Origin of the sequence: Castellaniella sp., assembly GCF_041677825.1 — a bacterium.
Lineage (GTDB): Bacteria > Pseudomonadota > Gammaproteobacteria > Burkholderiales > Burkholderiaceae_B > Castellaniella.
Window position 1 is genome coordinate 1 of record NZ_JBAYPG010000015.1, and the last position, 56,228, is coordinate 56,228.

Below are 56,228 nucleotides of genomic sequence, written 5' to 3' on the forward strand. Positions count from 1 at the left end.
AGTTGCGTCTGCAGCCTCGAAAAACCGTTCAAAACAACACGACAAATGCTTCACAAGCATCAACGAGCTGATGGTCACTGAAAAACAGCGATCTCAGCCTGCTGACGAAATATGCGGGCTAGCTGGCCAGAAACAGAAACAGCGTAGGTTTTCTGTCCAGATCGGGCCGGGCATTCTGGCGCCACTGGGCGATGCTGCGAGTCATGATGGCTTCATCCGCGCAGGTCAGGGCGCTGGCGACGCACAGGCGCGTGCCCGGATGCAGGCTGCGCAGCAGGGCATCGAACAGGGCCGCGTTGCGGTAGGGGGTTTCGATCAGGATCTGCGTCTGCGATTGCCGCCGCGATTCGGTTTCCCAGCGACGCAGGCAGGCATCGCGCTCGGGTGCCTTGATGGGCGCATAGCCATGAAAGGCAAAACGCTGGCCCTGCAGGCCGCTGGCCATCAACCCGAGCATGATGGACGACGGGCCCGTCCAGGGGACCACCCGTATGCCCAGGGCATGGGCCTGGGCCACGACCCGTGCGCCCGGATCGGCAACGGCCGGGCAACCCGCCTCTGACACCAGGCCCAGATCGGCGCCCGCAGGCATCCCCTGCAACCAGTGGCGAATCTGCGCATCGCCCGTGTCGGCCCGCAAGACCTGGATGTCGATTTGCGCCAGGGGAATGGCGGTCTCGAGCTGTTTCAGGAAGGCGCGGGCTGACTTGGCGTTTTCGGCAATGAAATGCCGCAGCTGGACGGCGATTTCCTGGGCGTGGCGCGGCAGCCAGCGATCGGGGGGGCTGTCGCCCAGGCCCACCGGGATCAGGTGCAGGGTGGTCATGGCGTGCGGGGTGGGGGGCTGAGAGGATCGAGACCAAAATGGCGCAGCATGCGGCACAATGCCATCAACGGCAGGCCGATGAGCGCCGTGGGGTCTTCGCTGCGGATCGATTGCATCAGGGCGATACCCAGTTTCTCGACCTTGGCGCTGCCAGCCGTGTCCCAGGGCTTCTCGGCGTGCAGGTAATAGTGGATCTGGGCATCGGTGAGCGGCAGGAAATCACACTCGGTGGCGATCGTGTCGCATTGTTCCCGTGTGCCCCGGCGTACGCAGACGGCGGTATGAAATCGTACGGTCTGTCCGCTGAATTGCCGCAACTGGGCAAAGGCCGCGTTCTGGTTGCCCGGCTTGCCGATGGCCATGCCGCCGAATTCGGCCACCTGATCCGAACCGATCACCAGCGCATCGGGTGCCGTTCGGGCCACATGCCCGGCTTTCTGGACAGCCAGCCGCAAGGCCTGGGCTTGCGGTGTTTCACCGGGCTGGCGGGTTTCGTCGATATCGGGTGCCCGTACTTCGAAGGCCAGTTGCAGGCGCTCGAGCAGGCTGCGCCGATAGGGTGAGCTGGAGGCGAGGATCAGTTGCATGTTCGTGATTTTATCAAGTAACATGCTATGTTTTCCTTTATGGCTAAAGCCATGGTGATCGATTCGATTGCCTTTGCCCGTTTGGGGCACGAGCTTTCGGGCACGCTTCAGGTGGGCAGCTGCAGTCGGCTGTGCCAGGGGTTGCCGTCGCCGCAGGCTGGCTCGGTGGTCTGGTCGCTTGCCGGGCGTCACGAGCCCGGTGCAGACGGGGCCTGGCTCGACGTTCGCGCGCAGGGGTGCGTACGTGCAGTGTGTCAGCGCTGCCTGCAACCCTTTGACCTCGAGCTGCGGGTGCACCGGTCCCTGGGTCTGGTCGAAAGCCAGAGCCAGCTCGATGCCATGGACGCGCTCCAGACAGAAGACCCCGACACCGAGTACATGCTCGCAGAGGCGCATCTCGAGGTGCTCGAACTGATCGAAGACGAGCTCATCCTGGCCATGCCGTTTGCCCCGCATCATGAACATTGCCCCGCGCCGATGCCCGGTGGCGCTGCACCAGAAGACGGCCGGAAGTCGCCTTTCGCGGTGCTCGCCACGCTGAAGCACGGGAAAAACTGAACGCATTATTTTCAACCCAGGGGTCTGCCCATACCAGCGGGCAGCCCGGATCACAGGAGTCATCATGGCTGTCCAGCAAAACAAGAAGAGCCCATCGCGGCGTGGCATGCATCGTTCGCATGATTCTCTCGCCGTGCCTGCCACGGCCATAGAGCCCACCACGGGCGAACTGCACCTGCGTCACCACATCAGCCCCAATGGCGTGTATCGTGGGCGCAAGGTCATCCAGACCAAGAACGACGACTGATCCAGCCGCTCTGCGCCGAACGGATGCCTGAACGTCGCGTCTGCATCGCCATCGACTGCATGGGCGGTGATCATGGGTTGCCGGTCACGGTGCCGGCCGCCGTGGCCTTTGTTCGCGCGCACGCCGATGTGCGTTGCCTGTTGGTGGGTGATGAATCCCTGATTGCGGCCGCGTTGCAGGATCAGGCGGCGCCGCATGGCGCATTCGAGGTCATTCATGCGTCCGAGATCGTGACCATGCATGATTCGGTCGAGATTGCCCTGCGGCGCAAGAAGAACTCGTCCATGCGACTGGCGGTCCAGGCTGTCAAGGACGGCCAGGCACAGGCCGCCATATCGGCCGGCAATACGGGTGCCTGGATGGCCATCTCGCGCTACGTGCTCAAGACGCTCGATGGCATCGACCGGCCTGCCATTGCGACCGCGCTGCCCAATCAGGCGGGCGGCGCCACGACGGTGCTCGATCTGGGGGCCAATGTCGACTGTTCGGCCGAGCATCTGCTGCAGTTCGGCCTCATGGGGGCCGCCCTGGTCTCCACGGTCGATCGCAAGGCCCAGCCGGTCGTGGGGCTGCTCAACATCGGTGAAGAACTCATCAAGGGCAACGAGGTCGTCAAGCAGGCGGCCGAGCTGTTGCGGGCCAGCGGCCTGAATTTCCACGGCAATGTCGAGGGCGACGATATCTTCAAGGGCACGGTCGACGTGGTCGTGTGCGATGGGTTCGTGGGCAATGTGGTGCTCAAGTCCATCGAGGGCCTGGCGCGCATGATCGGCACCATGATGCGCGAAGAATTCCATCGAAACCCGCTCACCAAGGCCGCTGGCCTGGTGGCGACACCCGTGCTGCAGCGCTTCCGCGCCCGGGTCGACAATCGCCGCTACAATGGTGCGGCTTTGCTGGGGCTGCGCGGGATCGTCATCAAGAGTCACGGGTCGGCCGATGTCTATGCATTTGGCCAGGCGCTGATGCGTGCCCGGGAGGCCGTGCTCAATGGCCTGCTTGAAGGCACTGTCCAGCGCCTCGATGTTTTGCGCAGCCAGATGTTGCCGTCCGTGCGAGGCGACGCCGGGCTGTCCTCCTAGTCTCTTTTGGAACCGATCATGCCGTTTGCCAGGATCACAGGAACCGGCGGCTATCTGCCCCCCCGTATCGTCACCAACAATGATCTGGCTGCCGATCTGGCTGCACGGGGTATCGAAACATCCGACACCTGGATTGTCGAGCGCACGGGCATCCATCAGCGCCATATCGCCGAACCGGGCGTAAAGACCAGCACGCTGGCCACGGCTGCGGCCCGGGCTGCCCTCGATAGCGCGGGGCTGCAGGCGGGCGACATCGATCTCATCATCGTGGCCACGTCCACGCCCGACTTCATCTTTCCCAGCACGGCCTGTCTCGTGCAGGCCAATCTGGGTGTGGGCGGTGCTGCGGCATTCGACATCCAGGCCGTATGCAGCGGGTTTGTCTATGCTCTGGCCACGGCCAATGCGTTCATCCGGTCGGGGCAGGCACAGCATGCGCTGGTCATCGGCGCCGAAGTCTTCTCGAGCATCCTCGACTGGAATGATCGCCGCACCTGCGTGCTGTTTGGCGATGGCGCAGGCGCCGTCGTCCTCAGTGCCGCCGAAGCGCCGGGCGTTCTGGCCACCAGGCTGAACGCCGACGGGCGTCAGCAACACATTCTGTGCGCGGCCGGAACGGTCGAGGCGGGCAAGGTCACCGGCGACCCATTCCTGCGCATGGATGGCCAGGCCGTGTTCAAGCTGGCTGTGAACTCCCTGGTGCAGTCGGCACGCGACGTATGCGCGCAAGCAGGCATAGCCATCGACGATATCGACTGGATGGTGCCCCATCAGGCGAACATTCGTATACTGAACTTCATCAGCCGCCGGTTGGGTCTGTCCGACGAGCGTCTGGTGGTCACGCTCGATCGGCACGCCAACACGTCAGCCGCCAGCGTGCCGCTCGCGCTTGATGTCGCCTGCCGCGATGGCCGCATCCGCGCTGGCCAGACCGTGCTGCTGCAGGGGGTGGGTGGCGGTTTCACCTGGGGCTCGGTGCTGGTCAGGATTTAAGGTTCGACTCATGAAGATTGCGTTCGTATTTCCCGGTCAGGGCTCGCAGAGTGTCGGCATGATGGCTGCCTGGGGCGGCAACGATGCCGTGCGCAGCACCCTGCAGGCCGGCGATCAGGCATTGGGTGAAGATCTCTCCGGCCTCATGGAGCGCGGGCCGGCCGACGCACTCAACCTGACTGCCAACACGCAGCCGGCCATGCTGCTGGCCTCCGTGGCCGCATACCACGCCTGGTTGCAGGCGGGCGGGCGCCCGCCGGATCTGGTCGCGGGGCACAGCCTGGGCGAGTATTCCGCCCTGGTGGCGGCCGGGTCCCTCGATCTGGCCGATGCCCTGCGTCTCGTGCGGGTGCGTGCAAATGCCATGCAGTCGGCCGTACCGGTGGGTGAAGGCGGCATGGCGGCCATTCTGGGTCTGGCTGACGAAGTCGTTGCCCAAGTGTGCCATGAGGCCGCGGATGGCGAGGTCGTCGAACCCGTCAATTTCAATGCGCCCGAGCAGGTCGTGATCGCGGGTCATGCCGCCGCGGTCCAGCGTGCCTGCGAACGGGCGCGTGCAGCCGGTGCCAGGCGGGCGCTGCCTTTGCCGGTCTCGGCACCGTTTCACTCGAGTCTGCTCGAGCCGGCAGCCGCCGTGCTGCGCAACGCGCTGGCCGAATTGCCCTTGCATGCGCCCGGCATGCCTTTGGTCAATAATGTCGATGTCGCCAGCCCACAGGATCCGCAGGCCATTCGCGACGCGCTGGTGCGTCAGGCCTGGCACCCGGTCCGCTGGGTCGAAGTCATCCAGGCCTTGAGGCAACGGGGGGTGGGCCACGTGGTCGAATGTGGCCCGGGCAAGGTTCTTGTCGGGCTGATCAAGCGGATCGATCGCGATATGCAGACGTACAACATCAATGATCCGGCGTCCCTCAGGCAGACGCTGGACGCTCTCGGAGGCTGACATGTCAGATGCTGTTCTGGCGGGCAGGATTGCCCTGGTTACGGGGGCCTCGCGCGGTATCGGCCGTGCGACGGCGCTCGAGTTGGCGCAGGCTGGCGCCACGGTGGTGGGTACCGCCACCACGGAATCCGGTGCCCAGGGCATTCGCGAGGCACTGGCGGCTTACGGCGGGCGGGGCATGGTGCTCGATGTCACCGATGAGGCCGCGTGTGACGCGCTGCTGGCTGAACTCGCCGCCGAAGGCGCGCCCCATATACTGGTCAACAATGCCGGCATCACCCGTGACGGCCTGATCCTGCGCATGAAGGACGAAGACTGGGCCGCAGTGCTGCAAACCAATCTGGCTGCCGTCTTTCGCCTGTGCCGGGGGGTCGCCAGGGTCATGATGAAGGCGCGCTGGGGCCGTATCATCAACATCACGTCGGTCGTCGGCTACAGCGGCAATCCGGGCCAGGCCAATTATGCGGCCTCCAAAGCCGGCGTGGCAGGCCTGTCGCGTTCGCTGGCCGCCGAACTCGGCAGCCGAGGCATTACGGTCAACTGTGTGGCGCCCGGTTTCATCGATACCGACATGACGCGCGCACTGAGTGATGCGCAGACGGCTGCCATTCTGCAGCAGATCCCATTGGGACGGCTGGGGTCGCCCGCCGAGGTCGCGTCTGCCGTGGCCTGGCTGGCCAGCCCCCAGGCCGCGTATGTCACCGGTACAACGGTGCATGTCAATGGTGGCATGTACATGTAGGGTGGCCGCTACAGATGCGCGCCGACTAAGGTAAAATCCGTCAAAAGTTTTTTCATTCCCTTCCCGCAGCCCGGTTCCTGAAGTTTGGCTATAATTCGCGGGGTTTTCCCAAACTGGAGATATGCATGGAAAGCATCGAACAGCGCGTCAAGAAGATCGTCGCTGAGCAACTCGGCGTCAACGAAGCCGAGATCAAGAACGAGTCTTCCTTCCTTGACGACCTCGGTGCCGATTCGCTCGACATGGTCGAACTCGTAATGGCCCTCGAAGACGAATTCGAAACCGAGATTCCCGACGAGGAAGCTGAAAAAATCACCACGGTGCAGCAGGCGATCGATTACATCACGTCGCACAGCAAGCAGTAATCCCTCCCGTCCCGGCCGCCCTGGCGGCCGTATCAGGTCAGGCGGTTCATGGCGGGTCGAGTTCGGGCGCAGGCTGCATTGCTGTCCGGTACCTGCCAAGGGCCGCCTTTCCCATTTACAGGAGTCCATCGTGAAGCGACGCGTCGTGATCACTGGCCTGGGTATCGTTTCGCCTGTCGGCAACGACGTGCAGACTGCATGGGGAAATATCCTGGCAGGCCAGTCCGGCATCGGGCCGGTTACGCGCTTTGATGCATCCGTACTCAACAGCCAGATCGCCGGCGAAGTCAAGGATTTTGACATCACCGGGTATGTGCCCGCCAAAGAAGCCCGGCAGATGGATACCTTCATCCATTATGGGGTGGCTGCCGGCATCCAGGCCTGGCGTGATTCAGGTCTCGAGATCGACCGCGAAGATGCCGATCGCATCGGGACCATCATTGGCTCGGGCATCGGCGGGCTGCCGCGTATCGAGGAAACCCAGGCCGAATTCCTGCAGCGCGGCGCGCGCCGCATCTCGCCCTTTTTCGTGCCGGCCTCGCTCATCAATCTCATTTCGGGGCAATTGTCGATCCTGCTGGGTCTCAAGGGGCCCAGCTACGCGGTGGTTTCGGCCTGTACCACGGGCCTGCACTGTATCGGCGATGCGGCGCGCCTGATCGAATACGGCGATGCCGATGCGATGGTGGCGGGTGGTGCGGAAAGCTCGGTGTCGCCGCTGGGCATGGGCGGGTTTGCCGCCATGCGTGCCCTGTCCACACGCAATGATGATCCGGCAGGTGCCTCGCGCCCATTCGATCGTGACCGTGATGGGTTCGTACTGGGCGAAGGGGCCGGGGTGCTGGTTCTCGAAGAGCTCGAACATGCGCGCAGGCGTGGTGCGCGCATTTATGGCGAATTCCTTGGCATGGGCATGAGTTCGGACGCACACCATATCACCAGCCCCGACCAGGATGGCCCCCGGCGCGGCATGCTGCATGCCTTGCGCAACAGCGGGGTCAATGCCGATGACATCTCTTACGTCAATGCGCATGGCACGTCCACACCGCTTGGCGACAAGAACGAAACCTGCGCCCTCAAACTGGCCTTTGGTGATCACGCGCGCAAGCTGGTGGTCAATTCCACCAAATCCATGACAGGTCATCTGCTGGGCGCAGCCGGCGGTATCGAAGCGGTGTTCACCACGCTGGCTGTCCACCATCAGGTGTCGCCTCCCACCATCAATCTGGTTCATCAGGATCCCGAATGCGATCTGGATTACTGTGCCAATCAGGCGCGCGATCTCGACATCCATGTGGCCTTGTCCAACTCGTTTGGCTTTGGCGGCACCAATGGCTCGATGATCGTCGGGCGGTTCTGATCGCGCCCGGCCAGGCAGGCGGCACAAGGGGCGCCGGGGCAGGCGCGTCTCATGGCTGAACGGGATGTGGATCAGGCGCTGGTCCGACGGGTGCAGGGTGGCGAGCGCCAGGCATTCGACCTGCTGGTCATCAAATACCAGCGCCGCATCATGCGCCTGCTGGCCCGCCTGGTGCATGATCCTGCCGAAGTCGAGGACCTCGCCCAGGACGTCTTCATCAAGGCCTGGCGTGCCTTGCCGCAATTCCGGGGTGAAAGCGCGTTCTATACCTGGCTCTACCGCATTGCGCTGAACACGGCGCGCAACTGGCTGGCCACCCGCAAGCGCCAGCCGATCCGCGTGGATGCCCCTGAAAACGAGGACGGCGAAACTTTTTCAGCCGATGACAGCCTAACTGATTACACCACGCCCGAGTCGGCCGCGGTCAGCCGCGAGATCGTGGATACGATCAACCACACGATCGAGGATCTGCCCGAAGACCAGCGTACTGCCATCGTACTGCGCGAAATCGAAGGGATGACTTATGAAGAAATTGCCCAGATCATGCAATGCCCTGTCGGAACCGTTCGCTCACGCATCTATCGTGCGCGTGAAGCGATTGCCCACCGCCTGCGCCCAGTGCTCGGAAATGGCGCTGACCGCCGCTGGTGATGGGGGGCATTGATGGAAGCGCACACACCTCATGACCTGGACCACCTGGCCCCCCGGGACACCGACTGGGAGGCCAATATCTCCGCCTGGGTCGATGGCGAGGCCGACCTGCGTGCCGAAGAGCTCGACAATCCGTACGGGCGGCAGGTCTGGGATACCTATCATCTGATTGGCGATGTCATGCGCAGTGCCGACCTTGCGATACGTCCATCGGATCGCTTCTATGCCAGGCTGTCGGCAGCCGTGGCCGCCGAACCGGTCGTTGCCACGTCCGTCGCCTGGTGGCGCAGGCCAGCGGCCCGCCAGACCTTTGCGGGGCTGGCCATGGCTGCAGCCGTGGCGTCGGTGGTCTGGGTCAACTGGTCTGCGCTGCTCGGGCCGCAGCCGGTTGATACGGCGCCACGTCTGGCCCTGGCGACCGACGTGGAACCGGCACCGCTCACGGGCACGGATGTCAGGCTCGATGGCTATATGGCGGCGCATCGGGCCATGACGGGCGGCGCACCCATACGGCAGGTGGCCTTCGATCCCATGGGGCAGCACTGATGTCGGGTCTCTGCCTGGGTTTTCGTCTGGGGGTGCTGCTCTGGCTGGGCAGCCTGGTGCCGCTTGCCCAGGCCCAGGACACCTTGCCCGCGGATCATCCGCTGAGCGCGCTGACCCAGATCCAGAACGCGGCACGTACGCTGGATTATGCCGGCATCACGGTCTACCAGCAGGGCCGCAGCCTGCAGGCCGCTCAGCTTGTCCATTGGGTCGATGGCTCGGGTGAACGCGAACGGTTCGAAACGCTCGATGGCGTGCCGCGCGAGTGCCTGCGCGAGAACCGCAGCGAGCAGTGCCTGTATCCCGATCAACGGCTGGTGGTGCATCGCACGGTGGGCGCCGACCACTTTCCGGCGCTGCTGCAGGCAGACCCCGGGCTGATTAGCCAGCATTATGAGTGGCGCCCTGCATTGGGTACCTATCGCGTGGCCGGGCGCGATTGCATGGTGTCGGAACTGGCGGCGCGTGATACCCTGAGATACAGCTATCGTTTATGCACCGATCTCGAGAACCATCTGCTGCTGCGCACGCAAACGTTCGATCAGCATGGCCACCTGGTCGATCAGCTCGCGTTCAGCCGGCTCAAGCTCAGCCCGGACATCAAGCCGGCCGACATGGCGTCCCGGCATGACGTGCAAGGCTGGACGGTTCACCAGGAAATCCATCGCAGCGTCGATCTTCTGGCACAGGGCTGGCGCTTTGCACTGCCGCCCGGTTTCAGGCCACAGGCCGAAATCACCTATCAGGCAAACGCCGGGCAAAGCGTCGATCAGCTGGTGATATCCGACGGATTGGCGGCCATTTCCATTTTTGTTGAAACCTTTGATCCTCAAAGGGATCAAAACCTCCAGGAAGGCAGTTTGCGCCAGGGTGCCATCAACATCTATCGCATGCGCCTGGCGACATACTGGCTCACGGCCATGGGCGAGGTACCGGCGCAAACGGTGCGCGACGTGGTTCATGCGGCCCAGTATGTGTCCAAAACTGTTCGTTGATCATTTCACAGCAAGGAGAATCGAATGATTCTGTCTTATTCAGGCAATTCTGGTTCGTCCACACTGGCCCGCTGGGTGGCTGGCACGGTCGCCAGCCTGGCCCTGGTCTTCAGTGTGCCTGGTGGGGTTGCACAGGCCCAGGACAACACAGCGCAGGTGGCGTTGCCCGACTTCACCCGGATCGTCGCCGAAACAGAGGGTTCGGTGGTCAATATCCGCACGACCGAGACGGTTCCCGTGCGAGGCGGCGCGCGAGGCCCAGGGGCGGATCCGTCCGAACTCTTCCGGTGGTTCTTTGGCCCCGATTTCAATCCGCCGGGCTTTGGCCAGGCGCCGCGTACACCGGGCCAACCACAGCCGCGCGAGCGTACGGTGCCGCGCGGCATCGGTTCGGGGTTCGTCATCTCCAAGGATGGCTACGTGCTGACCAACAACCATGTCGTCAACAATGCCAATGACATCTTCGTCACGATGACCGATGGTACCGAATACACTGCCAAGGTCATCGGAACGGACGCGCGCACCGACATCGCACTTTTGAAGATCGATGCCGACGGCCTCAAGCCGCTGCCGATTGGCGACTCCGATGAACTCAAGAAGGGCCAGTGGGTGCTCGCGATCGGTTCACCCTTTGGTCTGGATTCCACCGTCACGGCGGGCATCATCAGCGCCATCAATCGCGATACCGGTGACTATCTGCCGTTCATCCAGACCGATGTGGCCGTCAACCCGGGCAACTCGGGCGGGCCGCTGATCAATCTGGATGGCCAGGTGGTGGGCATCAATTCGCAGATCGTTTCGCGCAGCGGTGGTTTCATGGGCATTTCGCTCGCCATCCCCATCGATGAGGCGCTGCGCGTGGTCGAGCAGCTCAAGGCGCATGGCAAGGTCACGCGCGGGCGCATCGGTGTACAGATCACCGAAGTCGCTGATGACGTGGCCAAGGCCCTGGGCCTCGACAAGGCCAAGGGCGCCATGGTCAGCAATGTGGATCCGGACGGCCCTGCTGCCAAGGCCGGGGTGCATGCGGGCGATGTGATCCTGAACTTCAATGGTCACGAAATCGATCATATGGCCGATCTGCCACGCCTCGTGGGTGCCACGCAGCCCGACACCAGGACCACGCTGAAGGTCTGGCGCAAGGGCAAGACGGTCGAGCTCAAGGTCAAGGTCGGCGAACTCACCGAAGAGCAATCCAGCGGCCCTGCGCAGAATGAAGGCCCGGCGACCGACAGCACGGTCGACCGCCTGGGCCTGCGCGTCCAGTCCGTGCCCGATGGCGATACCCAGGGCGTGCTGGTGGATCTGTCCGAAGGGGCGGCGGCCGAGTCCGGCATCGAACCGGGAGATATCATCCTGCGCATCAATGACAGCGATATCCACAATCCCAAGCAGTATGCCGAGATCGTCGCCAAACTGGATGAGTCGCGTCCGGTCGTCGTACTGGTCAGCCGCGATCAGCAATCACAGTGGGTGATCGTCAAGCCCGAGTGAGCCTGATCCGATCCCATTGCCAAAACGGCTAAAATGAAGAAAGAACGAGAAGGGGGCGCCCGCGGCGTTCCCTTTTCTTTTTTCTTTCTTGGGTAACGTATGGACCACATCCGCAACTTTTCCATCATTGCGCACATCGATCATGGCAAGTCCACTCTGGCCGATCGCCTGATCCAGCGTTGTGGCGGCCTCCAGGATCGCGAAATGTCGTCCCAGGTGCTCGATTCGATGGATATCGAGCGCGAACGCGGCATCACCATCAAGGCGCAGACGGCGGCACTGCAGTATCGCGCGGCCAACGGGCAGGTCTATCACCTGAATCTCATCGACACGCCCGGCCACGTCGATTTTTCATATGAGGTCAGCCGCTCATTGTCGGCCTGCGAGGGGGCCTTGCTGGTGGTCGATTCCACCCAGGGGGTCGAGGCGCAAACGGTCGCGAATTGTTATACCGCCATCGATCTCGGGGTCGAGGTGGTGCCGGTGATCAATAAAATGGATCTGCCATCGGCTGATCCCGATGCGGCCGCCGCCGAGATCGAAGACGTCATCGGCCTGGATGCCTCGGCGGCCATACGGGCCAGCGCCAAGACCGGGCAGGGGATCGACGACATTCTCGAGGCCATCGTGCACCGGATCCCGGCGCCTCGGGGGGATCCGGGCGGGGCTCTGCAGGCGCTGATCATCGATTCCTGGTTCGACAACTACGTCGGTGTGGTGATGCTGGTGCGCATCGTCAACGGGGTGCTGCGACCGCGTGACAAGATCCTGCTGATGGCGACAGGGGCCACGCATCTGTGCGAACAGCTGGGTGTGTTCACGCCGAAATCCGAGCCTCGAGAGCAGTTGGCCGCAGGTCAGGTGGGCTTCGTCATCGCCGGTATCAAGGAACTCGAACACGCCAAGGTGGGTGACACCATCACCTTGGCGGGCAAGCCCGCGTCCAGGCCACTGCCCGGTTTCAAAGAGGTCAAGCCTCAGGTCTTCGCGGGGCTTTATCCGGTCGAGTCCAGTGCCTATGACCAGCTGCGCGATTCGCTCGAAAAGCTCAAGCTCAACGATGCCTCGCTGCTGTTCGAGCCCGAAGTCTCCCAGGCCCTGGGTTTTGGCTTTCGCTGCGGCTTTCTGGGCCTGCTGCACATGGATATCGTGCAAGAGCGCCTCGAGCGCGAGTTCGACATGGACATCATCACCACCGCGCCCTCGGTGGTCTACGAGGTCCTGGTGCGCGACGGTTCGGTCGTCATGGTCGACAGCCCGGCGCGCATGCCCGAACTCGGGCACATCGTCGAAATCCGCGAGCCGATCATGACAGTGACCCTGTTCATGCCGCAGGAATATGTCGGTCCGGTGATGTCCCTGTGCAACAATCGCCGCGGTGTGCAGCTCAATCTCAGTTACCATGGGCGGCAGGTGCACTTGGCCTATGAAATTCCGCTGGCCGAGATCGTGCTCGATTTCTTCGATCGCCTCAAGTCGGTTTCGCGGGGTTACGCGTCCATGGATTACGAATTCAAGGAATACCGCGTGGCCGATGTCGTGCGCGTCGATCTGCTCATCAATGGCGACCGGGTCGATGCGCTTTCCATGATCGTGCACCGGGCCAATGCCCGCCCGCGTGGGCGTGAAGTGGTCACCCGCATGCGCGGCCTGATCCCCCGGCAGATGTTCGACATCGCCATCCAGGCGGCCATAGGCGCCGAAGTGGTGGCCCGCGAGAACGTCAAGGCCCTGCGCAAGAACGTGCTGGCCAAGTGTTATGGCGGCGACATCTCGCGCAAGCGCAAATTGCTCGAAAAACAGAGGCAGGCAAGAAACGCATGAAACAGGTCGGCAACGTCGAAATTCCCCAGGAAGCCTTCCTCGCCGTGTTGCAGGTTGACGACAAATGAACTGGGACTTTGCTCTGCTGCTCTTTGTGGCGCTGGTGGTCACCGGGCTCGTCTGGCTGCTCGACAGACTGGTCTTGCGGGGTCGCAGGCAGCAAAGGGCCGAGGCCGCCGCGCAGGCCTGCCGCAACAATGCGGCAGGCCTCGACGAGGCCACCCTCGAAGCCGAGTGCAGGCAGGTGCGCGAGCGTGCAGTGAAGGCGCCCTGGTGGGTCGAATACGCGATCAGCTTCTTTCCCGTGATCCTGTTCGTGTTTCTCCTGCGCTCGTTCGTTGTCGAGCCATTTCGCATCCCGTCGGGCTCGATGCTGCCAACGCTCGAAAATGGCGACCTGATTCTGGTCAATAAATATGAGTATGGTATCCGTCTGCCGGTGGTGAACCGCAAGATCCTCGATCTGGGTTCACCGCAACGGGGTGATGTCGTGGTATTTCGCTATCCTGTGGATCCCGCTGTGGATTACATCAAGCGGGTGGTGGGCCTGCCTGGTGACGTGGTCGAATATCGCCACAAACAGCTGTACCTGAACGGCTCGCCGGTGCCGCGCACGCGCGACGGCGACTTCTACGAACCGGACCGGGCCAATTATGTCGCCCAGTACCTCGAGCAGCTCGGCACCGTATCACACCGTATCCTGCTCAATACCCAGGCTTCACAGGATCTCATGCCGATCACGCGCTTCCCTGATTTTTCCGATTGCTCATATCGTGCAGGCGGCGTGCGCTGCACCGTGCCACCCGGGCACTATTTCGTCATGGGTGACAACCGCGACAACAGTCTGGACAGCCGCTATTGGGGGTTCGTGCCGGATCGCAATCTCGTCGGCCGGGCGTTCTTCATCTGGATGAACTTCAGTGCCCCGAGCCGTATCGGCAGGTTTCACTGATGGCCTCGCTCGGCCAGCTGCAGGACGCCCTGGGCCATCCATTCCAGAACCCCGCGTTGCTGATCCAGGCGCTGACGCATCGCAGCCATGGCAAGCCCAACAATGAGCGGCTCGAATTCCTGGGAGACTCCGTACTGAATTTCGTCGTGTCCACCCTCCTGTTTGCCGAGCACGAACGGATGGATGAAGGCGCACTATCGCGCTTGCGCGCCAATCTGGTCAAGGAATCCAGCCTCGCCGAGATCGCCGTCGACCTGGGCCTGTCCGACCACCTGCGCCTGGGCGAGGGTGAGCTCAAGAGCGGTGGTTTCAGGCGGCCTTCGATTCTGGCCGACGCCCTCGAGGCCATACTGGGGGCCATTTATCTGGATGGTGGCCATGCGGCGGCCCGGCGTACGATCGAGCGCCTGTACCGGCCTGTGCTGTCCCGGCTGGGCCAGGATGACGTGGGCAAGGATGCCAAGACCCAGTTGCAGGAACTGCTGCAGGGCTACGGCCACCCCTTGCCGGTCTACGATGTGCTCACCACGCATGGCGCAGCGCATGAACAGACATTCGATGTGGTGTGCCATGTCGAGCCGCTGGATGTGCACGAGCAGGCATCGGGGCCGAGCCGGCGCAGCGCCGAACAGGCCGCCGCGGCACGGGTACTGGCGCAACTGCGCACACGCGGGTCCTTGCGCAGGAAGGCCACCGGGCGGCGCCGGAACGTGGCGTCGCCCGAATCTCATTCGAGTACATCCCATGACTGACGCTGCACCTTCCCGCTGTGGCTTTGTTGCGCTCGTAGGGCGACCCAACGTCGGCAAGTCCACCCTGGGCAATGCGCTGGTGGGTGTCAAACTGTCCATTGTGTCGCGCAAGGCGCAGACGACACGGCATCGGATCAACGGGGTGCTCACGCGGGGTACCGACCAGTTCATTTTTGTCGATACACCGGGGTTCCAGACGCGTCACGGTGGTGCCATGAACCGCATGATGAACCGCGTCGTGACGCAGGCCCTGGCCGAAGTCGACGTCGTGGTGCATGTGGTGGAAGCCGGCAAGTGGTCGGCGGGTGACGCTGCGCTCCTGCCCCTGCTGCCGGCCGGCCGGCCGGTGATCCTGGCAGTCAACAAGATCGATGCCCTGAAAGACAGGAACGCGCTGTTCCCTTATGTGGAAAAATGCACACAGGCCTACCCCTATGCTGCGGTTGTGCCGCTCAGTGCCCTGCGCGCGATCCAGCTCGAACCTCTGCTGGATGAAATCGCCACGCGTCTGCCAATGGCGGAACACCTGTTCGAGGCTGATGCCCTGACCGACCGGCCCGTGCGTTTCCTGGTGGCCGAGCTGATCCGCGAGAAGATCTTTCGCCTCGTGGGTGATGAACTGCCCTATGGCTGCACGGTGATCATCGAGCAGTGGGAAGAAAATGAAACCGGGGCCCGCATATCAGCCTGCGTCGTGATCGAACGCGCGAGCCATCGTCCGATCCTGCTGGGCGCCGGCGGGCAGCACATGAAGCGCATCGCCACCGAAGCCCGTCAGGATATCGTACGCCTGCTCGAAAAGCCGGTGTTCCTGGATATCCATATCAAGGTGCGCAAGGGCTGGTCGGCGCGCGAATCGGCCCTGCGCGAACTGGGCTATGAGTAAGGGGCGTGGGCCACGCATCTATGATGCGCCTGCCCACGTGCTGCATGCCAGCGCGTGGCGCGAGACCTCACTGATCGTGCAGGCTTTCTCGCGCGACCACGGGCGGCTGGCGCTGGTTGCCAAAGGCGCCAAGCGTCCTTATTCGGCATTGCGCCCCGTGCTGGTGTGTTTTCAGCCCCTGTGGCTGTCGTGGTCGGGCAGTGCAGAGGTGCGTACCCTGATCCGGGCCGAGTCCGGCCCGGTGCGCTTGCTGGATGGCCAGGCCCTGATGTCGGCCTGGTATCTGAACGAACTCATCCTGCGCCTGTTGCCCCGTGACGATGCAGATCCGCAGGTATACGACGCGTATGTGGCGGCACTGGATACGCTGGCGCAGCCTGCGGAAAACGCGGCCGCGACCCGGGCGGCGTTGCGCCGCTTCGAGTGGATCCTGCTCGAGCGGATCGGCTATGGGGCCGACGTGCCCATGCCGGACTTCATGGATTTGAAGGTTTCAGCGCTGGCCCGTCGGCAGTTGCGCGAACGCCTCGAGCCATTGCTCGAGGCGCCCCTGCGTACCCGGCGCGTGCTGCTGGAATTGCAGCACTATTGAACGGTTGAACCGGATTCAGTCGCGGCTGCCGCCGAAGATGCCCAGAAGCATCAGCAGATTGACGAAAATGTTGTAGAGATCGAGGTACACGGCAAGCGTGGCCGAGATGTAGTTGGTTTCGCCCCCACGTATGATGCGCTGCAGATCGACCAGCAGGAAGGCCGAGAAGATGCCGATGGCCAGCACCGAGAGGGTGAGGGTCAGCGCCGCAATCTGCAGGAAGATGTTGGCCAGCATGGCCACGAGCAACAGCACCACGCCGACGAACAGGAACTTCTGCCAATGGGTGAAGTCGCGCTTCGTGGTGCTGGCCACCGTGGCCATGGTGCCGAAGACCGCAGCGGTGCCCCCGAAGGCCAGCATGATGAGCTGGGCGCCATTGCCCATGCCCAGAACGAAGCCCAGCATGCGCGACAGCATGAGGCCCATGAAGAACGTGAAGCCCAGCAGAAGGGCGACGCCCAGCGAGCTGTTCTTGTTGCGTTCGACAAGGAACATGAGCCCGAAGGCGCCGATCAGGAAGATCAGCGAGCTGGTACCGGGGCTTTCGCTCATGAACTGATTCATGCCGGAAGACAGGCCGATGGCCGCCCCGAGCACCGTGGGGATGAGCGACAGGGCCAGCAGCCAGTAGGTGTTGCGCAGTACGCGGTTGCGGGCCACCGCCGAGGTGGACTGCGAGCCGGCATGCGGCAGGGTTTGACGGAAGTCGGACATGGCGGTTTCCTGATAAGAGCCCGATCCAGGTGGTCGGGCAGACAAACATGTGAATCTTACAACAAGCTGAACTGGCAAGTCCATGCCTTGATTGATGATTTGGACCTGAATTGTGCCAGAAGGTTTCAATCGGCTCCGGTGGGCAAGGCATGGCTGTGCAGTTCGAGGCCCTGTTTGCGGTATTGCTGCCAGCGCTGGCGTGCCGCAGCCCGGTCATCGGGGTGTTCGGACACGATTTCCAGAATTCTGGCAAATCGGGCTGCATGTGGGGGGCAGGCCAGGTCCAGGTTGAGCAGCCAGCCGCAGGCTGACAGCGCCCGCAGGTCAGCCGGCTGATCCACCAGGACTACGGGGGCATGGTCCACCAGGGGGTCCTGGGCATGCACGTGCGGGATGAAACTGACCGGATCGAATGACCACAGCAGCGTGTCGTAGCGCTGCAGGCGGCGGGCATCGGTGCACCAGACCGCCATGCGGTGCCCGGCCTGCACATGGCGCGCCGTGGTTCGGCAGGCCATGCGCAGGCGGTGGCGGGCGCCGTGGGCAAAATCAACCCGGCTCATGCGGCACATTGCCCCAGCAAGTAGTTGACCAGCAGGGGAACCGGGCGCCCCGTGGCCCCTTTCTGCTTGCCTTCGAGCCAGGCCGTGCCGGCGATGTCGAGATGGGCCCAGGTGTACTTTTTTGTGAAGCGCGACAGAAAGCAGGCCGCAGTCACGGATCCCGCGGCGCGCCCGCCGATGTTGGCCATATCGGCAAAATTCGATTTGAGCTGCTTCTGGTATTCATCCCCCAATGGCAGGCGCCAGGCGGGATCGAGCGCTGCACGGCCCGCGGCCAGCAATTGCTCGGCCAGAGCGTCGTCGGTCGAGAACAGGCCGCTGTTGACATGGCCCAGCGCGATGACACAGGCCCCTGTCAGGGTGGCGATGTCGATGACGGCAGCCGGCTTGAAACGTTCGGCGTAGGTCAGGGCGTCGCACAGGATCAACCGCCCTTCGGCATCGGTATTGAGGATCTCTATGGTCTGCCCTGAAAGGCTGGTGACGATGTCACCCGGCTTGTTGGCTGTGCCGCTGGGGAGGTTCTCGCAGCTGGGGATGATGCCCACGACCTCGCGTGGCAGATCGAGTTCGGCCACGGCGCGCAGCGTGCCGAGCACGCTGGCGGCCCCGCACATGTCGAATTTCATTTCATCCATGGCCGCCGCCGGCTTGATGGATATGCCGCCCGCATCGAAGGTGACGCCCTTGCCCACCAGCACGATGGGGGCCGCGGTGCCGGGTGTGCGGGGTACATGGCGCAGGATGATGAAGGCCGGCGGTTCGGCCGAGCCGCGGGCGACCGACAGGAACGAGCCCATCTTGAGTGCCTCGATCTTTTTCTGGTCGAGCACTTCGGCCTTCAGGGTCTTGAATTCCCTGGCCAGCTGGCGCGCCGTCTGGCCGAGGTAGGTGGGCGTACAGATATTGGGCGGCAGGTCGCCCAGCAGGCGCGCGAGGTTGACCCCGGCCCCTGTTGCCGCACCCTCGGCCAGGGCCGTGCGCACCGCCGCGGCCTGGCTGCGGGCGCACTGCACCACGAACTGTTGCAGGGCCACCGGCGGCTTGGTCTCGCTGAGCGTCGCATCGTATTGGTAGCAGGCGGCTGTCACGGCCTGGGCTGCGGCACGGGCGCAGTCTGCAGCGCTGCCATCGGTGCATGGCAGGGTGCACAGCGTGGACACCGCATGAGCCACCCCCGCCCGCACGCACAGGCCTGCCAGTACCGCATGCGCCTGCCTGAGGGTCGCGGCATCGAGCGTATCGGGTTCACCCAGACCGAGTAGAATGACGCGTTCGGCTGCGAGCCCCGCAGGGGCATGGATGACCAGGCTGTCGCCGGCCGCCGCTTTGAACTCTGCCTGCACGATTTTCTTCAGGGCGCCCTGCATGGCCTGGTCGAGTGCCTGGGCATCGGGGCTCAGCTGCCCACCCTTGAATACGCCTACAGCCACGGCCTGGGTCTTGACAGTATGCAGGGTGCTGCCGCTGCTTGTGCTAAATTTCATCAGTTTTCCTCTGTGTTCCAGGTGAAGACAATAGTCCGATACGGTTCATTATTCCGCATTTTCCATGTCCCTGTTCAAGCGTGCCGTCGTATCCGAGATTGTCAGCCATGGGGGGATCGTCTTTTCAACCCTGCTGGTGGTCTGGCTCAGCGTACTCATCGTGCGCCTGCTGGGTGAAGCGGCCAATGGCGACATCGGGGCCAACGTCGTGCTGGGCCTGGCCGCTTTTTCAAGTATCACGGCCTTGCCGGTGATTCTCTCGACAGCGCTCTTCATTGCCGTGCTCACCACGGTCACGCGCAGCTACCGCGAGTCCGAGATGGCCGTGTGGTTTGCCAGCGGCCTCTCGCTGCTGCAATGGGTGCGGCCCATCATGTGGTTCGCCGTGCCGGTGGCGCTGGTGGTGGCGACCCTGACCCTGGCGGCCTCGCCGTGGGCCTATGGCCAGATTGCCGAGTATCGCCAGCGTTTCGAGCAGCGTTCGGATCTGTCACGTGTGGCCTCCGGGCAGTTCATCGAGGCGGACGACGGGCGCAGGGTGTTCTTTGCCGAGCCGCCCGAGCACCCCGATGACGAACTGGGGCGGATTGTGGCACGGGTGGCTGACCCCGAATGGCTGAGTGTCGTGGTGGCCGACAGCGCGGCCATCAAGACCGAAGACAATGGCGATCGTTTTCTGGTGCTGGGCCCGGGGCACCGCTATGATTTCCGGGAAGGGTCCTCCGAGATGCGCCTGCTCGATTTCGAGCGCTATGGCGTGCGGATCGAAAGCCGCAGTGATCCGGCCACCCTCGAAGCCGCGCGCCAGAAGGCGCTGCAGCAGATCAAGGCCAGGCCCACGCTGGACCTGATCCGTCAGGCCGACAGAGAATCGCTGTCGCAATTGATGTGGCGTCTGTCGCTGCCTCTGGCTGCGCTGAACCTGGCTCTGGTGGCCTTGCCGCTGGGCGCTGTCAACCCCCGGCTGGGGCGTTCGGGCGATCTGCTGCTGGCGGGGCTGCTGGCCCTGCTGTACATGAACCTGATCAATCTGTCACGCAGCTGGATCGATGATGGGGTCCTGCCCTTCAGCATCGGCCTGTGGCTGGTGCATGGGGTGTTCCTGGCCCTGGGGTTGGGCCTGCTGTGGTGGCGTACGCGTCTGCGTCGGCCTCGCCCGCCGGATCCGGCATGAGCAGGGTATCCGAATGCCCCTGCAGCAGGCTGCGGTTCATGCTCACCGCCTGTTTCAGATGGTTCCATAGCGCCATGATGCGACGCGTGTGACGCAGATCCTCGTGGCAGTACATCCAGAAACTGCGCGTGATCCGGATCTCGCTGCCCAGCACCGGCTGCAGTTGCGGGTTCTGCGCAGCCAGGAAGCACGGCAGTATGGCCAGGCCCTGGCCCCCGAGACAGGCCTGATACTGGGCCAGGATGCTGGTGCTGCGGAAGGTCACCCGCGAAGCCTGCACCAGATCGTCGAGATAGCGCAGCCGATCGCTGAACAGCAGTTCGTCGACATAGCCAATGAACCTGTGGTGGTTCAGGTCGGCGCGTTGCCGGATGGCAGGATGATTGGCCAGGCAGGTCTTGCTGCCATACAGCATCAGGGTATAGTCAGTGAGCCGGGTGCACAGATAGGGGCCGCGCTGCGGGCGTTCGAGCGCGATGGCAATGTCGGCCTCGCGCTTCGAGAGGCTGATGAACCGAGGTACGGGCAGGATATCCAGCGTCATGGCCGGATGCCGGCGCTGGAAGTCGACCATCAGCGGTGTCAGAATGATGCTGCCAAAACCTTCGGTGGAACCGATGCGCACATGGCCCGACAGGCTCTGCGCCGCACCGCTGAGCGTTTCCTGGGCGGCCAGCAGGGCACTTTCGACGGGCTCGGCATAGGTCAGCAGGCGTTGGCCATCTTCGGTCAGGGTAAAGCCGCTGGCGCGTGATTTTTCAAACAGGGTCACACCCAGCGCGTGCTCGAGCAGGCGGATGCGCCGCGTCACGGTGCTGTGCTGCACGCCCAGGCGCTGTGCGGCCGCACTGGCGCGCTGCGTGCGGGCCACCTCGAGGAAGTAGCGTACGGCGTCCCAGTCGTGGATCATGGAGGGCCCTTGTGCAATGGTTGTCAACGAATGTGCAAATATTTTGATGGCAATATGTTTTTTACACAACTAAACTGGTCTGTTCGAGGCAGACACTTTATTTCAGGAGAGCACCATGAGCGACATCCCACGCGTTCCATTGCTGATCGGTGGTGAACTGGTCCAATCTCAATCCACGCAATGGCGTGATGTCATCGATCCGGCCACTCAAGAGGTGGTTGCCCGGGTTCCTTTTGCCACACCCGAAGAGGTCGAGCGCGCCGTGGCCAATTCGCGCGAAGCCTTTGCCACATGGCGCCTGGTCAGTCAGGCCAAGCGGCGCCAGATCATGACCGATTTTGCACAATTGCTGCGCGAAAATACCACGAAGATCGCCGAAGTCCTGTCGCGCGAACACGGCAAGACCCTGCCCGATGCAGAAGGGGAAGTCGCCCGCGGCCTCGAAGGGGTCGAGCATGCCGTGTCGGCCAATACCCTGCAGCTGGGTGATTACGCAGAAAATGCGGCCACCGGCATCGACGTCTACAGTGTGTTGCAGCCGCTGGGCGTGTGCGCAGGCATCACGGCGTTCAATTTCCCCGTGATGCTGCCGTGCTGGATGTTCCCGATCGCGGTCACCATGGGCAATACATTCGTCTACAAGCCATCCGAGCAGGATCCCGGCGCCTCCATGATGGTGGCCGAGCTGGCGCTGCAGGCCGGCCTGCCGCCGGGTGTGCTGAATGTCGTGCACGGCGGGCCTGATGTGGCCAATGCCCTGTGCGATCACCCGGACATCAAGGCGGTTTCCTTCATCGGCTCCACCCGGGTCGGCACCGAGATCTACCGGCGTTCCTCCAATGCAGGCAAACGCTGCCAGGCCATGATGGGGGCCAAGAACCACAGCGTGATCATGCCGGATGCCGATCGCGAGGCGGCCCTCAATTCCATGCTTGGGGCGGCCTTCGGCGCGGCCGGTGAGCGCTGCATGGCCATTTCGGTGCTGGTGCTGGTGGGTGACGCCCAGAAATGGCTGCCCGACTTCGTCGAGCGTGCCGGCAAACTCAAGGTGAACGTAGGCACGGATCGCTCGGCCGACCTGGGGCCGATCATTTCGCCTTCGGCCAAGGCGCGCATCGAAGGGTTGATCCAGAAAGGTGTGGACGAAGGGGCCGAACTGCTGCTCGATGGTCGTGGCATCAAGGTGCCGGGTTACGAGAAAGGCAACTTCATAGGGCCCACCATTTTCGGCAACGTGAAGCAGGGCATGACCATCTACAACGAAGAGATCTTCGGTCCGGTGCTGTCCGTGGTGCTGGTCGATACGCTCGAAGAGGCGGTCGAGTTCATCAATGCCAACCCCAATGGCAATGGCACGTCCATTTTCACCCAGGATGGCGGCCATGCACGTTATTTCCAGAATCATGTCGATGTGGGCCAGGTCGGGATCAACATCCCCATCCCGGTTCCCGTGGCCTGGTTCAGTTTCACGGGCTCGCGCGCATCCAAACTGGGCGATCTGGGCCCGAACGGGCGTCAATCGATCTATTTCTGGACGCAGACCAAGACCATCACGGCGCGCTGGGCTGCGCATCCACGCGAGGTCAACACCACGATTTCAATGAAGTGATCACGGGCTGCACGGCCTTGCGTGCGGCCCGCCCAGTGCGGGTATCCGGTTTCTGGCCGGCGACCCGCACCGGGCGAACTACCCGACCTGCGCACTGCCTGCGGCCCAAAGGCCTGGATCACAAGGCGTTCGGGCCGCTTTTCATGGGCGGCCGATCTGTACGCGAGGGCTGACTTTCATTTCCTGATGTAATATTGATCGCATTTCATATTACGTTTTCTGGAAATACAGGCGCCTGATGAATCTGCAGCAATTTCGCTTCGTGCGCGAGACCGTACGGCGCAATTTCAATCTCACCGATGCAGCGCGAGCGCTGTACACATCACAACCTGGTGTCTCCAAGGCCATCATCGAGTTCGAGGAAGAACTGGGCGTCAAGATCTTCGAGCGCCATGGCAAGCGTCTCAAGGGGCTGACCCGGCCAGGTGCGGCGGTCTGGGGGGTCATCGACCGCATCATGCGCGAGGTGGACAACCTGAAGAAAGTGTGCGACGAATTCGCCAGGCATGATGAAGGGGCGCTGGTCATCGCATGCACCCATACGCAGGCACGGTATTTGTTGCCCCGGGTGATCCCCGCCTTCAGGGCGCGCTTTCCCAAGGTGCATGTCTCGCTGGCCGAAGGCAACCCCGAACACCTGGCTCGCCTGGTGCTGCAGGATCAGGCCGACCTGGCCATTGCCACCGAGACGCTGGCGCAGACGGCGGGCCTGGTGGCACTGCCGGTCTACACCTGGCAGCACACGCTGGTCGTACCCCCGGACCATCCACTGACCAGCCTCACCTCGAGTGCGGCACGCCAGCTGTCCCTCGAACACCTCGCACAATACCCCATCGTCACCTATGATCGCGCCTTTTCAGGGCGCCGGGCGATTGACCAGGCCTTCGAGCAGGCGGGGATCAGCCCCGATATCGTCCTCGAAGCCATCGACGCCGATGTGGTTAAGACCTATGCTGACATCGGCCTGGGGATCGGCATCATCGCCGGGGTGGCCTTTGATCCCCGCCGCGACAAGACGCTCGTGGGTCTGCCGGCGGGCCATCTGTTCGGCACGCACACCACCAGCGTCGCCATCCGGCGAAATGCGTTTCTGCGGGATTTCGTCTATGTGCTGCTCGAGATGCTGGCCCCTGGGCTGACGCGCCAGGTGGTGGCTGACGCGATTGGCCAGCCGCTGGCGGCACGCTAGTGCAATGCACTGGCCGTGGACGCGCTGGCCTGCAGGCGGCGCGCGCCGTTGTAGCGCTTGCGCCAATAGGCCATGTCCATGCTTTCGACGCGGATTTCTGCGCCACTGCGTGGTGCGTGCACGAATTTCCGATCACCCAGATAGATGCCTACATGGGAGAACCGGCGCCCCAGTGTGTTGAAGAACACCAGATCACCGCGGCGCAGTTCATCGCGTTTGACGGATGTGCCCAGGCGGGCCTGCTGGCTTGCCACGCGAGGCAGCTTGAGGCCCAGCGACTTTTCGGCCGCATAGGCCACCAGCCCGCTGCAGTCGAAGCCCTTGCCGGGGCCATTGCCCCCGTAGCGATATTTGACGCCGAGGAACTTGAGCGCCGTGCCGGCCATGGTATGCGGTACCGGCGTGAAGCCGGCCTGCTCTGTGGGGCTGTCCATGCGCTCGATCGCCAGGGGCGGATCGCTGTCAAGCCACGCGCCCAGTGGGTCGGAACGGGCAGCCAGAGCGTGCTGGCCACTGCTGAACGGATCAGCGCCGGAATCCGTACTGGCCGTTCGTTGCGTCTGCGTGGCGCAACCCGCCAAAAGGGCCAGCATGCCATACAGCATGGTGCGCAGCAGCCAATGGCTGGTGGATGGCAATGAAATGGTCTGTGCTGGTCGATGCGGCGGCGGCATGGTGGTGTGCTGGTCTTTCGGCGTATCGGTGCGAGTGTAGAAGATCATGGTGATGGAGTAAAGTCTGCCCATGCCTGTTGCCGTGGGTGTAGCATCTGGGGGGGCAGCACCCGGACCCACTCGGCAGCAGCCGGACCCAGCCGACAATGGAGATATCAATGCAGAAGATTCGAGAGTTTCACCGTCAGTCCATTCAGGATCGCGAAGGTTTCTGGGCGCGCGAGGCCCGGCGTATTCATTGGGAAACCCCCTGGTCCAAAGTGCTCGATGACTCGCGCCTGCCATTTGCGCGCTGGTTTGTCGGCGGGCGCACCAATCTCTGCTACAACGCGGTCGATCGCTGGCTGGACACCCAGGCAGATCAGCCGGCGCTGATCTGGGTGTCGACCGAGACGGATCAGGAAATCGTCTACACGTGGGCCGAATTGGCGCGCGAGGTCCAAGTGGCAGCCGCCATGCTGCAGAGCCTGGGGGTTGTCCAGGGCGACCGGGTGCTGATCTATCTGCCGATGATTCCACAGGCCGCATTCATCATGCTGGCCTGCGCACGGCTGGGGGCCATCCATTCGGTGGTGTTCGGCGGCTTTGCCGCGCACAACCTCGCGCAACGCATCGACGATGCACAGCCCGGGGTGGTGGTGTCGACCGACGCCGGCTCGCGGGGCGGGCGGCCGATTGCCTACAAACCCTTGCTGGATCAGGCCCTGAGCCAATCGGTGCACCAGCCGGACCATGTGCTTCTGGTGGATCGCGGTCTGGTGCCCATGTCGCTGCAGGCCGGGCGTGATCTTGATTACGCCACCTTGCGGGCGCGCCATCTGGATGTGCAGGTTCCGGTGGTCTGGCTCGAATCGAACGAGCCCAGCTATATTCTGTATACCTCGGGCACCACGGGCAATCCGAAGGGGGTGCAGCGTGATGTGGGCGGCTACGCCGTCGCGCTGTGTGCCTCCATGGAATATATCTTCGGCGGCAAGCCGGGCGATACCTATTTTTCGACCAGCGACATTGGCTGGGTCGTCGGGCATTCCTATGTGGTGTACGGGCCCTTGCTCAACGGTCAGGCCACGGTGATGTACGAGGGCACGCCCATACGGCCCGACGCTGCAATTCTGTGGCGCATCATCGAAACCCATCGCGTGAATGCGCTGTTTTCTGCACCTACGGCGATCCGGGTGCTCAAGAAGCATGATCCTGCCCTGCTCACGCGCCACGACCTCTCCAGTCTCGATCGCATCTACCTGGCGGGCGAGCCGCTTGATGAACTGACCGGTCAGTGGCTCTCCGAGGCCCTGAACAAGCCGGTGATCGACAACTATTGGCAGACCGAAACCGGCTGGCCGATCCTGTCGGCCCAGCCAGGGGTCGAGGAAGTGCCCACCCGCTATGGCAGTCCGACCTTCCCGGTCTATGGCTTCGATGTACGTGTGGTCAGCGAGGCGTCCGGGCTGGACAGCGGCCCCAATGAGAAAGGGGTGGTCGCCATCGAGCCGCCGCTGCCGCCCGGGGCCATGAGCACGATCTGGCGCAATGATGAACGATTCGTAACGACATATTTCGAATCTTTTCCTGGGCGTCAGACCTACTCCACGTCCGATTGGGGGCGGGTCGATGATGACGGCTATTGGTTCATTCTCGGGCGCACCGATGACGTGATCAATGTTGCCGGGCACCGGCTGGGCACGCGCGAAATCGAAGAGTCCGTCAACACGCATCCGGCAGTCGCCGAATCCGCAGTGGTGGGGGTGGCCGATCCGATCAAGGGCCAGCAGGCGGTGGGCTTTGCGGTGCTGCGGGATTCTGCCCTGCTGGATGCACCGGATGGCCGCACGCGGCTCGAGGCCGAGATCAAGAAGGTGGTCGAACAGCGCAACGGTGCCGTGGCCCGGCCGTCACGCATCCTGTTTGTCGGCAGTCTGCCCAAGACGCGTTCGGGCAAGGTGCTACGCCGTGCCATCGTGGCGCTGTGCGAAGGGCGCGACCCCGGCGATCTCACGGCGGTAGAGGACCCCTCTGCACTCGAACAGATTCGTGGGGTGCTCTGAAGAGCGGGTTCGCACAGGTGTTCTGCTGCGCTGGAGAAGGCGATCCTGAAAGGGGGGGGCAGCCTTCCCTTTCTTCGCACCCTTGGGTGCCGGGCGTCAGTGCGAGGGGGATGTCAAGCCTGTCAGGGTCGAGTAAGAAACTTGCGGTACGTTAGGCCTGCATGCGTCAGGTACGCCTGAACCACCACACATCACAATCAAAGGAGCGCGTCATGACCACGGAGATCGAATCGATATTGGTAGAAAATCGGGTTTTTTCGCCCCCGGCAGGCCTGGTGTCCCAGGCCAACGTGTCTGGCATGCAGGGTTACAGGGCCCTGTGCGATGAGGCCGATCGTGATCCCGACGCCTTCTGGGCGCGGCTGGGTCGTGAAAACCTGGTCTGGGAAAAACCCTTCAACCAGGTGATCGATGACTCCAATGCACCGTTCTACCGCTTCTTCGCCGATGGCGAACTCAATATTTCGGCCAACTGTCTCGATCGGCACATGGGTACGCCCGTCGAAAACCATGTGGCGTTGATCTTCGAGGCCGATGACGGGCGCGTCTCGCGCGTGACCTACAAAGAACTGCTGGCACGCGTGTCGCAATTGGCCAACGCCATCCGGTCATTGGGCTACCAGAAGGGCGATCGGGCCGTGATCTACATGCCCATGTCCATCGAGGCTGTCGTGGCCATGCAGGCTTGCGCGCGTCTGGGGGTGATCCATTCGGTCGTGTTTGGCGGCTTTTCCTCCAAGAGCATCCACGAACGGGTAGTGGACGTGGGTGCCACGCTGGTCATCACCGCTGATGCCCAGATCCGTGGCGGTCGCACCATCGAGCTCAAAAATGCCGTCGATGACGCGCTGGCCATGGGCGGCTGCGAGGCCGTGCGCAAGGTCATCACATACCGTCGGGCGGGCTCCGGCATCCAGTGGCACGCCGGCCGCGACCTATGGTGGCACGATGTCATCCAGGGCCAGCCTGAGCACTGCCCCCCGGTCGCGGTCGAAGCCGACCATCCGCTGTTCATTCTCTATACCTCGGGCTCCACCGGCAAGCCCAAGGGGGTGCAGCACTCCAGCGCAGGCTATTTGCTGTGGTCGCTCATGACCATGAAATGGACCTTCGATGCCAAGCCCGATGATGTCTTCTGGTGCACCGCAGACGTCGGCTGGGTGACCGGGCATTCATACGTCACCTATGGCCCGCTGGCAGCGGGCGTCACACAGGTGGTGTTCGAGGGCGTGCCCACGTATCCGGATGCGGCCCGTTTCTGGAAAATGATCGAGGCCCACAAGGTGTCCGTATTCTATACGGCACCCACGGCCATCCGTTCACTCATCAAATTGTCCGAAGCCGATGCCAGCGTGCATCCGCGATCCTTCGACCTGTCGTCCCTGCGCATCATCGGTTCGGTGGGCGAGCCCATCAATCCCGAGGCCTGGGTCTGGTATTACAACAATGTGGGTGGTGGGCGTTGCCCGGTGCTCGATACCTGGTGGCAAACGGAAACCGGTGCGCACATGATTACCCCGTTGCCCGGGGCGACGCCACTCAAGCCGGGCTCCTGCACCCTGCCCTTGCCGGGCATCGACGCGGCGATCGTCGATGAAACCGGTCAGGAAGTCGAGCGTGGCAAAGGGGGGTTTCTCGTCATCCGCAAGCCCTGGCCGGCCATGATCCGCACCGTCTGGGGAGACCCGGATCGCTTCAGGAAAACGTATTTCCCACCTGAAATGAAGGGCTGGTACCTGGCCGGAGACGGCGCACAACGCGACAAGGACGGCTATTTCTGGATCATGGGGCGCATCGACGATGTGCTCAATGTATCAGGTCACCGCCTGGGTACCATGGAAGTCGAATCCGCACTGGTTGCGCACGAGATGGTGGCCGAGGCCGCAGTGGTGGGGCGCCCCGACGACACCACGGGTGAGGCCATCGTGGCCTTCGTGGTGCTCAATGGGTCGCTGCCGCAGGGCGATCGGGCAACAGCCGTTGCCCGTCAGCTGCGCGACTGGGTGGCACAGGAAATCGGGCCCATTGCCAAGCCGCGTGAGATCCGCTTTGGCGAAAACCTGCCCAAGACGCGCTCGGGCAAGATCATGCGCCGCCTGTTGCGGGTGGTGGCCAAGGGCGAACCCATCACCCAGGATGTGTCCACCCTTGAAAACCCCGGCATTCTCGAGCAGCTGGCCCAAGTGCGCTGACGCACGGGCGCGGGGCAAGCGTGGCAAGGGGCCTCTGGCGCTACATGCCGTTGTAGACCGGGCCCTCGCCCCCCTGTGGCGTCACCCAGACGATGTTCTGCGTGGGATCCTTGATATCACAGGTCTTGCAATGGACGCAGTTCTGTGCGTTGATCTGCAGCCGGTCTTCGCCTGTTTCGGTCTTGACGAATTCATATACCCCCGCCGGGCAGAAGCGCGCTTCGGGGCCACCGTATTTGGCCAGGTTGACCTGCACCGGGACCTTGTCGTCCTTGAGGGTCAGGTGCACCGGTTCGTCTTCTTCATGATGCGTGTTCGACAGATAGACCGAACTGAGCCGATCGAAGGTGAGCACGCCATCCGGCTTGGGATAGTCGATGCGGGCACATTGCGCGGCGGGTTGCAGGCAGGCATGATCGGGCTTGTCGCGGTGCAGGGTCCAGGGCATCCTGCCCCTGAGCAGCCACTGTTCGATACCGGTCATGAGGGTGCCCATGGTGCGGCCCTTCTTGAACCATTGCTTGAAATTGCGTGATTTGTTCAGCTCTGCACGCAGCCAGGATGATTCGAAGGCTGCAGGGTAGGCCGTGAGTTCGTCGTGGCTGCGGCCGGCCACCAGCGCGTCGAATGCGGCTTCGGCTGCCAGTGCCCCCGACTTGATGGCCGAGTGGCTGCCCTTGATGCGCGATGCGTTGAGCATGCCGGCCTCGCAGCCCACCAGCACCCCGCCCGGAAAACAGAGTTTGGGTATCGACAGCAGCCCGCCGGCTGTGAGCGAACGGGCACCGTATTGCACGCGCTTGCCACCTTCGAAGGTGGTGCGGATGGCCGGATGGGTCTTGTAGCGCTGGAATTCATCGAACGGGGACAGCCAGGGGTTGGCATAATCGAGCCCGACGACCAGGCCCACGGCCACCAGATTGTCGTTCAGGTGGTACAGGAACGAGCCGCCGTAGGTGTCGGCATCGAGCGGCCAGCCCGCCGTGTGCATGACCAGCCCGGGGCGGGACTTTTCGGCCGGGACTTCCCAGAGCTCTTTGATGCCGATGGCATAGCTCTGGGGGTCGCGATCCGCATCGAGGTGGAACCGTTCGATCAGCTGACGGCCCAGATGGCCGCGCGAGCCTTCGGCGAAGATCGTGTAGCGGGCGAGAAGTTCCATGCCCGGCTGATAGGCGGCCGTGTGGCTGCCATCGCGCGCCACGCCCATATCGCCCGTGAGCACACCCCGCACCGCGCCGTTTTCGGCATACAGCACGTGCGCCGCGGCAAACCCCGGAAAGACATCGACCCCCAGGGCCTCGGCCTGCTCGCCCAGCCAGCGGGTGACGTGCCCCAGGCGCACGATATAGTTACCGTGATTCTTGAAGCAGTCGGGCAGCAGCCAGGCTGGCGTCGAGCGCGCGCCGGTTTCGCTGAGAAACAGGAAACGATCCTCGGATACGGGCAGATCGAGCGGGGCGCCCCGGGCCTGCCAGTCGGGCAGCAGCTCGGACAGGGCCTGGGGGTCCATCACGCAGCCAGAAAGAATGTGGGCGCCGATTTCGGCTGCTTTCTCGAGTACGCAGACACTGACGTCCTGACCGCGTTCGGCGGCCAGTTGCTTGAGACGGATGGCGGCCGACAGGCCTGCCGGCCCGCCGCCGACGATGACCACATCGTATTCCATCGATTCGCGTTCGGTCATGAGTGCAAGGCTCCTATGGCTCATGGGGCAGGGCTTCCCCTGCGATGTGCAGCCCATTGTATTGCACATCGTTATACTGCTGTTGTGCGGGCACACACGCCCGGTTGAAAGCAACAGGTGCTGGATGAATATGTCGAACCAGGTGAACACGCCAAATCAGGTGGACACGCCAAACCAGGATCAGGCTACCTACAGCGGCGCCTACGAAATCACCATGGACGTACGCTGGGGTGACCAGGATGCCATGCGCCACGTCAACAATGCGATGTATTTCCGGTATTTCGAAGAGGCCCGGGTGCGCCTTTTCGAGAGTCTGGGGCGCAGGACATCGAAAGAAGGCTTTGCAGTTCTGGCGCATATCTCATGTGATTTTCTTGAGCCACTGATGTATCCTGCCCGTATCACGGTGGGCATGAAATGCCAGCGCATCGGCAGCAGCAGCCTGGAACTGCACAGCTGGATAGCACCGGCCGACGACCCGGATTTGCTCCATGCGCGCAGTCGAAGCGTGGTGGTGAACACCAATGACGCAGGCCGGCCGACACCCTGGTCGGATCGCGACCGTGCGGCGCTGCAGGCGTATTTCACGGCATGATGCCGGCAGGCAGCATGTCAGAGTCGATGTATCTTCATCTCGAAGGGAAAACGTATGGATAAAGTGTATTCGAGTGCCGCTGACGCATTGCGTGATGTGGTGGCCGATAATCAGATGATCGCCGTGGGCGGGTTCGGGCTGTGCGGCATTCCCGAAGCCCTGATTGCCGCGCTGCGCGATTCCGGCGTACAGAACCTCACCTGCGTCAGCAACAATGCCGGGGTCGACGACTTCGGGCTGGGCCTGCTGCTGGCCACCCGCCAGATCAAGAAGATGATTGCATCGTACGTGGGCGAGAACAAAGAGTTCGAGCGCCAATACCTGGCGGGCGAACTCGAACTCGAATTCACGCCCCAGGGCACGCTGGCCGAAAAGCTGCGCGCCGGGGGCTGTGGCATCCCTGCGTTCTATACGGCTACCGGCGTGGGCACCGTAGTGGCCGAAGGCAAGGAAACCCACGAGTTCGATGGCAAGACCTATCTGCTCGAGCGGTCCATCGTGCCTGATGTGTCCCTGGTCAAGGCCCAGAAGGCCGATCGCAGCGGCAATCTGATATTTCGCCGTACGGCGCGCAACTTCAATCCCAACGTCGCCATGGCGGGTCGCATCACCATTGCCGAAGTCGAGGAAATCGTGCCTGTGGGTGCACTCGACCCCGATGATATCCATCTGCCGGGCATTTTCGTGCACCGCCTGGTGCTCAATGCCCACCCCGAAAAGCGTATCGAGCAACGCACCATTCGCAGCAAGTAAGGAGATTCTTCACTATGGCATGGGATCGTGAACAAATGGCTGCCCGGGCAGCCCAGGAACTGCATGACGGCTTCTACGTCAATCTGGGCATTGGCTTGCCCACCAAGGTGGCCAATTACGTGCCCGACGGCATGGAAGTCTGGCTGCAGTCCGAAAACGGCTTGCTGGGCATCGGCCCCTTCCCGACCGAAGACGAAGTCGATGCAGACCTCATCAATGCCGGCAAGCAAACCGTGACCACATTGCCGGGCTCGTCCATATTCGCCTCGGCCGAATCCTTCGGCATGATCCGCGGCGGCAAGATCAATCTGGCCATTCTGGGGGCCATGCAGGTATCCGAAAAAGGCGACCTGGCCAACTGGATGATTCCGGGCAAGATGATCAAGGGCATGGGCGGGGCCATGGACCTCGTCGCTGGTGTGGGGCGGGTCGTCGTCCTCATGGAACACGTGGCGGTCAACAGGAAGGATGGCTCCGAAAGCCACAAGCTGCTGTCCGAGTGCACCCTGCCACTGACCGGGGTGGGGGTGGTCGACCTCATCATCACCGATCTCGGGGTCATGGAAGTCACCGACAGCGGCTTGCGCCTGACCGAACTCGCCCCTGGCGTCACGGTCGAGGACATTCAGGCGCGCACATCGGCCCGGCTCGATGTCTCGGCAGTGGCCTGATGCCGATATGCCGCAATCAGAAGCGCGGCCTGCCACGCCCTTTCTTCAGGGCGTGGACAGATGGCGCAGCCCGTGAAACCGGCTTGTGATGCGGCAAGCATGTCCAGTGATACCGTCTCTGCAATGCAACGCCTGCAGGCCCTGCGTGCGCACTTGCATGCCGTGGGTCTGCAGGCCTGCCTGATCCCGACCGCGGATCCGCACCTGTCCGAATACCTGCCCGACCACTGGGCGGCGCGGGCCTGGCTGTCCGGGTTTGATGGCTCGGCGGGCAGCCTGCTGGTGACGGCACGTTTTGCGGGCCTGTGGACGGACAGCCGGTATTGGGTGCAGGCGCAACAGCAGCTGCAAGGCACCGGCATCGTGCTGATGCGTGCCGGTGCGCCCGATGTGCCTGACACACTGGCCTGGGTGCAGCGTCATCTCCAGGCCGGAGACCGGCTGGCCATGGACGGCCGGGTGCTCGATCATGCTGCGGCCGTACGCTGGCGGGCCGGCTTGCGGGCCTGTTCGATCGAACTCGTCCTGGATCAGGATCCAGTCGCTGCCGTGTGGTCGGGGCGTCCGGCGCTGCCCACCGCTCCGGTCTATGAGCACCGGCCGCCCCATGCCTGCAGAACCCGGGCGGCAAACCTGGCGGCGGTGCGCGAGGCCATGGGCGTGGCGGGCGCACGCTGGCACTTGATATCCACGCTCGACGACATCGCCTGGCTGCTGAATCTGCGCGGCGCCGATGTCGAGTACAACCCGGTCTTCCTGGCGCACGCGCTGATCGGGCCCGATGACACCCGGCTGTACGTGGCGCCCGGCAAGATCGCGCCCGAACTGGCCAGCCGCCTGGCGGTCGATGGGGTCGTGCTGCGCGACTACGGCGCTCTGGGGCAGGATCTGGCCGCGCTGCCCTCTGGCCAGTCCCTGCTGATCGATCCAGCGCGGGTCACCGAGGGTACGCTGGTGGCAGCGCAGGGCCTGCGCCTGATCGAGGCGATGAACCCCAGCCAGCTTTTCAAGGCCATCAAGAATTCGGCCGAAGCGGCGCACATCCGCGACACGATGGTGCAGGACGGGGTGGCACTGTGCGAATTCCTTGCCTGGTTCGAAGCAGCACTGGCGGCCGGGCAGACGGTGACCGAACTCGATGTGGATGCCCGCATCACAGAAGCGCGCAGCCGTCGCCCGGGGTTCGTCAGCCCGAGCTTTGCAACCATTGCCGGTTTCAATGCCAACGGTGCCATGCCGCATTATCGCGCCACCAGGCAGGCCCATGCGCGCATTCAGGGGCAGGGGCTGCTGTTGATCGATTCAGGTGGGCAGTACCTGGGGGGCACCACCGACATCACCCGCGTGGTACCGGTCGGTGAACCCACGACTGCCCAGCGTTCGGATTACACGCGTGTCCTGCAGGCCCACATTGCCCTGGCACGCAGCGTGTTTCCGGTCGGTACGCCCGCTGCCGTGCTCGATGCGGTGGCCCGCATGCCATTGTGGCGCCATGGCCTCGACTATGGCCATGGTACAGGGCACGGCGTAGGCTATTTCCTGAATGTGCACGAGGGCCCGCAGTCGATCTCCGTGCGCGCGCATGCCCGTGCGCACCAGGACATGCAGGCTGGCATGCTCACCTCGAACGAACCCGGGCTGTATCGCGATGGCCAGTGGGGCATACGCATCGAGAACCTGGTGCTGGCGGTCGCGGCCGAGCAGAACGAATCCGGTCCGTTCCTGGCGTTCGAAACCGTGACGCTGTGTCCCATCGATACCCGCTGCATCCTGCGCGACCGCCTGGCCCCCGAAGAGCGTGGCTGGCTCGATGCCTATCACCAGCAGGTCCGCAGCCGGCTGTTGCCGCATCTCGATGGCGCTGCACGTGCCTGGCTGCTGGCCCGGACCGAGCGGTTATAATCCCAGTTTCCCGCTCCTGCCCGATTGTTTCGGGTGTTTCTCATGACCAAATACGTATTCGTTACCGGCGGGGTGGTGTCCTCGCTGGGCAAGGGCATTGCGGCGGCGTCGTTGGCGGCGATTCTCGAATCGCGTGGTCTGCGCGTCACCATGCTCAAGCTCGATCCATACATCAATGTGGATCCGGGCACCATGAGCCCCTTCCAGCACGGCGAAGTCTTCGTCACCGAAGACGGGGCAGAAACCGATCTCGATCTCGGCCACTACGAACGCTTTGTGTCGGCGCGCATGCGCAGGGTGAACAATTTCACCACCGGCCAGATCTACGAGTCGGTCCTGCGCAAGGAACGGCGGGGCGATTATCTGGGCAAGACGGTTCAGGTCATCCCGCACATCACCAATGAAATCCAGGACTTCATCGTTCGCGGTGCCAAGGCGGCCTACGAAGGGCAGGCCGATATCGCCATTGTCGAGATTGGCGGCACGGTGGGTGACATCGAGTCTCTGCCCTTTCTCGAGGCCGTGCGTCAGATGAGCCTGCGCCTGGGGCGCAATCAGTGCGCCTTCGTGCATCTCACGCTGGTGCCCTACATCGCCTCGGCGGGCGAACTCAAGACCAAGCCCACGCAGCATTCGGTACAGAAACTGCGCGAGATCGGCATTTATCCCAATGCCTTGCTGTGTCGGGCCGATCGCCCGGTGCCGGAAGACGAACGCGCCAAGATCTCGCTGTTTTCCAACGTCCCCCTCGATGCCGTGATATCGGTCTGGGATGCGGATTCAATCTACCGGATCCCGGCCATGCTGCACAGTCAGGGGCTCGACAGCCTGGTCTGCGATGCGTTGGCAATCACGCCGCCACCGGCCGATCTCACGCTCTGGGACCGGCTGGTCGACGATCTCGAACACCCCGAGCACGACATCACCGTGGGCATGGTCGGCAAGTACGTCGATCTGACCGAGTCCTACAAGTCACTGACCGAAGCACTGGTCCATGCGGGCATCCACACGCGCACGCGGGTGCACGTCGAATACATCGATTCCGAAGAGATCGAAACCCGCGGTACGGCGTCGCTGGCCGGGCTCGATGCGATCCTGGTGCCTGGCGGCTTCGGCAAGCGTGGTACAGAAGGCAAGATTCGTGCCATCCAGTATGCGCGCGAACAGGGCATCCCTTTTCTGGGCATCTGCCTGGGCATGCAGCTGGCCGTGGTCGAATTCGCCCGTCATGTGGCGGGCCTGGGGGGCGCCAACAGCACCGAGTTCGATCCTTCGGCCGCGCATCCGGTGGTGGCCCTGATCACCGAGTGGCAGGATCGCGAAGGGGCCATCGAGCGGCGTGATGCGGGCTCCGACCTTGGCGGCACCATGCGCAAGGGTGCACAGCGCTGTCCGGTCAAGCCAGGGACTCGTGCGCATGAGATCTACGGCGATGAGGTCAACGAAAGGCACCGGCACCGCTACGAAGTCAATAACGTCTATGTGCATCGGCTCGAAGAAGCAGGCCTGGTGATCAGTGCCCGCACGCCCTCTGAAAACCTGCCCGAGATCATGGAACTGCCGGGCCATCCGTGGTTCATGGGGGTGCAGTTCCACCCCGAATTCACCTCGACGCCCCGTGATGGGCATCCGCTGTTCACCAGCTATGTGCGCGCTGCGCTGGCCTGTCAGGCGCGGGTTCCTGAAAAGCCGCAGGCCTCTGAACGCGCAGCGGGGGCCGCATGAAACTGTGCGATTTTCAGGTTGGCCTCGATCAGCCGCTGTTCGTCATTGCGGGGCCCTGTGTCATTGAGTCACGCGAGCTGGCCTTCGAAACAGCTGGTACCTTGCGCGACATCACCCGCGAACTGGGCATTCCGTTCATCTACAAGAGTTCATTCGACAAGGCCAACCGCAGTTCGGGGCGCTCATTCCGTGGCCCCGGCATCGAGCAGGGGCTGGCCATCCTGGCCGATGTCCGTGCCGGTCTGGGCGTGCCCATCCTGACTGACGTGCACGAAATCGGCCAGGCGCGCGAAGTGGCGGCGGTGGTCGATGTCCTGCAGACACCGGCCTTCCTGTGCCGCCAGACCGATTTCATCCAGGCCTGTGCCGCCACGCTCAAGCCCGTCAACATCAAGAAGGGCCAGTTTCTCGCGCCGGAAGACATGCTGCAGGTGGTCGCCAAGGCCCGCGAAGCCGCCCAGGAAGCCGGGGGTGATGGCGAGAACATCCTGGTATGTGAGCGGGGCGCTTCGTTCGGCTATCACAACCTGGTCTCCGACATGCGCGCCCTGGCAATCATGCGGCAGACGGGCTGTCCGGTGGTTTTCGATGCCACGCATTCGGTCCAGTTGCCAGGGGGTCTGGGGGCGTCTTCCGGCGGGCAGCGTGAATTCGTGCCGGTTCTGGCTCGGGCAGCGGTTGCGGCGGGCGTGTCCGGGGTTTTCATGGAAACCCACCCCAACCCCGATCAGGCCCTGTCGGATGGCCCCAACGCCGTGCCGCTCGGTCAGATGCGTACCTTGCTGCAGACGCTGCAATTGCTGGATCGCTGTGTCAAACAGGATGGCGCATTGCGACATGCCCTTTGAACCCATGGCCACAGAGGGATCGGGCATGCCGTGGTCACGGGTACAATGAACCGGTTCGTCCCCCCGTTTCCCTTCACAGGCAGGAAAGTCACACCATGAGTGCAATCGTAGACATCATTGGGCGCGAAATCCTTGATTCGCGCGGCAATCCCACCGTCGAGTGCGACGTCGTGCTCGAATCCGGCGCCATGGGCCGTGCTGCCGTACCCTCAGGGGCTTCGACCGGCGCGCATGAAGCCGTCGAACTGCGTGATGGCGATCCGACGCGTTATCTTGGCAAAGGTGTGCTGCGTGCCGTCGAGCACCTGAATACCGAAATTTCCGAGGCCCTGATCGGCCTGGATGCCCAGGAACAGACTTTCATAGACCATGTTCTGGTCGATCTCGATGGGACCGAAAGCAAGAGCAGGCTGGGCGCCAACGCATTGCTGGCGGCCAGCATGGCGGTCGCCAAGGCGGCGGCTGATGATGCCGGGTTGTCGCTGTACCGTTATTTTGGCGGCAGTGGCCCCATGCAGTTGCCGGTACCCATGATGAACGTCATCAACGGTGGCGCGCACGCCAACAATACGCTCGATCTGCAAGAGTTCATGATTCTGCCGGTGGGGGCCGCCAGTTTTCGCGAGGCGTTGCGCATGGGGGCAGAAATCTTCCATGCGCTCAAGAAGATCATCGCGGCGCAGGGCATGTCAACCGCAGTGGGCGACGAAGGGGGGTTTGCGCCCAATGTCACCAGTCACGAGGCCGCCATCGAGCTGATTCTCAATGCGATCGATGCGGCTGGCTACGAGGCCGGCTCACAGGTGCTGCTGGGGCTCGATTGCGCCAGTTCCGAGTTCTACCGCGAGGGCCGCTATCACCTGGCAGGCGAAGGCGGCCTGTCTCTCGAGTCGGCCGATTTCGCGAATCTGCTGGCCTCCTGGTGCGACAAATACCCCATTGTCTCCATTGAAGACGGCATGGCCGAGGATGACTGGGATGGCTGGCAGTTGCTGACCCAGCAACTCGGGCGCAAAGTGCAACTGGTGGGCGATGACCTGTTCGTCACCAATACCAGAATGCTCGAGCGCGGCATCCGGCAGGGGGTAGCCAATTCGATACTCGTCAAGATCAACCAGATCGGTACCCTGAGCGAAACCTTTGCGGCGATAGAAATGGCCAAGCGCTCGGGGTATACCGCAGTGATTTCGCATCGTTCGGGCGAAACCGAAGATGCGACCATTGCGGATATCGCCGTGGCGACCAATGCCATGCAGATCAAGACGGGTTCGCTGTCACGGTCGGATCGCATGGCCAAGTACAACCAGTTGCTGCGCATCGAAGAAGAACTGGCCGACGTGGCTGCGTATCCCGGGGTCTCGGCCTTCTACAATCTGCGCTGACGCGTGCGCCGGGTGCCCTCATGCGCCTGTTGTGCCTGGTCCTGTTCCTGTTGCTGCTGGTCATTCAGTATCCGCTGTGGTGGGGCAAGGGTGGCTGGCTCGATCTGCGCGATCTTCAGGCGCGGGTCGTTGCGCAGACCGAAACCAACGAGGCCTTGCTGGCGCGCAACAATGCGCTGCAGGCCGAGGTCCATGACCTGGCCGATGGCACGTCGGCCGTTGAAGAGCGCGCTCGCGGCGAACTCAACATGGTACGCCCGGGCGAATACTATGTGCAGATCGTGCCAAGCCCCGACAAGAGCCGGTGAAGGCCAAGTATGGGCCGGGTGACAGCCGGGTGAAGGCCAACGAAGGCCAGGTAAAGGCCAGCCAAGGGTCAACGAAGGCCAGGTGAAGGCCAATCAAAGGGCAATGAAGGCCTGCCAAGGCCAGTGTGCGGCCTGGGTCAGGGTGCGGGGACACACGCATCGTCAGGGAGAGGGGATTCTGGTCCATCGGGTGGTGTGGCAGCCGGATCCGGGTCAGCAGTGCCCGGGGGCGTCGTTGTGGCCTCATCCTGGCTGGCAGAGGGTGTGGTCGCAGCCGTGCTGCCACCCGGAATCTCATCGGTTTGCGGCTTCGGTGGTGTACCAACGGTTGATTCTGGCGCGGGTGGCGCGGCGCCGCTGATGGGCGTGCCGGGCCAGGCTGGCCCAGTGGTGCTCTGGTCGGGGCGGTCTGGGTGCGTGCCGTGGCTGATGCGCCCATCGGCGAGATCAGGCCACTGTGCGGGGTGGCTGTGCATGGCAAGCCGCACATGGCGGCGGAAAGGCAGATAGCCTGCAGCCATCCAGCGGGCCTGGCGCGGATCGGGCATCCATGGGGCCAGGGCCCGCAAGATGGCGCTTGTACCGGGCAGCACGGGGCGCTGGGGCCAGTTCAGCGTCAGCGCCAGGGTGTTCGCATCGAAGATAGTCTGGCCCGATTGCGGCCCGCGCCCCTGGGGCCAGCCCTGTCGCATGCGTTGGGCGTGCCGCAGGGCCTGATGATCGTTGGAGATCCAGGCCAGCCCGGCCCGCATCGGCGGTGCGGGCGGGCGTGGCTCTGCGTGATCGAGAAAGGCGGATCGGGTCGGCTGGGTAATACGGATGTGCCAGGGGGTGCCCAGCGCGGCTGCCTGCTCGTGCAGGATCCTCTGCAGGCCGGGTGCATCTGGCCAGGCCATGCGCAGACCCGATTCGAATGAATCCGCGATCGACTGCGGCCGGGCGTGCTGCGTGACCCCTGAGCGGGCTGCCTGCATCAGGGCCTGGCCCAGGATCTGGCGCAGGCTGAACCAGTGGGCCAGTTCGACACCGCCCAGGCCGAGCATGAGAATCGGGATGGCGACGATCAGAAAGCCAACCGCACCCGCACCACCCTGTACGGTCGGTGGAGCGGGCCGTGCGATGTGTGCGTCAGCCCGCAGGGCTGGTGATGGCTTGGCTTCTGGCATGCCTGCTAGTGTGCGTCAAGGCCGTATGTGCATGCCAGCGTGACAAGCCACTGTGGCTGAATAGGTCGCAGCACCCGCCTGTGGCTGAAAACCCCAGCCTGATGGCGGATCCAGCCTGCTCCCGTTCAATCCCAACGGATCGCGCCCAATCTCGCCTGATCCAGCCTGCTAATGCCGGGTGTCGGAACCAGGTACGGCGATCGGGTCGCGAGCCTCCAGGAAGAGGGCCGCACAGTCTACGGCATCGAAATCGTAGCCTTTGCCGCAGAAATTGCAGTGGATCTGCACCTGGCCTGTTTCAGCCAGTATGGCATTGACTTCGTCCGCGCCCAGATTGCGCAGCATGTGCGCCACCCGTTCGCGCGAGCAACTGCAGTGCCAGCGCACGGCCTGGGCGGGATAGGTGAGCAGATCCTCCTGCCAGAACAATCGGTGGATCCACTGCTGCGCGGGCAGACCGGCCAGTTCTTCGGCCTTCAGGGTATCGGCCAGGGTCGTGCAGTGCGTCCAGGTGGAGGCATCGTTGCGCTCATCGGCGTGGCTGTCGTCCTGGGCGGGCATGCGCTGCAACAGCAGGCCTGCGCAACGCTCGCGGTCGGCTGCCAGCCAGAGCCGGGTTTCAAGCTGCTCGGAGTGGCGCATGTAGTGCTCGAGCACCTGCGCGACCGACTCGCCCTCGAGGGGTACGATGCCTTGATAGGGCGGGGTGCCCGGCTTGCGGCCTTCAGGGTCGAGCATGACCACGAAACGGCCCTGGCCGTCGGCATTGAGCAGCGTCTGCAAGCCGGGTGCATCAGGCAACGTACAGGCCTCATCCATCTGCGCCGTGGCGCGCAACTCGAGTGCCGACGTGCACTCGACCATGATCAGCCGTACCGCACCATTGCCCTGCAGTTGCAGGACCACCGATCCTTCGAACTTGATGCTGCCTGCCAGCAGCACGCAGGCCGCCGCCAGTTCGCCCAGCAAGGCGACGACTTCATCGCAGAGATGCTGGTGCGCAAGGCCGGTTTGCCAGGCTTGATCCAGTTGAAGCGTCTGGATGCGCGTACTGCGGTCTGCGGTCAGGTATTTGGTGAGTGCGTCAGTCATGATTTGCTTGCCGCGCCCGGCCGGGCGGCGCCTGTGGTGTGGTCATGGCGCACCTGGGCCCGCAATTCGGTGCCCAGGATGCGGTCATGCAGGAATTGGCCCCGGGGATCGAACCAGGTCCAGATGAACAATGAAAATGGCGCGAGCACGATCAGCATGTCGATGGCGCTGGACTGCAGCACCGTGGACAGGGTGGCGAGCAGCCACGCGGTGAGCAGGGGCAGAGGCCAGATCAGCAGATAGCGCAGCAGCAGACGGGAAAATCGTGGTGTGCGGCCATCGGCGTCTGCCAGACGGATGCCCCAGGTTTTCATGGGCAGGGTCTGGCCGTTGCGTCGCCAATTGACCATGAAGTAAATGCCTATCGCCACAAACAGGAAGACCTGCCGGGTCGGGCGCAACATCAGGCCATGGCGGCTTTGCGTCAGGGTATCCAGCAGATAGCTGGCCAGAAATACGACGCCAAACAGCAGAATGCCTTCATAGATCATGCAGGCAAAACGGCGCAGACGGGAGGCAGGGAGTGGTGGCATGGCCTGATGGGCAGGGGCTTCATTGACGTTCACCCCCCATTATCGCAAAAGGCCGCTGCAAGAGCGGCCTTTTGCGGGGTTCGTCGTGGCTCAGTGGGCCGTGCGTACCGCAGTTTGTGCTGGCGTGGCGTCTTCTGGCGTCTTGAAGATGCGCAGGACTTTCAGGAACAGTTGCTTGATTTCGTGATCAAGCCAGTACCTCTGCTGGGCCTCCAGGGCGTCTTGCAGCAGTTTGCGTTCGAGCGCGTCCGTCAGGCGGACGTCGGAATGATATGTCTTTTTCATTGCAAGCCTCTTTGCGTGAAAGTGAGCGTTTCGCTCAGGGTTATCCCTAATTATAGGGAAAACCCTTAGTCATGGCAAGTGCAGTTTGCAACGCTGGCCGAGATTCAGGCCGTGTGGTTTTGCGGGCGTTCGGCGCGATAGGCATCCGGATTCAGGTCGAACTGGAACAGGCGGCACTCGAGTGCGCCGTTGTAGAGGGGGTGGCGGCGGCGTGCCTTCAGGCGCAGGCGGCCGGGCAAGCCCATGTCGTCACTGATGATGTTCAGTTGCCAGCCGGCATAATGCTGCTTGAGCCAGCGCGACCAGCCCGCCCAAAGGGCATCGGCATCGGCCACGCCCAGGCGTTCGCCATAGGGGGGATTGGTCACGATCCAGCCCCGGTCTGCCGGCGGCAGCACCTCACGCACGTCACAGACCTCGAAACGGATGCTGTCGGGCGCCAGGTGTGCGCGCTGCAGGTTGGCACGGGCGGCCTCGATGGCGGCCGGATCATGATCGGCGCCTACCATGGGCTGTTCCAGCCGGGTCATGATGTGGCTGCGCGCATCATCCTTCAGATCGCGCCACAGACGGTGGTCATGGTTGCGCAGCCGTTCGAACGCAAATGGCCGCCAGATCCCGGGTGGTACGCCCAGGGCCATCCAGGCCGCCTCGATGAGCACCGTGCCACTGCCACAGAATGGATCCAGCAAGGGCGCGTCGCCTGGCCAGCCGGACAGGATCAGCAGGCCTGCCGCGAGGTTTTCGCGCAGCGGGGCTGCGCCCTTGTCGAGGCGCCAGCCACGCTTGAACAGCGATTCGCCCGAGAGATCGATATACAGCGTCGCCTGATGTGCATCCAGAAAAAGGTGCACGCGGGCATCGGGGCGTACCGTGTCAATATCGGGCCGTGCCCCTTCGCGCTCGCGCAGGCGGTCGCAGATCCCGTCTTTGGCGCGCAGGTTGCAGTATTGCAGGCTGCGCATCGGGCTGTGGATGGCAGACGTATCGACCCGCAGGCTGTGCTCCGGACCGAACCAGTGCTCCCACGGAGTCGCCCGTGCAAGGCTCAGGATGTCATCCTCGGTGTGCACGGGGGCTTGCGCGACTTGCATCAGGATGCGTGTCGCCAGCCGGGAATGCAGGTTGGCCCTGAGCAGATCCTGCCAGCGGGCTTCGAAATGGCAACCGGCGCGCCCGGCGGTGACTGCGGCAAGGCCGAGCCCCTGGAGCTCCTGCGCCAGGCTGTGTTCCAGCCCTTGCGGGCACGGCGCAAAAGCCTTGAACGTGTCTTGTACGTGGGCTGGCCGGTGCTGCTGAACTGCAGTTGCAGGCCGGTCGCGGCGAGCCGGTACCGGGCGGCCCGTGGCCGGGCGCTGCCGTACAGTTGCTTGCGTCGCGGGTCGCGTCGGCCCGGTCGGGGCGCTGGCAACCGGCGCCGAGGCGCTGCCCGAACCCGCCGCAGCCTGGCGCGCCAGCGCCTGGCGGGCGGCTTGCCGGGCGCGGGCACCTGTGCGTTGGCGCGCCGTTGGCTTTTCGGAAGCGGGCGCCTCTGGCGCATCCTTCAGCCGCAATGTCGTTTTCCTGGATTGTGTCATGGCATCAGAATGGTTTGACGACGACCAGCACCAGCACCAGCAGCAGGATGAGGACGGGGATTTCGTTGAAGAAACGGTAGAACCGGTGGGCGTGCGCATTTGCGCGGCGCGCGAATGCCTGCAGATAATGCCGGCACGCCAGATGATAGACGATCAACAGCAGCACCAGCAGCAGCTTGACATGCATCCAGCCCTGTCCACGGCCCAGCCCGTAGCCGAGCCAGAGATAAAGCCCGAATGCCAGCGCCAGGATGGCCAGGGGTGTCATGAAGCGATACAGCCGTCGGGCCATGCCAAGCAAGGTGTCATAGGTGGTTGGGTCGGCGGCCTGTGCCAGATTGACATACAGGCGCGGCAGGTAGAACAGCCCGGCAAACCAGGCGATCACGAACAGGATGTGCAGCACCTTGACCCAGAGCATGCTCAGCCCCGCAACTGGCCATTGCCGTTGAGCACCCATTTTTCGATCGTCAGGCCTTCCAGGCCCACCGGGCCGCGCGCGTGCAGGCGGTTGGTGGAAATGCCGATTTCGGCGCCCAGGCCGTACTCGTAGCCATCGGCGAAACACGTGGGCAGGTTCACGTAGACCGAGCTCGAGTCGACCTCGCGCTGGAAGCGCTCGGCCGCGGCCAGATCCTGGGTGACGATGGACTCGGTGTGTTCGGAGCTGTAGCGCTCGATGTGTGCCAGTGCCTCGTCCAGCGAATCCACCACCCGCACGGCCAGTATCGGTGCCAGATATTCAGTGGCCCAGTCGTCCTCGGTGGCTGGCCGGCTGCCCGGCATCAGGGGCAGGGCGCGCTCGCAGGCACGCAGTTCGACACCGACGGCCGCAAAGCGCCGAGCGGCTTGCGGCAACCATTGGGCCGCGATGTCGGCATGCACCAGAAGGGTCTCCATCGCGCCGCAGATCCCGCAGCGGTAGGTCTTGGCGTTGATCGCGATATCGAGGGCCTGGTCCGGTTGGGCGGCGCGATCGACGTACAGATGGCAGTTGCCGTCCAGGTGCTTGATCAGGGGGATTTTCGATTCGGCAGCCAGGCGGGCGATCAGGCTCTTGCCGCCGCGCGGAATGATCACGTCGATGAATTCGGTGAGGGTGACCATCTCGCCAACAGCGGCGCGGTCGGTGGTATCGACCACCTGCACGGCATGTTCGGGCAGGCCGGTACCCTGCAGGCTCTGGCGGATCAACTGGCCCAGGGCGCGGTTGGAATGAAAGGCTTCGCTACCGCCGCGCAATATGGTTGCGTTGCCCGATTTCAGGCACAGGGCGGCCGCATCGACGGTGACATTCGGGCGCGACTCGTAAATGATGCCGATCACCCCGATCGGCACGCGCATGCGGGCCACCCGCATGCCATTGGGACGCACTGCAGCAGCGCTCAGGCTGCCGATCGGGTCCGGCATGTCGGCCACCTGTCGCAGCCCCTGCATCATGGTCTGCAATGCCTTGTCGGACAGGCGCAGGCGCTCGACCAGAGCGGCATCCAGCCCCTTCTCGGCAGCCGCGTCCAGATCGCGCTGGTTTTCGGCTTGCAGCCACGCAGTCTGTTCGTCGATGAGACGCGCGAGCGCGCGCAGGGCGGCGGATCGCGCGGCCCCGGATGAGACGCGCAGCCGCCGTGCGGCGGCGCGCGCCTGTTGCCCGAGTTCGAGCATGGTCGTGTGGGTGGATGAAGCGGTATTCATTGCGGTGCCATTGTATGGGTGGGAGAATGCGCGCCTGCCGTGGTTACCCGCAGGACCAGGCGGGCCAGTTCATCCCAGGGATCGGGCAGGCGTGCAGCAACGGGCACGCCCTTGATATGCCGGTCGATTTCGTGGACCTGATCCAGTGCCAGAGGCCACAGGCGCGCCGGGCAGCGTTGCAGGGCCTGGCGCATATGATGCTCGCGAGCGCCAAAGACCCGCTGCGCACGCAAGGTACCGGCTCGCTGCCCGGCGGGCAGACTGGCCAGCAGGCCGAGGATGCGGATATCTTCACCCAGGCCCCAGAGTATCGGCAAGTGGGCCATGCCTTCTGCCTTCAGGCCGGCCAGAATCCGCAAGGCACGCTGTGGTTCGCCCAGCAGCACCGACTGGCGCAGATCCTGGGGGTCATGGCGCGAGACATCGAGTACCGCGGCCTGCACCTGTTCGAGCGTCAGGGCCCCCGGTGGGTACAGCAGCCCGAGTTTTTCGATTTCCTGATGCGCTGCGAGCAGATTGCCTTCGACCTGGTCTGCAAGCCACGCCTGCGTGCCCGTGTCGATCTCGTGATGCTGCTGCGCCAGACGCTGACTGATCCAGGCGGGCAATTCTGCGCGTCCGACCCCGGGGATATCGACCCAGGTGGCCTGTTTCCTGAGAAATTGCACCCACTTGCTTTTCTGGGTGGCCCAGTCCAGCTGCGGCAGGCGCAGCAGGATGAAGGCATCCGGCAACTGGCCGGCCGCGGCCTGGCTTGCCAGCTTTTGCAGCGTGTCCGCACCGGTCTTGCCTGGCTTGCCTGAGGGCAGGCTGATTTCGACCAGACGCAGATCGCCGAACAATGAGGTATTGCATGCTGCGGCCAGGACGGCGGACCAGTCACTGCGGGCATCCATCACCAGATGGCTGCGTTCGCTGCAACCCAGTCGCTGGGCCAGGGCGCGCAAGGCATCGGCGGCCTCGTTGACCAGCAGGATTTCATCGCCCGCCAGTACGCAGTACGCCGGCAGGCGGGCGTTCTGCTCGGCCTGCCGGAGCAACTGCGGGATGCCGGGTGCGCGAGTGGCCATGATACCGTTCAGTGACCGGCGCCGGACTTGCCCGCGGGGTGTGCCGCAGCCCCGCCGGACACGGCGTTCTCGTTGGAGCGGGCATAGGCGGCGCGCACTTCGGGCGAACTGATGCGGCTCATGATGCGGTGGATCAGGAGATCACGCATGTCGTTGAAGTTGCGCTGTATTTCGCTTTCTTTCGCTTGCACGATGTTTTCGCTGTAGGGCAGCTCGCGCAGGCTCTCGAGCGTTGTGGGTTCGAGCAGGCGCTCGCCGTTGCGGTCGACGAGTTCGAACGTGAACCTGAGCCGGAGTTCATATTCTTCGACCCGCCCATCGGCATCGAGTGACAATTGGCGCAGATCTTCACTGTCTTCGATCTGGCGCAGGAATACGTCGGCCTCACTGCGCTGGGTGACGATGCGGGTGGCCGGCGAGTTGGCCCGGATGGCCCGCTCGAGGCGGGCCCCGAATTCGCTGTTCAGATTGATGTTGGTATAGAGCGAATCAAACGGCAGTGGCGTGGCGCCCCGGATGTGGAAACCACAGGCTGTCAGCAGCAGCGTCAGCGCAGCGATCACCAGCAGGCGCCCTGCAGTGTACGGAAAGTTTGTCTGGATCATGTCGTCAGCCCACCACGTTGACCAGCCTGCCCGGCACGACTACCACCCGCCTGACAGGCCGTCCTTCAAGAAAACGGCCTACAGCCTCGTGAGCCCTTGCACTGGCCTCGATGACTGAAGGTTCGGCTTGTTGCGGCACACTGAGCTGGCCGCGGACCTTGCCGTTGATCTGCAAGACCAGTTCGATGGTCTCGGCCAGCAGGGCGTCTTCATCCACAGTGGGCCAGGGGGCGTCCAGCAGGTCGCCCAATGGGTCGGCAAAACCCAGTTCGCGCCACAGATGCCAGGTGATGTGCGGCACGACAGGATACAGCACACGCAGCAGGATCGACAGGGCTTCGGCCATGGCCGGGGCATCGGCTTGCTCGTGTGACGCCGTATCGAGTGCATTGAGCATTTTCATTGCCGTGGACACCACGGTGTTGTACTGGATGCGCTGGTAATCGTAGTCGGCCTGGCGCAGCAGGCCGTGAATCTGGCGGCGCAACCCGGCGCCTGCCGGGTTGCAGTGTTCGACGCGGCCTGCGGGCTGGATCTGGCCCTGCACCTGCGAATGGTGTGCGTGGCAGAAGGCCCACAGCCGGCGCAGGAAGCGATGGGCGCCATCGACACCCGAGTCGGACCACTCGAGGGTTTGCTCGGGGGGGCTGGCAAACATCACGAACAGGCGTGCCGTATCGGCACCCAGCGAATCGATGAGCTTCTGTGGATCGACCCCGTTGTTCTTTGACTTGGACATGGTGCCGATGCCTTCGTAGTCGACCGGCGAACCATCTGCCTTCAGGCGCGCGCCGACGATGGCACCCTTGTCGCTGGTGACCGGTTCGACGTCTTCCGGCCAGAAATATTCGATGCCGCCGCGTGGGGTACGCCGTGAATAGACATGATTGAGCACCATGCCCTGGCACAGCAGGCGGGTGAACGGTTCCGAGAATTCGACCAGACCGAGGTCGCGCATCACGCGGGTCCAGAACCGGGCATACAACAGGTGCATCACCGCATGCTCGATACCGCCGATGTATTGATCCATCGGCATCCAGTACGCATTGCGGGCATCGACCATGGCCTGATCATTGCCCGGTGAGGCATAGCGCATGAAATACCAGGATGAATCGACGAAGGTGTCCATGGTGTCGGTTTCCCGGCGGGCGGGCTGGCCGCAGCTGGGGCACGTACAGGCCAGGAAGGCTTCGTCACGGGCCAGCGGGTTGCCGGTGCCGTCGGGTACCAGATGCTCGGGCAGAATGACCGGGAGATCTTTTTCGGGCACGGGCACCGGACCGCAATCGGGGCAATGAATGATGGGAATGGGGGTGCCCCAGTAACGCTGGCGTGAAATGCCCCAGTCGCGCAGACGCCAGGTCGTGCGCGCCTCGCCCAGCCCGAGGGCCTGCAGGTCGGCCGCCACGGCCTGGACGGCCTGCTTCGTGCCCAGACCATCGTACTTGCCCGAGTGGATGGTATGGCCCATGGTCTTGTCGGCATACCAGTCGTGCCAGGTGTCGATGGCGTATTCATGGCCGGGGGCCGCGATGACCTGCAGGATGGGCAGGCCGTATTTGCGCGCGAAGGCGAAGTCACGCTCGTCGTGCCCCGGAACCCCCATGACCGCGCCGTCGCCGTAGCTCATGAGCACATAGTTGCCCACCCACAGCGGCACGGGCTGTTCGGTGAGCGGATGGATCACGCTCAGCCCTGTGGGCATGCCTTCTTTCTCGCGTGTGGCGAGTTCGGCTTCGGTGGTGCCGCCCTTGCGGCAGGCCTCGATGAATCGGGCGAGTTCCGGCTGGTGGCGCGCCGCTTCGGTCGCCAGAGGATGTTCGGGTGCCACGGCACAGAACGTCACCCCCATGATCGTGTCGGCGCGTGTCGTGAAGACGTGCATCAGCCCATTCTGGATCAGTGCGCCATCGGTGCCGCGGATGTCATGGCGAAAGGCAAAGCGAACCCCTTCACTGCGCCCCAGCCAGTTTTCCTGCATGAGGCGTACGCGTTCTGGCCAGCCGCTCATGCGTTCGTCTTCGAGCGCATCGAGCAGTTCCTGGGCATAGTCGGTGATGCGCAGATAATAGCCAGGGATTTCACGCTTTTCGACCAGCGCGCCCGAGCGCCAGCCCCGGCCGTCGATCACCTGTTCATTGGCCAGTACGGTCTGATCGACCGGGTCCCAGTTCACGGTCTGGGTCTTGCGATAGGCGATGCCTTTTTCGAGCATCTTCAGGAACAGCCACTGGTTCCATTTGTAATAGGATGGATCGCAGGCACACATTTCGCGTGACCAGTCGATCGCCAGCCCCATCGCCTGCATCTGGCCTTTCATGGTGGCGATGTTGGAGTAGGTCCATTGGGCCGGTGGCACACCGGATTTCATGGCCGCATTTTCGGCCGGCATCCCAAAGGCATCCCAGCCCATGGGCATGAGCACGTTGTAGCCGCGCATGCGCAACTGGCGCGTCATCATGTCGTTGATGGTGTAGTTGCGCACGTGCCCCATATGCAGTTTGCCGCTGGGATAGGGCAGCATGGAACAGGCGTAGAACTTGGGCCTGGGAGAGCCGTCGGGCGCGGTGGCATGTTCGGTGACGCGATAGACGTCACCTGCGCGCCAGTGATCCTGAGCGTCCGATTCGACCTGAGAGGGGAGGTAGCGTTCCTGCATGTTCGTTGGCTGGTTGGATTGAGAATGAAGACAGGCTTTCAATGCGAATGAAGACAAGCCTTCGATTATAGGAGGCCAGGGCGTAAAAAGGGTCCGGCTCGATTTCCGTCAGAGGAAATCGAGCCGGACCCCATGGATGCAGTGGCAGCCGACAGCGAAATTACTTGAGCTTGGTTTCCTTGTAATCGACGTGCTTGCGTGCCACTGGATCGAATTTCTTGATCAGCATCTTTTCGGGCATGTTGCGCTTGTTCTTGGTGGTGGTGTAGAAATGCCCGGTACCTGCCGTGGATTCAAGCTTGATCTTTTCGCGAACGCCTTTTGCCATGATGTACTCCTGAGGGGGCCTGTCAGACCCGTTCGCCGCGGGCGCGCATGTCGGCCAGCACGGCATCGATACCGACCTTGTCGATCGTGCGCAAGGCCTGGGTGGATACGCGCAGGCGTACCCAGCGGTTTTCGGATTCAACCCAGAACCGGCGAGACTGCAGATTGGGCAGGAAACGCCGCTTGGTCTTGTTGTTGGCGTGAGAAACGTTATTGCCCACCATCGGGCCCTTGCCGGTCACTTGGCATACGCGTGCCATGGCCTCACCTTTTTTAGTGTCTATACTGGAAAGCCTTGCATTCTACTTTGAAATGAGTAGATAGATCAAGCGCCCTGGTGCACGGTGCCCTGGTGCATGGCAAATCGCCCGGCGAGCCAGGATAGCGTTGCACAGGCCGTCAGGGCGGCTGCCAGGGGCAGTGGGGTCTGCGCATGCCAGATGCTGACCCCGTAACCGGCGAGCGCGCCGCTGAACATTTGCAGTGAGCCCATGAGCGCGGACGCGGTGCCCAGCCGTGGCCCCTGCTCGGCCAGGCCCAGCGCCGTTGCGTTGGGCACCACGAAACCCTGGCTGGCCATGAAGCCCATCAGGCACAGCATCAGCCAGATCAGGCTGATGAGGCCGAGCAGCGTGAGAACGAGCGCACAGGCTGTCATCAGCACCAGAAAGAACTGGGCACGCCTGAGCAATTGCACGGGCGCATGGCGTTCGAGCAGGCGTGCGCTGATCTGCGAGGCGAGGATGAGGGACATCGCGTTCAGCCCGAACAGCAGGCCGAACCAGCGCGGATCCACGCCATAGATGGAAATGAAAACCTGTGGGGATGCGGCGATGTAGGCGAACATCCCGGCCGAGCCTAGGCCGCCGGCCAGACTGTAGCCCATGAAGCCCCGGTGACGCAGCAGATGCATGAAGTTGCGTGCGATGGTGCGCACGGCCAGAGGGCTGCGTGCCCCCGGTGGCAGTGACTCGCGCATGAACGGAATGACGATGGCCAGCAGGGCAAGCCCCATCAGCACCATGATGTAGAAGACGGCACGCCAGGAACCCAGGGTGACCGCCTGGCCACCCATCAGAGGGGCCAGTATGGGCATCACGCCCATGACCAGCATCAGCAGTGACAGCGCCTGGGCGGCCGCACGGGTATCCAGGTGGTCCCGGATGACGGCCCGCGGGATCACCATGCCCGCAGCACCGCCGAATGCCTGCACGACGCGCCAGATGAGCAGTGCCCCGATGCTGTCGCTGTGCGCACAGGCCAGGGAGGCGAGCGTGAACAGAACCAGGCCGGCCACCAGCGGTGGCTTGCGCCCGTAGCGATCGGCCAGTGGGCCGTAGATCAGTTGCGCCAGTGCCAGGCCCAGAAGGTAGCTGGCCAGCGTACGTTCGACCAGGCCCTGCGGTACCTGCAGGTCTTTGGCGATGGCCCCGAAGGCTGGCAGGTACATGTCGATGGCCAACGGCCCCAGGGCGGCCAGGGCACCCATGAGGATCAGCCATGGCGGTACCGTCAATGTGGAGGTTCGGGGGCTCATGAGTACGTCAGGCAGCGCAGAAGGCGCTACTATAACAAGATGTTTTCCGGCGCTTGGCTTCCGGTGCACTCAGGGCCCGGACCTGGCCGCTTACTCAATGACCACAAGAGGAGGTTCTTTTGGCAGCGCTCACGTCCCTGATCGAAAATAAACTGGCATCCTTGCCGGTCAGCGTGTCCATGCAAATGCCCGATGGCAAGAAGCTGGGTCCGGCCGATGCCGACATCCGCCTGCAGGTTCATGATTCCGTGGTGCTGGCGCATGTTGCGTCGGGTGAAGTCGGTGTCCTGGGCGAAGATTACGTCGAAGGCCGGTTCGACTTCGATGGCTCGATGCGCGACATGATGCGCCTGGCTGTCGGTATTCTGCCCGGTTCGCCCATCGATGCCGCCGAAAAGGGCTGGTTCACCAGTCTGGTGCGTCGCCTGGTCTCGGTGTGGCGGCATTCCATCGAACGCGACGCGCGGCAGATCGAGTTCCATTACGATCTGTCCGATGATTTCTACGGCCTGTGGCTGGATCCTCGCCGGGTCTATTCATGTGCATACTACCGCGAGCCCGACTACACCCTGGCGCAGGCCCAGGAAGCCAAGCTCGACCACATCTGCCGCAAGCTCGCGCTCAAGCCGGGCGAACGTTTTCTCGATGTCGGCGGCGGCTGGGGGGGGCTCATGCTATGGGCTGCCGAACACTACGATGTCGATGTCACCGGCATCACCCTGTCGCGCAATCAGCATGCCTATGTCAATGGGCTGATCGAGCAGAAAGGGCTGGGTGGGCGCGTGCGTTTCGAACTGCTCGATTACCGCAAGCTGGATGAATCCCGCCCGTACGACAAGATCGCGTCCGTAGGCATGTTCGAGCACGTGGGCCGGGCCCAGCTCACAGCCTATTTCGGCAAGTTGTTGCGCCTGGTCCGGCCTGGCGGGCTGATCATGAATCATGGCATCACGGCGGGGGGCCTGAGCAACAGTGAACTGGGTGCCGGCATGGGCGGCTTCATCGAAAAATACATCTTCCCCGGCGGTGAACTCTCGCACATCCATTTCGTGATGCAGACCCTGTCCGAGGCGGGGCTCGAGGCGTACGACGTCGAAAACCTCCGGCCACATTATGCGCGTACGTTATGGGCCTGGAGCGATGCGCTCGAGGCCCGGCTGCCCGAGGCCCGTGCAACGCTCAGTTCGCCGCAGGGCGAGCGCTCCCTGCGCGCGTACCGCATGTATCTGGCCGGTTGCGCAATGGGTTTCGAGCACGGCTGGATCGCGTTGCACCAGATTCTGGCCGGGCCGCAGCCTGAGGGGCGTTCCGATGAACTCGATTGCCCCGAGGGCCAGGCCTATCCCTGGCGCCGAGGCTATATTTACCAGCCCGACAAACTGCCGGGCTGAGCCACCCGAGTGGCGGCATATGGGGCCCTGCGGGGCCCTTTTTTCATGGTTGCCAAGGGGCTCATGAAAAGGCTGTTTTTATGATTGCGTTTCATTTTCTGCCATCTTGCATGTAAAATGGGCGTTTTGCTGTAGAAAGCATTTGCCTTGGCTGCGCCCGAATGTCTCGGGTGGTGCCTGTGTCAGAAGTGCCCCGCGGCACTGGCAATGCTGGTATGTATTGGCGGCTCGAACAGCCGTTTTCCGCACACCCTCCCCCAAGCTATGGCGCCGGCCCGTACCCTTCGGGCCGACGTCTCCGTAACCCAAAGGAGGCTTCAATGTCCAAATCCAATCCTTCCAATTCTCCCAGCCGGCTGACGCGCTCGGCCCTGGGCCTGGCGTTTGCCGCCACTCTGGCCGGTCTGTCCATGGCGCCTGCGGCAGCACAGGCGGCCGATGCGGTGCAATGCGAGCTCGATCGCCCCATGCGTTTTGGCGGCATGAACTGGGAATCCAACCTGGTGCTCGTCGAGGTCGAGCGGTTCATCGTCGAGCATGGCTATGGCTGCGACTCCGAGGTTCTGCCTACTGAAACGCTGCCCGCCCTGGCGGCGCTCGAGCGGGGTGACCTCGACATCAACACCGAAGTCTGGCTCAACAGCGTGCTCGAGCCCTGGAATCAGGCCGAGGCCACGGGCAAGGTCAAGCGCATCGGCGACATCTATATGGGCGGTGAAGCCTGGTTCATCCCGAAATACACGGCCGAGCGCCTGCCCGACCTCAAGAAAGCTGCAGATCTGCCCAAATACTGGGAAGACTTCAAGGATCCGGAAATGCCCTCCAAGGGCCGCTTCTATGGCTGCCCTGCAGGCTGGGGCTGTGAAATCGTGAGCACCAACCTCTTCAAGGCCCTGGGGCTGGGGGATACGTTCACCCTGTTTTCCCCGGGCACGGGCGCCACCCAGAAGGCTGCACTCACTGCGGCCTATAACCGGGGCGAGAATATCGTCTTCTACTACTGGTATCCGACGCCGGTCGTCGGCTCCATGGATCTGGTGAAGCTCGAACTGCCACCCTATGACGCCGACAAGCAGAAGTGCCTGACCGACCCCGACTGCACCGACCCGCAGGCCTCCGATTACCCTGAAAATCCGGTATTCACGGCCGTCAGTGCCGGATTCATCGAAGCGGCGCCGAAGCTGACCGAGTTTCTCTCGAAAGTGTCGGTGCCGCTCGATGACATGGGCGCAGCCATGGCCTACATGGATGAGCATGAAGCCGAGCCGGATGAAACCGCCGACTGGTTCCTGAAGAACAAACAGGATGTCTGGACCCAGTGGTTGCCAGCCGATGTATCCGAGCGGGTCAAGGCAGCGCTGTAAGGGCCTGCCATGTTTCCCGAACTGATCTCGGCCCGGGATCTGCAGCGGCCCATTGACGCCTTCGTCAATGGGCTGGTCATGGAGTATTCGGATGTGCTCCGGGCGCTGACCCAGCCGCTGCTCGATCTGCTCATCTGGGCCGACAACCTGCTGCGCCAGTCACCCTGGTGGGCCATCATCCTGGTGGTCATGGGGGTGGCCTGGGTGGCCAGCCGCAAACTGCGCTTCAGCGTGGCCATGGGGGCCTTGCTGGGGGCTCTGGGGGCCATCGGCCTCTGGGAAGCCTCCATGCAGACCCTGTCGCTCATGCTGGTGGCCGTCGCTTTTTCGGTGCTGCTGGGTATTCCCGTGGGCATCGCCATGGCCAGCTTTCGCTGGGTGCGCTCAGCCATGCTGCCCGTGCTCGACGTCATGCAGACCATGCCGAGCTTCGTGTACCTGATTCCGGTGGTGATGCTGTTCAATCTGGGCAAGCTGGCGGCCCTGTTTGCGACGGTGATCTACGCCGTACCACCGGTCATCCGGCTCACCGACCTGGGTATCCGGCTGGTCGATCCCGAGGTTCTCGAGGCGTCACGCGCGTTCGGGGCCAGCCGTACACGGCAGCTGTTCGGTGTGCAGTTGCCGCTGGCGCTGCCGAACATCATGGCTGGCATCAACCAGACCACGATGATGGCCCTGGCGATGGTGGTGATCGCTTCCATGATCGGGGTGCGCGGCCTGGGTTACGAGGTGCTGCAGGGCATCAACCGCCTGCAGGTCGGCCGTGGGCTTCTGGCCGGGCTGGGCATCGTCGTGCTGGCCATCATCTTCGACCGCATCACGCAGAAATTTGGCCAGCGTCAACAGATGCGCGGAGCCTGACATGGATAAAATCGAAGTCCGCAACATCTACAAGATCTTTGGCCCACACCCGCAGCGCTGGCTGTCCGCGGCACGCGAGGGCATGTCCAAGGAAGAACTGCTCGAGCGCAGCGGCCATACCCTGGGCCTGCGGGACATCTCGCTGTCGATCGCAGCCGGTGGCATCCACGTCATCATGGGGCTGTCCGGTTCGGGCAAATCCACCTTGATCCGGCATTTCAATCGGCTCATCGACCCCAGTGCCGGCCAGATCCTGGTCGATGGGGTCGACGTCATGGGCCTGAAGCCGCGCGAGCTCGAAACGTTCCGTCAGCAGAAGATGAGCATGGTGTTCCAGCGCTTCGGCCTGCTGCCGCATCGTACGGTACTCGACAATGCAGCCTACGGGCTGGCCGTGCAGGGCATGCGCCGCGCCGAGCGCAATCAGCGCGCCATGCACTGGCTCGAACAGGTTGGCCTGTCCGGCTTCGAGGCGCAGTATCCCCATCAGCTGTCCGGCGGCATGCAGCAACGTGTGGGGCTGGCGCGTGCGCTGGCCACCGATGCGGAAATCCTGCTGATGGACGAGGCGTTCTCGGCACTCGATCCCCTGATCCGCCACGAAATGCAGGACCAGCTGCTGGCACTGCAGGCCCGGCTGAACAAGACCATCGTATTCATCACCCATGATCTGGATGAGGCCCTGCGCCTGGGGAACCGGATTGCGATCCTGAAGGATGGCGAGCTCATCCAGGACGGCACGCCCGAGGATATCCTGCTGTCGCCGGCCAACGATTACATCGAGTCCTTCCTGCAGGACGTCAATCGGGGCAAGGTGCTGAACGCTTCGCATGCGGTGGGCGAACGCCCGCTGACGCTCACCATGCGCACCTATCCGGCACATGCGCTCGAGCGGCTGGCTGCACGCGGCTATGACTACGCAGCGGTACTCGATGGCAAGCGGCTGGCAGGTGTCCTGATGCGCGACGATGCCCAGCGTGCCGTCAACGAAGGTGCGCGCGATATTTCCCGTTTCTTGACGGACATGGCGTCGGTACCGGCGTCCGAAGGCCTGGATCAGGTTCTGGCACGCCTGTTGCGCACCCCGGCCCCCCTGGCCGTTACCGATGATCAGGGTGAGTTCCTGGGCGTCCTGTCACGCAGCAAGGTCGTCGAGTTGGTCACGACCCGACCCAATGGCGAGAACGGGGCAGACGCATCAGGTGCGGCGCCGATCCCCGCAGAGGCGGCGTCGACCCAC

54 protein-coding genes and 1 pseudogene (1 of these 55 running past the window's edge) are annotated in these 56,228 nt (G+C 63.3%); 34 read left to right on the forward strand and 21 right to left on the reverse strand.

Annotated elements, in window-relative coordinates; translation table 11 throughout:
• Positions 1-118 precede the first annotated feature (118 nt).
• Together WCY17_RS07695 and WCY17_RS07700 are read right to left on the reverse strand one after the other, a co-directional pair.
• On the reverse strand, positions 119-826 hold the full coding sequence (locus tag WCY17_RS07695; protein WP_372701595.1) for an SAM-dependent methyltransferase: 708 nt from the start codon (positions 824-826) through the stop codon (positions 119-121).
• A complete protein-coding gene (locus WCY17_RS07700; RefSeq protein ID WP_372701596.1) occupies positions 823-1,413 on the reverse strand; it encodes a nucleoside triphosphate pyrophosphatase in 591 nt (196 codons plus the stop codon). Before WCY17_RS07700 ends, WCY17_RS07695 begins: the two co-directional genes overlap by 4 nt.
• A 51-nt stretch (positions 1,414-1,464) precedes the next feature.
• On the opposite strand from WCY17_RS07700, the gene WCY17_RS07705 reads away from it, so the two are divergent.
• The 17 genes and pseudogenes from WCY17_RS07705 (at position 1,465) to recO (ending at position 16,395) form a co-directional block, all read left to right on the forward strand.
• Positions 1,465-1,971 carry a DUF177 domain-containing protein gene (locus WCY17_RS07705; RefSeq protein ID WP_372701597.1) on the forward strand — a complete coding sequence of 169 codons (507 nt, stop codon included), beginning with the start codon at positions 1,465-1,467 and terminating at the stop codon, positions 1,969-1,971.
• A gap of 64 nt (positions 1,972-2,035) precedes the next feature.
• Entirely contained in the window at positions 2,036-2,218 is a 183-nt protein-coding gene (rpmF, locus tag WCY17_RS07710; RefSeq protein WP_372701598.1) for a 50S ribosomal protein L32, read from the forward strand.
• A 23-nt stretch (positions 2,219-2,241) separates the two neighbouring features.
• The gene (plsX, locus tag WCY17_RS07715; RefSeq protein WP_372701599.1) at positions 2,242-3,300 is read left to right on the forward strand and encodes a phosphate acyltransferase PlsX; all 1,059 of its coding nucleotides are present in this window, start codon (positions 2,242-2,244) and stop codon (positions 3,298-3,300) included.
• 18 nt (positions 3,301-3,318) lie between these two features.
• Entirely contained in the window at positions 3,319-4,293 is a 975-nt protein-coding gene (locus WCY17_RS07720; protein WP_372701600.1) for a beta-ketoacyl-ACP synthase III, read from the forward strand.
• 10 nt (positions 4,294-4,303) lie between these two features.
• Positions 4,304-5,236, forward strand: a complete 933-nt coding sequence (gene fabD, locus WCY17_RS07725; RefSeq protein WP_372701601.1) for an ACP S-malonyltransferase — start codon at positions 4,304-4,306, stop codon at positions 5,234-5,236.
• A gap of 1 nt (position 5,237) precedes the next feature.
• Positions 5,238-5,978, forward strand: a complete 741-nt coding sequence (fabG, locus tag WCY17_RS07730) for a 3-oxoacyl-ACP reductase FabG (RefSeq protein ID WP_372701602.1) — start codon at positions 5,238-5,240, stop codon at positions 5,976-5,978.
• A gap of 125 nt (positions 5,979-6,103) precedes the next feature.
• A complete protein-coding gene (gene acpP / locus WCY17_RS07735) occupies positions 6,104-6,343 on the forward strand; it encodes an acyl carrier protein (protein WP_372686673.1) in 240 nt (79 codons plus the stop codon).
• Between the two features lie 130 nt (positions 6,344-6,473).
• Entirely contained in the window at positions 6,474-7,703 is a 1,230-nt protein-coding gene (gene fabF / locus WCY17_RS07740; RefSeq protein ID WP_372701603.1) for a beta-ketoacyl-ACP synthase II, read from the forward strand.
• Positions 7,704-7,754: 51 nt separating this feature from the next.
• The gene (gene rpoE / locus WCY17_RS07745) at positions 7,755-8,354 is read left to right on the forward strand and encodes an RNA polymerase sigma factor RpoE (RefSeq protein ID WP_372701604.1); all 600 of its coding nucleotides are present in this window, start codon (positions 7,755-7,757) and stop codon (positions 8,352-8,354) included.
• Between the two features lie 12 nt (positions 8,355-8,366).
• Positions 8,367-8,900: a sigma-E factor negative regulatory protein gene (locus WCY17_RS07750; protein WP_372701605.1), complete on the forward strand. Its 534-nt coding sequence runs from the start codon at positions 8,367-8,369 to the stop codon at positions 8,898-8,900.
• On the forward strand, positions 8,900-9,895 hold the full coding sequence (locus WCY17_RS07755) for a MucB/RseB C-terminal domain-containing protein (RefSeq protein ID WP_372701606.1): 996 nt from the start codon (positions 8,900-8,902) through the stop codon (positions 9,893-9,895). The genes WCY17_RS07750 and WCY17_RS07755 overlap by 1 nt, the downstream gene beginning before the upstream one ends.
• A gap of 24 nt (positions 9,896-9,919) precedes the next feature.
• Complete coding sequence (locus WCY17_RS07760; RefSeq protein WP_372701607.1) at positions 9,920-11,389, forward strand: DegQ family serine endoprotease; 1,470 nt, start codon at positions 9,920-9,922, stop codon at positions 11,387-11,389.
• Positions 11,390-11,488: 99 nt separating this feature from the next.
• A pseudogene (gene lepA / locus WCY17_RS07765) lies at positions 11,489-13,281 on the forward strand (translation elongation factor 4).
• Positions 13,278-14,165 carry a signal peptidase I gene (gene lepB, locus WCY17_RS07770; protein ID WP_372701608.1) on the forward strand — a complete coding sequence of 296 codons (888 nt, stop codon included), beginning with the start codon at positions 13,278-13,280 and terminating at the stop codon, positions 14,163-14,165. Before lepA ends, lepB begins: the two are co-directional and overlap by 4 nt.
• Positions 14,165-14,917, forward strand: coding sequence for a ribonuclease III (rnc, locus tag WCY17_RS07775; RefSeq protein ID WP_372701609.1), 753 nt, complete (start codon positions 14,165-14,167; stop codon positions 14,915-14,917). The genes lepB and rnc overlap by 1 nt, the downstream gene beginning before the upstream one ends.
• Entirely contained in the window at positions 14,910-15,803 is an 894-nt protein-coding gene (gene era, locus WCY17_RS07780; RefSeq protein ID WP_372701610.1) for a GTPase Era, read from the forward strand. Before rnc ends, era begins: the two co-directional genes overlap by 8 nt.
• Complete coding sequence (gene recO, locus WCY17_RS07785) at positions 15,796-16,395, forward strand: DNA repair protein RecO (protein ID WP_372701611.1); 600 nt, start codon at positions 15,796-15,798, stop codon at positions 16,393-16,395. The genes era and recO overlap by 8 nt, the downstream gene beginning before the upstream one ends.
• A 15-nt stretch (positions 16,396-16,410) precedes the next feature.
• Here the strand turns inward: recO and WCY17_RS07790 are convergent, their stop codons facing one another.
• The 3 genes from WCY17_RS07790 to WCY17_RS07800 all read right to left on the reverse strand — a co-directional run bounded on the left by WCY17_RS07790 (position 16,411) and on the right by WCY17_RS07800 (position 19,162).
• The gene (locus tag WCY17_RS07790) at positions 16,411-17,112 is read right to left on the reverse strand and encodes a Bax inhibitor-1/YccA family protein (protein WP_372701612.1); all 702 of its coding nucleotides are present in this window, start codon (positions 17,110-17,112) and stop codon (positions 16,411-16,413) included.
• Positions 17,113-17,237: 125 nt separating this feature from the next.
• The gene (locus WCY17_RS07795; protein WP_372701613.1) at positions 17,238-17,675 is read right to left on the reverse strand and encodes a DNA polymerase III subunit chi; all 438 of its coding nucleotides are present in this window, start codon (positions 17,673-17,675) and stop codon (positions 17,238-17,240) included.
• Positions 17,672-19,162, reverse strand: a complete 1,491-nt coding sequence (locus tag WCY17_RS07800) for a leucyl aminopeptidase (protein ID WP_372701614.1) — start codon at positions 19,160-19,162, stop codon at positions 17,672-17,674. Before WCY17_RS07800 ends, WCY17_RS07795 begins: the two co-directional genes overlap by 4 nt.
• A 64-nt stretch (positions 19,163-19,226) precedes the next feature.
• Between WCY17_RS07800 and lptF the strand changes: the two genes are divergently transcribed.
• Positions 19,227-20,336, forward strand: a complete 1,110-nt coding sequence (gene lptF, locus WCY17_RS07805; RefSeq protein ID WP_372701615.1) for an LPS export ABC transporter permease LptF — start codon at positions 19,227-19,229, stop codon at positions 20,334-20,336.
• Here lptF and WCY17_RS07810 read toward each other — a convergent pair.
• Positions 20,230-21,246, reverse strand: coding sequence for a LysR family transcriptional regulator (locus WCY17_RS07810; RefSeq protein WP_372701616.1), 1,017 nt, complete (start codon positions 21,244-21,246; stop codon positions 20,230-20,232). The genes lptF and WCY17_RS07810 overlap by 107 nt on opposite strands.
• A 115-nt stretch (positions 21,247-21,361) precedes the next feature.
• On the opposite strand from WCY17_RS07810, the gene WCY17_RS07815 reads away from it, so the two are divergent.
• The gene (locus WCY17_RS07815) at positions 21,362-22,855 is read left to right on the forward strand and encodes a CoA-acylating methylmalonate-semialdehyde dehydrogenase (RefSeq protein ID WP_372701617.1); all 1,494 of its coding nucleotides are present in this window, start codon (positions 21,362-21,364) and stop codon (positions 22,853-22,855) included.
• A gap of 238 nt (positions 22,856-23,093) precedes the next feature.
• A complete protein-coding gene (locus WCY17_RS07820; RefSeq protein WP_372701618.1) occupies positions 23,094-24,044 on the forward strand; it encodes a CysB family HTH-type transcriptional regulator in 951 nt (316 codons plus the stop codon).
• Here WCY17_RS07820 and WCY17_RS07825 read toward each other — a convergent pair.
• Positions 24,041-24,766, reverse strand: a complete 726-nt coding sequence (locus WCY17_RS07825; RefSeq protein WP_372701619.1) for a C40 family peptidase — start codon at positions 24,764-24,766, stop codon at positions 24,041-24,043. The genes WCY17_RS07820 and WCY17_RS07825 overlap by 4 nt on opposite strands.
• Positions 24,767-24,864: 98 nt before the next feature.
• On the opposite strand from WCY17_RS07825, the gene WCY17_RS07830 reads away from it, so the two are divergent.
• Together WCY17_RS07830 and acs are read left to right on the forward strand one after the other, a co-directional pair.
• Positions 24,865-26,763 (forward strand): propionate--CoA ligase, encoded by a 1,899-nt coding sequence (locus WCY17_RS07830; RefSeq protein WP_372701620.1) that lies wholly within the window; start codon positions 24,865-24,867, stop codon positions 26,761-26,763.
• A gap of 212 nt (positions 26,764-26,975) precedes the next feature.
• Positions 26,976-28,955, forward strand: coding sequence for an acetate--CoA ligase (gene acs, locus WCY17_RS07835; protein WP_372701621.1), 1,980 nt, complete (start codon positions 26,976-26,978; stop codon positions 28,953-28,955).
• Positions 28,956-28,995: 40 nt separating this feature from the next.
• On the opposite strand, the gene WCY17_RS07840 is transcribed toward acs, so the two are convergent.
• Complete coding sequence (locus tag WCY17_RS07840) at positions 28,996-30,642, reverse strand: electron transfer flavoprotein-ubiquinone oxidoreductase (RefSeq protein WP_372701622.1); 1,647 nt, start codon at positions 30,640-30,642, stop codon at positions 28,996-28,998.
• A 124-nt stretch (positions 30,643-30,766) separates the two neighbouring features.
• Here WCY17_RS07840 and WCY17_RS07845 point away from each other — a divergent pair, with 124 nt between their 5' ends.
• The 8 genes from WCY17_RS07845 to ftsB all read left to right on the forward strand — a co-directional run bounded on the left by WCY17_RS07845 (position 30,767) and on the right by ftsB (position 38,826).
• Positions 30,767-31,237 carry an acyl-CoA thioesterase gene (locus WCY17_RS07845; RefSeq protein WP_372701623.1) on the forward strand — a complete coding sequence of 157 codons (471 nt, stop codon included), beginning with the start codon at positions 30,767-30,769 and terminating at the stop codon, positions 31,235-31,237.
• A 54-nt stretch (positions 31,238-31,291) separates the two neighbouring features.
• A complete protein-coding gene (locus WCY17_RS07850) occupies positions 31,292-31,990 on the forward strand; it encodes a CoA transferase subunit A (protein WP_372701624.1) in 699 nt (232 codons plus the stop codon).
• 14 nt (positions 31,991-32,004) lie between these two features.
• Entirely contained in the window at positions 32,005-32,661 is a 657-nt protein-coding gene (locus WCY17_RS07855) for a CoA transferase subunit B (RefSeq protein WP_372701625.1), read from the forward strand.
• Between the two features lie 99 nt (positions 32,662-32,760).
• Entirely contained in the window at positions 32,761-34,563 is a 1,803-nt protein-coding gene (locus WCY17_RS07860; RefSeq protein ID WP_372701626.1) for a M24 family metallopeptidase, read from the forward strand.
• Positions 34,564-34,605: 42 nt separating this feature from the next.
• Positions 34,606-36,288 carry a CTP synthase gene (locus WCY17_RS07865; protein ID WP_372701627.1) on the forward strand — a complete coding sequence of 561 codons (1,683 nt, stop codon included), beginning with the start codon at positions 34,606-34,608 and terminating at the stop codon, positions 36,286-36,288.
• A complete protein-coding gene (kdsA, locus tag WCY17_RS07870) occupies positions 36,285-37,136 on the forward strand; it encodes a 3-deoxy-8-phosphooctulonate synthase (RefSeq protein ID WP_372701628.1) in 852 nt (283 codons plus the stop codon). The genes WCY17_RS07865 and kdsA overlap by 4 nt, the downstream gene beginning before the upstream one ends.
• Before the next feature lie 95 nt (positions 37,137-37,231).
• The gene (eno, locus tag WCY17_RS07875; RefSeq protein ID WP_372701629.1) at positions 37,232-38,518 is read left to right on the forward strand and encodes a phosphopyruvate hydratase; all 1,287 of its coding nucleotides are present in this window, start codon (positions 37,232-37,234) and stop codon (positions 38,516-38,518) included.
• 20 nt (positions 38,519-38,538) lie between these two features.
• Positions 38,539-38,826 (forward strand): cell division protein FtsB, encoded by a 288-nt coding sequence (gene ftsB, locus WCY17_RS07880; RefSeq protein ID WP_372701630.1) that lies wholly within the window; start codon positions 38,539-38,541, stop codon positions 38,824-38,826.
• A 137-nt stretch (positions 38,827-38,963) separates the two neighbouring features.
• Here ftsB and WCY17_RS07885 read toward each other — a convergent pair whose 3' ends face one another.
• From WCY17_RS07885 to WCY17_RS07945, 13 genes are all read right to left on the reverse strand, one after another.
• On the reverse strand, positions 38,964-39,992 hold the full coding sequence (locus WCY17_RS07885) for a TadE/TadG family type IV pilus assembly protein (protein WP_372701631.1): 1,029 nt from the start codon (positions 39,990-39,992) through the stop codon (positions 38,964-38,966).
• A 168-nt stretch (positions 39,993-40,160) separates the two neighbouring features.
• A complete protein-coding gene (locus tag WCY17_RS07890) occupies positions 40,161-41,084 on the reverse strand; it encodes an Hsp33 family molecular chaperone HslO (RefSeq protein WP_372701632.1) in 924 nt (307 codons plus the stop codon).
• Positions 41,081-41,617, reverse strand: a complete 537-nt coding sequence (locus tag WCY17_RS07895; RefSeq protein WP_372701633.1) for an RDD family protein — start codon at positions 41,615-41,617, stop codon at positions 41,081-41,083. The genes WCY17_RS07890 and WCY17_RS07895 overlap by 4 nt, the downstream gene beginning before the upstream one ends.
• 90 nt (positions 41,618-41,707) lie before the next feature.
• Positions 41,708-41,902 carry a hypothetical protein gene (locus tag WCY17_RS07900; RefSeq protein WP_372701634.1) on the reverse strand — a complete coding sequence of 65 codons (195 nt, stop codon included), beginning with the start codon at positions 41,900-41,902 and terminating at the stop codon, positions 41,708-41,710.
• A 104-nt stretch (positions 41,903-42,006) separates the two neighbouring features.
• On the reverse strand, positions 42,007-43,479 hold the full coding sequence (locus tag WCY17_RS07905) for a class I SAM-dependent RNA methyltransferase (protein ID WP_372701635.1): 1,473 nt from the start codon (positions 43,477-43,479) through the stop codon (positions 42,007-42,009).
• Between the two features lie 4 nt (positions 43,480-43,483).
• Positions 43,484-43,900 (reverse strand): CopD family protein, encoded by a 417-nt coding sequence (locus WCY17_RS07910; RefSeq protein ID WP_372701636.1) that lies wholly within the window; start codon positions 43,898-43,900, stop codon positions 43,484-43,486.
• A 2-nt stretch (positions 43,901-43,902) separates the two neighbouring features.
• The gene (locus tag WCY17_RS07915; RefSeq protein ID WP_372701637.1) at positions 43,903-45,171 is read right to left on the reverse strand and encodes a glutamate-5-semialdehyde dehydrogenase; all 1,269 of its coding nucleotides are present in this window, start codon (positions 45,169-45,171) and stop codon (positions 43,903-43,905) included.
• On the reverse strand, positions 45,168-46,241 hold the full coding sequence (gene holA, locus WCY17_RS07920; protein ID WP_372701638.1) for a DNA polymerase III subunit delta: 1,074 nt from the start codon (positions 46,239-46,241) through the stop codon (positions 45,168-45,170). Before holA ends, WCY17_RS07915 begins: the two co-directional genes overlap by 4 nt.
• An 8-nt stretch (positions 46,242-46,249) precedes the next feature.
• A complete protein-coding gene (lptE, locus tag WCY17_RS07925; RefSeq protein WP_372701639.1) occupies positions 46,250-46,846 on the reverse strand; it encodes an LPS assembly lipoprotein LptE in 597 nt (198 codons plus the stop codon).
• 4 nt (positions 46,847-46,850) lie between these two features.
• Positions 46,851-49,505 (reverse strand): leucine--tRNA ligase, encoded by a 2,655-nt coding sequence (gene leuS, locus WCY17_RS07930; protein ID WP_372701640.1) that lies wholly within the window; start codon positions 49,503-49,505, stop codon positions 46,851-46,853.
• A gap of 160 nt (positions 49,506-49,665) precedes the next feature.
• Entirely contained in the window at positions 49,666-49,833 is a 168-nt protein-coding gene (rpmG, locus tag WCY17_RS07935) for a 50S ribosomal protein L33 (RefSeq protein ID WP_372701641.1), read from the reverse strand.
• Between the two features lie 22 nt (positions 49,834-49,855).
• Positions 49,856-50,092 (reverse strand): 50S ribosomal protein L28, encoded by a 237-nt coding sequence (rpmB, locus tag WCY17_RS07940; protein ID WP_372701642.1) that lies wholly within the window; start codon positions 50,090-50,092, stop codon positions 49,856-49,858.
• A 65-nt stretch (positions 50,093-50,157) separates the two neighbouring features.
• On the reverse strand, positions 50,158-51,369 hold the full coding sequence (locus WCY17_RS07945) for a Bcr/CflA family multidrug efflux MFS transporter (protein ID WP_372701643.1): 1,212 nt from the start codon (positions 51,367-51,369) through the stop codon (positions 50,158-50,160).
• Between the two features lie 179 nt (positions 51,370-51,548).
• Here WCY17_RS07945 and WCY17_RS07950 point away from each other — a divergent pair, with 179 nt between their 5' ends.
• The 4 genes from WCY17_RS07950 to WCY17_RS07965 form a co-directional block, all read left to right on the forward strand.
• Complete coding sequence (locus tag WCY17_RS07950) at positions 51,549-52,760, forward strand: class I SAM-dependent methyltransferase (RefSeq protein WP_372701665.1); 1,212 nt, start codon at positions 51,549-51,551, stop codon at positions 52,758-52,760.
• Positions 52,761-53,170: 410 nt separating this feature from the next.
• Positions 53,171-54,124 carry an ABC transporter substrate-binding protein gene (locus WCY17_RS07955; protein WP_372701666.1) on the forward strand — a complete coding sequence of 318 codons (954 nt, stop codon included), beginning with the start codon at positions 53,171-53,173 and terminating at the stop codon, positions 54,122-54,124.
• 9 nt (positions 54,125-54,133) lie between these two features.
• The gene (locus WCY17_RS07960) at positions 54,134-54,988 is read left to right on the forward strand and encodes an ABC transporter permease (RefSeq protein ID WP_372701644.1); all 855 of its coding nucleotides are present in this window, start codon (positions 54,134-54,136) and stop codon (positions 54,986-54,988) included.
• Position 54,989: 1 nt separating this feature from the next.
• A protein-coding gene (locus WCY17_RS07965) for a glycine betaine/L-proline ABC transporter ATP-binding protein (protein WP_372701645.1) crosses the window boundary here: on the forward strand, positions 54,990-56,228 show its 5' portion. 42 nt of this gene lie beyond the right edge of the window; 1,239 of the gene's 1,281 nt are visible here — the first part of the coding sequence; it begins with the start codon at positions 54,990-54,992; its stop codon lies beyond the right edge, outside the window.

Excerpts from the sequence above, each read along its gene's own strand:
- WCY17_RS07695 (WP_372701595.1), bottom strand. The coding sequence starts at position 826 with ATGACCACCCTGCACCTGATCCCGGTGGGCCTGGGCGACAGCCCCCCC.
- WCY17_RS07700 (WP_372701596.1), bottom strand. The coding sequence starts at position 1,413 with ATGCAACTGATCCTCGCCTCCAGCTCACCCTATCGGCGCAGCCTGCTC.
- WCY17_RS07705 (WP_372701597.1), top strand. The coding sequence starts at position 1,465 with ATGGTGATCGATTCGATTGCCTTTGCCCGTTTGGGGCACGAGCTTTCG.
- rpmF (WP_372701598.1), top strand. The coding sequence starts at position 2,036 with ATGGCTGTCCAGCAAAACAAGAAGAGCCCATCGCGGCGTGGCATGCAT.
- plsX (WP_372701599.1), top strand. The coding sequence starts at position 2,242 with ATGCCTGAACGTCGCGTCTGCATCGCCATCGACTGCATGGGCGGTGAT.
- WCY17_RS07720 (WP_372701600.1), top strand. The coding sequence starts at position 3,319 with ATGCCGTTTGCCAGGATCACAGGAACCGGCGGCTATCTGCCCCCCCGT.
- fabD (WP_372701601.1), top strand. The coding sequence starts at position 4,304 with ATGAAGATTGCGTTCGTATTTCCCGGTCAGGGCTCGCAGAGTGTCGGC.
- fabG (WP_372701602.1), top strand. The coding sequence starts at position 5,238 with ATGTCAGATGCTGTTCTGGCGGGCAGGATTGCCCTGGTTACGGGGGCC.
- acpP (WP_372686673.1), top strand. The coding sequence starts at position 6,104 with ATGGAAAGCATCGAACAGCGCGTCAAGAAGATCGTCGCTGAGCAACTC.
- rpoE (WP_372701604.1), top strand. The coding sequence starts at position 7,755 with ATGGCTGAACGGGATGTGGATCAGGCGCTGGTCCGACGGGTGCAGGGT.
- WCY17_RS07750 (WP_372701605.1), top strand. The coding sequence starts at position 8,367 with ATGGAAGCGCACACACCTCATGACCTGGACCACCTGGCCCCCCGGGAC.
- WCY17_RS07755 (WP_372701606.1), top strand. The coding sequence starts at position 8,900 with ATGTCGGGTCTCTGCCTGGGTTTTCGTCTGGGGGTGCTGCTCTGGCTG.
- WCY17_RS07760 (WP_372701607.1), top strand. The coding sequence starts at position 9,920 with ATGATTCTGTCTTATTCAGGCAATTCTGGTTCGTCCACACTGGCCCGC.
- lepB (WP_372701608.1), top strand. The coding sequence starts at position 13,278 with ATGAACTGGGACTTTGCTCTGCTGCTCTTTGTGGCGCTGGTGGTCACC.
- rnc (WP_372701609.1), top strand. The coding sequence starts at position 14,165 with ATGGCCTCGCTCGGCCAGCTGCAGGACGCCCTGGGCCATCCATTCCAG.
- era (WP_372701610.1), top strand. The coding sequence starts at position 14,910 with ATGACTGACGCTGCACCTTCCCGCTGTGGCTTTGTTGCGCTCGTAGGG.
- recO (WP_372701611.1), top strand. The coding sequence starts at position 15,796 with ATGAGTAAGGGGCGTGGGCCACGCATCTATGATGCGCCTGCCCACGTG.
- WCY17_RS07790 (WP_372701612.1), bottom strand. The coding sequence starts at position 17,112 with ATGTCCGACTTCCGTCAAACCCTGCCGCATGCCGGCTCGCAGTCCACC.
- WCY17_RS07795 (WP_372701613.1), bottom strand. The coding sequence starts at position 17,675 with ATGAGCCGGGTTGATTTTGCCCACGGCGCCCGCCACCGCCTGCGCATG.
- WCY17_RS07800 (WP_372701614.1), bottom strand. The coding sequence starts at position 19,162 with ATGAAATTTAGCACAAGCAGCGGCAGCACCCTGCATACTGTCAAGACC.
- lptF (WP_372701615.1), top strand. The coding sequence starts at position 19,227 with ATGTCCCTGTTCAAGCGTGCCGTCGTATCCGAGATTGTCAGCCATGGG.
- WCY17_RS07810 (WP_372701616.1), bottom strand. The coding sequence starts at position 21,246 with ATGATCCACGACTGGGACGCCGTACGCTACTTCCTCGAGGTGGCCCGC.
- WCY17_RS07815 (WP_372701617.1), top strand. The coding sequence starts at position 21,362 with ATGAGCGACATCCCACGCGTTCCATTGCTGATCGGTGGTGAACTGGTC.
- WCY17_RS07820 (WP_372701618.1), top strand. The coding sequence starts at position 23,094 with ATGAATCTGCAGCAATTTCGCTTCGTGCGCGAGACCGTACGGCGCAAT.
- WCY17_RS07825 (WP_372701619.1), bottom strand. The coding sequence starts at position 24,766 with ATGATCTTCTACACTCGCACCGATACGCCGAAAGACCAGCACACCACC.
- WCY17_RS07830 (WP_372701620.1), top strand. The coding sequence starts at position 24,865 with ATGGAGATATCAATGCAGAAGATTCGAGAGTTTCACCGTCAGTCCATT.
- acs (WP_372701621.1), top strand. The coding sequence starts at position 26,976 with ATGACCACGGAGATCGAATCGATATTGGTAGAAAATCGGGTTTTTTCG.
- WCY17_RS07840 (WP_372701622.1), bottom strand. The coding sequence starts at position 30,642 with ATGACCGAACGCGAATCGATGGAATACGATGTGGTCATCGTCGGCGGC.
- WCY17_RS07845 (WP_372701623.1), top strand. The coding sequence starts at position 30,767 with ATGAATATGTCGAACCAGGTGAACACGCCAAATCAGGTGGACACGCCA.
- WCY17_RS07850 (WP_372701624.1), top strand. The coding sequence starts at position 31,292 with ATGGATAAAGTGTATTCGAGTGCCGCTGACGCATTGCGTGATGTGGTG.
- WCY17_RS07855 (WP_372701625.1), top strand. The coding sequence starts at position 32,005 with ATGGCATGGGATCGTGAACAAATGGCTGCCCGGGCAGCCCAGGAACTG.
- WCY17_RS07860 (WP_372701626.1), top strand. The coding sequence starts at position 32,761 with ATGTCCAGTGATACCGTCTCTGCAATGCAACGCCTGCAGGCCCTGCGT.
- WCY17_RS07865 (WP_372701627.1), top strand. The coding sequence starts at position 34,606 with ATGACCAAATACGTATTCGTTACCGGCGGGGTGGTGTCCTCGCTGGGC.
- kdsA (WP_372701628.1), top strand. The coding sequence starts at position 36,285 with ATGAAACTGTGCGATTTTCAGGTTGGCCTCGATCAGCCGCTGTTCGTC.
- eno (WP_372701629.1), top strand. The coding sequence starts at position 37,232 with ATGAGTGCAATCGTAGACATCATTGGGCGCGAAATCCTTGATTCGCGC.
- ftsB (WP_372701630.1), top strand. The coding sequence starts at position 38,539 with ATGCGCCTGTTGTGCCTGGTCCTGTTCCTGTTGCTGCTGGTCATTCAG.
- WCY17_RS07885 (WP_372701631.1), bottom strand. The coding sequence starts at position 39,992 with ATGCCAGAAGCCAAGCCATCACCAGCCCTGCGGGCTGACGCACACATC.
- WCY17_RS07890 (WP_372701632.1), bottom strand. The coding sequence starts at position 41,084 with ATGACTGACGCACTCACCAAATACCTGACCGCAGACCGCAGTACGCGC.
- WCY17_RS07895 (WP_372701633.1), bottom strand. The coding sequence starts at position 41,617 with ATGCCACCACTCCCTGCCTCCCGTCTGCGCCGTTTTGCCTGCATGATC.
- WCY17_RS07900 (WP_372701634.1), bottom strand. The coding sequence starts at position 41,902 with ATGAAAAAGACATATCATTCCGACGTCCGCCTGACGGACGCGCTCGAA.
- WCY17_RS07905 (WP_372701635.1), bottom strand. The coding sequence starts at position 43,479 with ATGACACAATCCAGGAAAACGACATTGCGGCTGAAGGATGCGCCAGAG.
- WCY17_RS07910 (WP_372701636.1), bottom strand. The coding sequence starts at position 43,900 with ATGCTCTGGGTCAAGGTGCTGCACATCCTGTTCGTGATCGCCTGGTTT.
- WCY17_RS07915 (WP_372701637.1), bottom strand. The coding sequence starts at position 45,171 with ATGAATACCGCTTCATCCACCCACACGACCATGCTCGAACTCGGGCAA.
- holA (WP_372701638.1), bottom strand. The coding sequence starts at position 46,241 with ATGGCCACTCGCGCACCCGGCATCCCGCAGTTGCTCCGGCAGGCCGAG.
- lptE (WP_372701639.1), bottom strand. The coding sequence starts at position 46,846 with ATGATCCAGACAAACTTTCCGTACACTGCAGGGCGCCTGCTGGTGATC.
- leuS (WP_372701640.1), bottom strand. The coding sequence starts at position 49,505 with ATGCAGGAACGCTACCTCCCCTCTCAGGTCGAATCGGACGCTCAGGAT.
- rpmG (WP_372701641.1), bottom strand. The coding sequence starts at position 49,833 with ATGGCAAAAGGCGTTCGCGAAAAGATCAAGCTTGAATCCACGGCAGGT.
- rpmB (WP_372701642.1), bottom strand. The coding sequence starts at position 50,092 with ATGGCACGCGTATGCCAAGTGACCGGCAAGGGCCCGATGGTGGGCAAT.
- WCY17_RS07945 (WP_372701643.1), bottom strand. The coding sequence starts at position 51,369 with ATGAGCCCCCGAACCTCCACATTGACGGTACCGCCATGGCTGATCCTC.
- WCY17_RS07950 (WP_372701665.1), top strand. The coding sequence starts at position 51,549 with ATGCAAATGCCCGATGGCAAGAAGCTGGGTCCGGCCGATGCCGACATC.
- WCY17_RS07955 (WP_372701666.1), top strand. The coding sequence starts at position 53,171 with ATGGCGCCTGCGGCAGCACAGGCGGCCGATGCGGTGCAATGCGAGCTC.
- WCY17_RS07960 (WP_372701644.1), top strand. The coding sequence starts at position 54,134 with ATGTTTCCCGAACTGATCTCGGCCCGGGATCTGCAGCGGCCCATTGAC.